Origin of the sequence: Stieleria bergensis (assembly GCA_007745635.1) — a bacterium.
Taxonomy (GTDB): domain Bacteria; phylum Planctomycetota; class Planctomycetia; order Pirellulales; family Pirellulaceae; genus Stieleria; species Stieleria bergensis.
This window is the reverse complement of record CP036272.1, coordinates 1,065,700-1,123,370: the sequence shown is the minus strand read 5'-3', so window position 1 is coordinate 1,123,370 and position 57,671 is coordinate 1,065,700. Positions and strand designations below refer to the sequence as shown.

At 55.4% G+C, this 57,671-nt stretch carries 25 protein-coding genes; 16 read left to right on the top strand and 9 right to left on the bottom strand.

What is annotated here, in order from left to right:
* Positions 1–168 precede the first annotated feature (168 nt).
* The gene (locus tag SV7mr_RS03590; RefSeq protein ID WP_419188047.1) at positions 169–1,644 is read right to left on the bottom strand and encodes an ATP-binding protein; all 1,476 of its coding nucleotides are present in this window, start codon (positions 1,642–1,644) and stop codon (positions 169–171) included.
* Between the two features lie 241 nt (positions 1,645–1,885).
* Complete coding sequence (locus tag SV7mr_RS03585) at positions 1,886–2,470, bottom strand: response regulator (protein WP_145269298.1); 585 nt, start codon at positions 2,468–2,470, stop codon at positions 1,886–1,888.
* An 861-nt stretch (positions 2,471–3,331) separates the two neighbouring features.
* Here SV7mr_RS03585 and SV7mr_RS03580 point away from each other — a divergent pair.
* Entirely contained in the window at positions 3,332–4,456 is a 1,125-nt protein-coding gene (locus SV7mr_RS03580) for a metallophosphoesterase family protein (protein WP_145269296.1), read from the top strand.
* Between the two features lie 89 nt (positions 4,457–4,545).
* Entirely contained in the window at positions 4,546–5,928 is a 1,383-nt protein-coding gene (locus SV7mr_RS03575; protein WP_419188046.1) for a sulfatase, read from the top strand.
* A gap of 110 nt (positions 5,929–6,038) precedes the next feature.
* On the opposite strand, the gene mnmG is transcribed toward SV7mr_RS03575, so the two are convergent.
* Positions 6,039–7,895 (bottom strand): tRNA uridine-5-carboxymethylaminomethyl(34) synthesis enzyme MnmG, encoded by a 1,857-nt coding sequence (gene mnmG, locus SV7mr_RS03570; protein ID WP_145269292.1) that lies wholly within the window; start codon positions 7,893–7,895, stop codon positions 6,039–6,041.
* Between the two features lie 563 nt (positions 7,896–8,458).
* Between mnmG and SV7mr_RS25040 the strand changes: the two genes are divergently transcribed.
* Both SV7mr_RS25040 and SV7mr_RS03550 read left to right on the top strand, forming a co-directional pair.
* Entirely contained in the window at positions 8,459–10,660 is a 2,202-nt protein-coding gene (locus SV7mr_RS25040) for a hypothetical protein (RefSeq protein ID WP_419188045.1), read from the top strand.
* Between the two features lie 208 nt (positions 10,661–10,868).
* Positions 10,869–12,305 (top strand): sulfatase family protein, encoded by a 1,437-nt coding sequence (locus SV7mr_RS03550; RefSeq protein ID WP_145269284.1) that lies wholly within the window; start codon positions 10,869–10,871, stop codon positions 12,303–12,305.
* Positions 12,306–12,356: 51 nt separating this feature from the next.
* Here SV7mr_RS03550 and SV7mr_RS03545 read toward each other — a convergent pair whose 3' ends face one another.
* Positions 12,357–13,967, bottom strand: coding sequence for a glycine--tRNA ligase (locus tag SV7mr_RS03545; protein ID WP_145277985.1), 1,611 nt, complete (start codon positions 13,965–13,967; stop codon positions 12,357–12,359).
* 363 nt (positions 13,968–14,330) lie between these two features.
* The gene (locus SV7mr_RS03540) at positions 14,331–15,041 is read right to left on the bottom strand and encodes a tetratricopeptide repeat protein (RefSeq protein WP_419188442.1); all 711 of its coding nucleotides are present in this window, start codon (positions 15,039–15,041) and stop codon (positions 14,331–14,333) included.
* 638 nt (positions 15,042–15,679) lie between these two features.
* On the opposite strand from SV7mr_RS03540, the gene SV7mr_RS03535 reads away from it, so the two are divergent.
* From SV7mr_RS03535 to SV7mr_RS03515, 5 genes are all read left to right on the top strand, one after another.
* Positions 15,680–31,360, top strand: coding sequence for a GEVED domain-containing protein (locus SV7mr_RS03535; RefSeq protein ID WP_145269280.1), 15,681 nt, complete (start codon positions 15,680–15,682; stop codon positions 31,358–31,360).
* Between the two features lie 495 nt (positions 31,361–31,855).
* The gene (locus tag SV7mr_RS03530) at positions 31,856–34,549 is read left to right on the top strand and encodes a dockerin type I domain-containing protein (protein ID WP_419188044.1); all 2,694 of its coding nucleotides are present in this window, start codon (positions 31,856–31,858) and stop codon (positions 34,547–34,549) included.
* Between the two features lie 675 nt (positions 34,550–35,224).
* Complete coding sequence (locus SV7mr_RS03525) at positions 35,225–41,341, top strand: VCBS domain-containing protein (protein ID WP_145269276.1); 6,117 nt, start codon at positions 35,225–35,227, stop codon at positions 41,339–41,341.
* Positions 41,342–41,491: 150 nt separating this feature from the next.
* Positions 41,492–41,914, top strand: coding sequence for a hypothetical protein (locus SV7mr_RS03520; RefSeq protein ID WP_145269274.1), 423 nt, complete (start codon positions 41,492–41,494; stop codon positions 41,912–41,914).
* Between the two features lie 110 nt (positions 41,915–42,024).
* A complete protein-coding gene (locus SV7mr_RS03515; RefSeq protein WP_145269272.1) occupies positions 42,025–43,425 on the top strand; it encodes a VWA domain-containing protein in 1,401 nt (466 codons plus the stop codon).
* 58 nt (positions 43,426–43,483) lie between these two features.
* Here SV7mr_RS03515 and SV7mr_RS03510 read toward each other — a convergent pair whose 3' ends face one another.
* The 4 genes from SV7mr_RS03510 to SV7mr_RS03495 all read right to left on the bottom strand — a co-directional run bounded on the left by SV7mr_RS03510 (position 43,484) and on the right by SV7mr_RS03495 (position 47,284).
* Positions 43,484–44,536, bottom strand: coding sequence for a hypothetical protein (locus SV7mr_RS03510; RefSeq protein ID WP_145269270.1), 1,053 nt, complete (start codon positions 44,534–44,536; stop codon positions 43,484–43,486).
* A gap of 41 nt (positions 44,537–44,577) precedes the next feature.
* The gene (locus SV7mr_RS03505; RefSeq protein ID WP_145269267.1) at positions 44,578–45,795 is read right to left on the bottom strand and encodes a hypothetical protein; all 1,218 of its coding nucleotides are present in this window, start codon (positions 45,793–45,795) and stop codon (positions 44,578–44,580) included.
* A gap of 15 nt (positions 45,796–45,810) precedes the next feature.
* Entirely contained in the window at positions 45,811–46,164 is a 354-nt protein-coding gene (locus tag SV7mr_RS03500) for a hypothetical protein (RefSeq protein ID WP_145269265.1), read from the bottom strand.
* 76 nt (positions 46,165–46,240) lie between these two features.
* Positions 46,241–47,284: a YheT family hydrolase gene (locus SV7mr_RS03495; RefSeq protein WP_419188043.1), complete on the bottom strand. Its 1,044-nt coding sequence runs from the start codon at positions 47,282–47,284 to the stop codon at positions 46,241–46,243.
* A 162-nt stretch (positions 47,285–47,446) separates the two neighbouring features.
* On the opposite strand from SV7mr_RS03495, the gene thpR reads away from it, so the two are divergent.
* From thpR to SV7mr_RS03455, 7 genes are all read left to right on the top strand, one after another.
* On the top strand, positions 47,447–48,031 hold the full coding sequence (gene thpR, locus SV7mr_RS03490; RefSeq protein ID WP_145269261.1) for an RNA 2',3'-cyclic phosphodiesterase: 585 nt from the start codon (positions 47,447–47,449) through the stop codon (positions 48,029–48,031).
* Between the two features lie 141 nt (positions 48,032–48,172).
* Complete coding sequence (locus tag SV7mr_RS03485) at positions 48,173–50,173, top strand: LamG-like jellyroll fold domain-containing protein (RefSeq protein WP_419188042.1); 2,001 nt, start codon at positions 48,173–48,175, stop codon at positions 50,171–50,173.
* 251 nt (positions 50,174–50,424) lie between these two features.
* Positions 50,425–51,270 carry a hypothetical protein gene (locus SV7mr_RS03480; RefSeq protein WP_145269259.1) on the top strand — a complete coding sequence of 282 codons (846 nt, stop codon included), beginning with the start codon at positions 50,425–50,427 and terminating at the stop codon, positions 51,268–51,270.
* 256 nt (positions 51,271–51,526) lie between these two features.
* A complete protein-coding gene (locus SV7mr_RS03475; protein WP_145269257.1) occupies positions 51,527–54,001 on the top strand; it encodes a DUF1592 domain-containing protein in 2,475 nt (824 codons plus the stop codon).
* Positions 54,002–54,005: 4 nt separating this feature from the next.
* Positions 54,006–55,349, top strand: a complete 1,344-nt coding sequence (locus SV7mr_RS03470) for a DUF1552 domain-containing protein (protein ID WP_419188041.1) — start codon at positions 54,006–54,008, stop codon at positions 55,347–55,349.
* A gap of 313 nt (positions 55,350–55,662) precedes the next feature.
* Positions 55,663–56,370, top strand: coding sequence for a PTS sugar transporter subunit IIA (locus tag SV7mr_RS03460; protein ID WP_145269253.1), 708 nt, complete (start codon positions 55,663–55,665; stop codon positions 56,368–56,370).
* 54 nt (positions 56,371–56,424) lie between these two features.
* A complete protein-coding gene (locus SV7mr_RS03455) occupies positions 56,425–57,252 on the top strand; it encodes a hypothetical protein (protein ID WP_145269251.1) in 828 nt (275 codons plus the stop codon).
* Positions 57,253–57,671: the final 419 nt, after the last annotated feature.

Here is a 57,671-nt window from a genome sequence, read left to right as displayed (position 1 = left end):
TTCAGAGCCTGATCACTGATCCTCCGTGAGGGAATGTGGCGGCAAAAACAGATGAATGCACCGCAATTCAACTTCCCAGAATCGCCAAAGTGCTGGCTGGGGAAACACTGGTGCCAGTCCCGATCGCGACAGTCCCGATCGCGCCAACGGCGTGGCCCGGGGAACGCGCTAAGATGACGCCAACAGTGGAATCGTCAACATCGCCTGACAGCCTGCCAAGCCGCTGCTCACTTCAACTTTCGCGTTGTGCAACTGAGCCACTCGATGGGCTCGACATAGACCGAGGCCTAAACCCCGCCCTGCCTCACGACCACTGTAGAACGGATCGAAGGCATGACGACTGGCGGCCGGATCCAGTCCTGGCCCACTATCAGCAACCCTGATTTCAACCGCCGCCACTTGGGGGTTGCCGGCGGTCGCTAGATGCGTCGCGCTAGACTGCACGTGAACGCTTCCGCCCTGCCCCACCGCTTCAAAGGCGTTGCGAACCAAAACACGAATCGCCTCAAGCACCATTTCACGGTCCGCCTGCACCGTGAAGTCATCGGCTGATTCAATCACTTGAAAATCGATTTGTAACGACTCAGCGAACTCGTCAAATTCAGTTTGAATCGCACCAAAGAGTTCACGCAACTTGACTGAACTGACCACCGGCTTGGGCGGATTGGCGTAGAACATCAACCCGGCAATCATGTCAAACGCGCGATAGACTTGCCGGTCAATTTGCTTCAAGGACTCCAGACGCGCCGCATCAGACTCGTCGCGCTGCAACGCCTGGGCGCGGCCAGAGATGTTCGCCAGCGGGTTATTGATTTCGTGACTTAATCCGTATGCTAATTGCTGAGCGGATTGCAAGTTCTTTTGATTTGCCAGTCGTTCAATGCTGCGCTCGTTGACTCGTCGCTGGTCAGCAAACCGGGCCGCACGCTGCAGCAATGCACTCCCTGTCGCATCGGGCCGATCCACACCGGTCGCAGTATCCACTTCGCTGTCAAAGTAGACTTCTGGTAAGCCATCGAACAGGGCTGCATCAACCTCTGGGCAGAGCACTGCCACCCAGTCGGGCAGCTGCTGAATCCACTGCTGCAATGCTTCTTGCTGAGGATCATCGTCCAACTCGGCCAGCGAGACCAGAGCCGAATCGCTTGCGTTCTGACAACCATCGACTTGGTCCAGGGCCGGCAACTTAGCCAGCAAGCGAGACCAATGGCGCTGCTGTGACTGACCAACCTTGGGTGCAGCCAACATCCATTCGCCAGCGCTGAATGCGGCGATCATGGATGCATTGAGGTGCCTGGCAAGATCGGTCAAACAAACCAGATCCGCTTCGTCGTGCTGATCAAGTTCGCTGGCATAACCGAGCAAGGCATAGAACAGCAACGGCGGATCGCGACGCAGCGCTTGCAGCAAGCCTATTTCAGCTGGCGAGGGTTGATGCTCGTCACTGACGAGGTCGGCCGACGGCTGGGCTTGTTGCATGGCCTGTAGCAAAGACACCATGGCGGTATCTGACAAGGGCAACCAGATGGCGTGTCCTTGCCGCTGCACCTGCGGCAGCAATCCCCACCAATCTGAATCCTGCCGCGACGAGGCGCGCACCGGCGGCGTGGTGTTGGTTGGCTGGCCGCGATGGAGTTTAGGCATCACGGCACCAGTCGCTTCAACACCATCCGTTTGAACAGACTGTTTTTTGCGAGGTGCTGAATTGGGGTGCACCATTAAATCCTTCCGCTGCACATCTGCCTTCCCACTGAATTGCTGGACGAAGTGACTGATACAAACTCATCCAGCAAGCATGGAACCACGAACCGTGCAGCCAAACACTGCGCGGTGGATTCGCATCGGAGAGGAAGACAACGACTGCCGACCAGGAGCAAACCGCGATCTAAGCGAGGCTGCGTTCCATTTCCAAAAGGCCACAGGCACGCGTCACCAGATCGTCGATCGCAAATGGCTTCTGCATGAAGTCGTTTGCACCGGCCTCACGCAGCTCTTCCACTTTATTGTGCTCGACCATCCCTGAAATACAGAGGATCTTGACCGAGTCCAATGCTGGATCGCTGCGGACACGATGGCAAACTTCCTTACCATTGATGTCGGGAAGCATGACGTCCAAGACCACAAGGTCCGGACGAAACTCTTTGACTCCCATTCCGGCATCAAAACCGTTGTTCGCCGTGCGGATTTCAAACTGGCCATCGCGTTCAAAACCATCTTTGATCAAATCAACCAAGTCTTGGTCATCATCAACGATCAACAGTTTCTTCTTTCCGCTTTCCAATGCGTCGGTGGGAATGCCGTTATCCTTCATGAACAAATATAAATGTTCACGTGGAATGCGACGAAACTTACTTCCCGGGACGCGAAATCCCTTTAATGATCCGTTGTCAAAGCAACGAATGATGGTTTGCTGGCTGACTTTGCAAATCTTCGCCGCTTCACCTGTCGTAAAGACCGTTTTCGTGGTCATCGTAGAAACCTTCCTCCCTGCAGGACGAGCCGTTTCTCAACCTGAGTCTCAAACTGAGCTTCATTTGATTCAGGATGAACCCCCGTACGGCCCATCCAAACGTTTTCTCATCAGCATCAATTGCTGAACTTCCTTGTGCGGCACTCATGATTTGATGCAGTAAACCGCATCAAGCCACCGGTGTGGTTACCGTGAGACGAACGCCTCACAAGAAATCATCACACGACCTCTCGCACTTCATTCCTGTTTTAGCAAAACCCCTAGGTTCCCTGGCAAGATCAATTTGCTCGGCTTGCGCTAAAAACGCAAACAACAGCAAACCCCGATACCGCCCAGACTTGCCAAAACCTCCTGAATTGCGATTCTTACCAATTTGCACGTTCAGGTCAAGCTAGTTTAGCGGCTCGCACAAGTTTGCCGAGAAAACCCTGTCCACAGAATCCTCGCAGCTTCTCGTGGTTGTGGAAAGACAAACCAATACACGGAGGGCTAAATCGCGTTAAAAACGCAGGCTGACGCATAACAGCGCCCGGCCCACACCGCTGGCCCAGACGACGCATTTGGCAGCGAATGTTTTTCTAGAATCCCAGGCTTGCCATCACAGGGTCCTGCCGACTGCCAAGCACTGAACCAACCACTCGCGTTACCGGATGGGTGTTGACGGTGGGCTAGGTTCAGCGACAACCTGCAGTGGGTGGCTGGCGTCATCCCCACGAACCGTTCCGGCGAAAACTCTCCCAGGGCATTGCTGAAAGTTCGCGACCAGAGCCAACTGTGCGGCAACTATACTGCGGCCAAGAACTCTTTTATCAGCGTGTGACTTGCTTCTCACGCATCTTGAACCCCTAAAAGCAACACTTGATGTCACCAACCACTCGATTGACAACGAAACTTTTGTCGGCCACTCGGCGAAGCATCACCGTGGCCATCCTGTTCAGCAGCGTCTTGCTTTGGAAACCAGCGTGCAACGCTCAGGAGATCCGCTTTACGAGCGTTCCGGACATTTTCAATTGGAACATTCGCAACCCACAGCCGGGTTGGGAGGAAACGCTGGACTGGTTCTTTGACCGCCTAGAAGCCGAAGGGCCGGACTTCACGCTCAACGCTGGCGACATCATGGACGCGCGTTGGTGGCAGGATGAAGCACAGGTCAAAGCCAAAACGGAAGCATACTGGAAGGGTTTCAAGAAACGTTTTGACGACCGCAACTTAACCGTCTATGTGGCGCCCGGTGACCATGAATACGGTGACGATGGTGGCTTGGCCAAAGGCGACATCGCGCGTGCGTTTGCCAAGCAGTTCACCGAATTGATGGGCATGCCAAGAAACGGCCCAGCCAATCACCTCGGACGCAGCTTCTTTGTCCGCAAAGGCAACCTGCTGCTGATCACTCTGGATACGTTTGAAGATCAGGGACCACGTTTTGGCTATACCGTTGGCGAAACGCAATTGAAATGGCTTGATGAAACCATGACGGCCCATGCGGATGCCGAATTCATCATCGTCCAAGGTCACTTGCCCATTGTGGGTCCAGTCCGCAGCAAGAATTCCAGCGCCAGCATGCTGAAGAACGGCGCGAAATCAAAGCTTTGGAAACTGATGGTCAAACATGGCGTTCATGTTTATCTCTGCGGAGAACATCATCGCATCACGGTCAAGCAACGAGATGGGATTTGGCAGATCGTCCATGGTGGACTCTGGGGAACACAAACCGACTTGAACTACATGCGTGGCCGGGTCGGCCCACAGCAACTGACGTTAGAACTGCTGGAATTTGACGTAAAATATGATGGCGGTTACATCGGCGATCATCCTCACCGCGGCCCCACCAACAAACCACGTGAAATTGTGACACTGGCGGAAAAAACGCGCCGTGAGGGCGCTCGCGTGACTGGCACGCTGGTCTTATCAAAGACCGCCGATGGATCAGTCAAAACCAGCAAAGCGAGTGGCTGGTTCGATTTAAAAAAGCAAGCCAAGTATTGAAACCGTTTTCTCTCGCAACCACAGGCAGATGACACGTCATGCAGATGTCAATCGCAATGCAAAGCAATCAAGCTCCAGGAAATCGTGCGATGATTCAACACCACGCGCCAACGGTCATGCGTTGGCTGTTGGCGTTGATTCTTGTAACAGCGGGCTGCTTTTCGAGCCTCATCCCATTGAGCGCTCAGTCACCTGGCAAATCCTCCCCACCGAACATCCTCTTCTTTCTAGCGGATGACTTGGGATGGCGTGACTTAGGCTGCTACGGGTCACGGTTTTACGAAAGCCCGACGCTTGATCAACTTGCCGCCTCTGGCCTCCGTTTCACACAGGCCTACACCGCAGCAACGGTCTGCTCGCCGACCCGGGCGAGCATCCTGACCGGACAGACGCCGGCCCGGCATGGCTGCACAAACTATGGCGGCAGCATTGACCCCAGCAAGCACATCAGTCTGGGCAAGACGCTTCAGCGATCCGGCTATCAAACCTTCTTCGCCGGCAAATGGCATATTGGCAACACCACTCCGCAGCAAGAGGGCTTTACGGAGGTCGCTGAAAAATCAACCCGCAGTGGCGACCTCAAAACGGATCCCAAAAGCACGCGCAGCATCACTCAGAGCACCCTTGAATTCCTAAACCAAATCGACCCTGACCAACCGTTCTTTGCCTACGTCAATTATCACGCTGTGCACACGCCCTTGCGTGAGCGCGCGGACTTGGTGGCAAAGTATCAAGCGAAACGAACCGCAAACCCACCAACGAGCTTCGGCCCCAGTGGATTAGAAACCGAACGCGACCGAGCTAACAAGCAGATCCAAGATGATCCCGCGTTCGCAGCCATGGTCGAAGGCCTTGACACTTCGGTTGCCAAGATCCTGCAATCGCTTGCAAAAGCTGGACGAGAGGAAAACACGATTGTGATCTTCTATTCCGACAATGGCGGTTTATCAACGAAACCATGCACGTCGAACCTGCCACTTCGCGCTGGCAAGGGCTGGGTCTATGAAGGTGGAATCCGAGTCCCGTTGATCATTCGATGGCCTGGACACATCACTCCGGGAACCACCTGCGAGACGCCTGTGACCAGCATGGATTTTTACCCAACCTTGCTGCAAGCCGCAGGTCTGCAGCAACTTCCTAAAGAGCATCAAGATGGTATCAGCCTCTTGCCACTGATCACCGAAGGCACCCGCCCGGCACGCACCACCTTCTATTGGCACTACCCTCATTATCACGGCGCAGGATGCATTCCCGTTGGGGCCATGCGAGAGGGTTCGCACAAGTTGATTCAATGGTACGGCAGCAAACGCTACGAACTGTACGATTTAAGCACCGACCCTAGTGAACTGACAGACATTAGCGAGTCTCATCCTGAGCTTGTCAGGCGTTTGGCAGACAAGTTCAAACGTTGGCAGAACAGCTTTCCCAAGATCAAGTACGACAGCGTCAACAAGTTTAAAAAGAACAAGTAGCCGGTGGCCATCGATTTCGTGTTGGTGACGGCAGACACCGCCATCACCTGAACGTGATTCGCGTGGGGATCGGCCCCTCTGAGTCTCGCTGCCGCGATGAAAACTCAGCGTCAGGACTTTGATTCCAAGTAGGCCAATACCAAGGCGATGTCGGCGGGGGTGATACCACTGATCCGCTGAGCCTGAGCTAAGGTGACAGGACGAATCTCGGTCAACTTCTCACGGGCTTCGTTACGCAGCGCAATGATGGTCGCGTAATCGAATGAACTGGGAATCTTTTTCTTCAGCATGCGTTGCTGCCGAGCCACTTCATCGCGTTGGCGACTGACGTAACCTTCGTACTTAATGTCGTAGACCACTTGTTGTGCAGCTTGTGCACCGATAGCGTTAAGGCCCGGAATCAATTCACACATCTCCGCCCAACCGATCTCCGGACGTCGCAGATACACGTCACCGGTCACGTCACCTTTCGCGGTTGAAACTCGTGTCGCAGCCAGAACGCTATTGGCCGTTCCAATCTCTGCCATTTTGGTCAGATAGCGTTCGCGTCGATCGGCGCCAATCAATCCCAATCGCTCGGCGTCTTCTGTCAGACGTCGATCGGCGTTGTCTTGACGCAGCAGCAACCGAAATTCGGCTCGGCTGGTGAACATTCGATAGGGCTCGTCTGTTCCCGTGGTCACCAAGTCATCAACCAACACACCAAGATAAGCTTGGTCGCGCGACGGCGTCCAAGTTTCTTGACCAGCCAATCGTCGAGCGGCGTTCAATCCCGCCAGCAATCCTTGACCACCGGCTTCTTCGTAACCGGTGGTGCCATTGATTTGCCCGGCCAAATAGAGCCCCGCGACAGACTTGCTTTCTAAGTGAGGCCACAACTGTGTGGGCGGACAATAATCGTATTCCACGGCGTAACCGTAACGCATGATGGTGGCATGCTTTAGCGGTGGAATCAAACGCAACATCTGATCCTGCACGTCGCGCGGCAAGCTTGTCGAGATCCCGTTGGCGTAAACCTCTTCGGTGTGGTGACCTTCCGGCTCAAGAAACAACTGGTGGCTGGACTTATCGGTGAAGCGAACCACTTTGTCTTCGATCGCTGGGCAGTAACGCGGCCCGCGTGAGTGGATTTCGCCACTGTACATCGGAGCGCGATGAAGGTTTTGGCGGATCAGCTCATGCACGGCTTCATTGGTGTGTGCGATGTGACAGGAAACCTGATCAACATCCAACGAATCGTTGAGGAACGAAAACGGCTGCGGATCATCATCCCCGGGCTGTTCGTCCAAACCTTTGTAATCAATTGTGCGGCGATTGAGCCGTGCGGGAGTCCCCGTCTTGAAGCGATCGACTTCAAATTTCAATCGCTTGAGCGCTCCACTGATCCCCGTGGTCGTGCCTTCGCCCGCGCGACCTCCGGCGGCTTTTGCATCGCCCACGTGCATGATGGCGGTTAAGAACGTGCCGGTGGTTAAAATCACGGCGTCTGCCATGTACTGGGCATCACCACGAACCTTGACACCCACAATCCGCTCGGTCGCCGTCGCATAGGGCCCCTCGTCGGACGTTTGAATCGGAACCGTGATCAAGTCCTCAACGGTCTCGTTACGCAGGTCCAGATTGTCCTGAAGTTCAACCGCATGCTTGATGTACTGCTGATAGGCCTTTTTGTCAGCTTGAGCACGGGGGCTGTGCATCGCTGGGCCCTTGCGTTGATTCAGCATGCGAAACTGAATGCCGGTGGCATCAATCGCTTGGCCCATCAATCCGCCCAAGGCATCGATCTCACGGACAATCTGCCCCTTGGCCACGCCGCCGATGGCTGGATTGCAAGACATTTGCCCCACGGTATCGATATTGGTAGTTAGCAAGGCGGTTTTGGCGCCCAAGCGAGCCGCTGCAGCGGCGGCTTCCGTCCCGGCATGCCCGGCACCGATCACAATGACGTCGTATCGATATTCATTCATCTGTGTGATTTCCAATCATTCATCTAGCGGTCTGTAGCGAAGCGTTTGGGCGGCTTCAAGCCTGCCAGAGGAACTAACCTAAAAACTGTGTCTTCTACCTAAATTGCCAGCACTGTGATTCGCGGTTCGACCCGCTGCATTTGAGCGACTCAGCATCAAGAATCCAATGCTTGATGCCGACGCTTCAGAATAAGTTTGATTTCATCAGTGACAATCGACCAACTGACCAGACAATGCTAGCAAACGCACCCCACAGCTGGTTCCACCATCGGCGGAACACCGCCACGAGCAAGTCATTCAGCTTGATCTGTAAACAGAGCCTGCGCACCGTGCTGCTGTGGTCTCTGGCGTTCCCTACACTGGCGTTCCCTACCCTGGCTTTCCCTATTCTGGCTTTCCCTACACTGGCGTCAGCCCAAAGCGTCGACGGGCAAGTCAATTCCAGCCAGAACAACGCTACGGCCAAGTCAGCGGCCAACTCGCAGGCAGGCGAATCGACCCCAAGCAACCCTGCATCGGCACCCATTGTGCTCCGATCTCGGGTGTTTGACATCCCATTCCAGATGGACCGCAGTTCTCAAATTCGTGTGGTCCGCCTGCATGTCTCGTCCGACCGTGGGCAAACCTGGAAAGTGTACCGACAAAAACAGGTCCCGGTAGAGAAATTCCATTTCGAGACCGACACCGACGGGGAATACTGGTTCACCCACTCGACCGACGAGATGCCTCTGACCAGTCACCTGAAACCCGAACGCATCATCGCCATCGACACCAAGGGCCCCGAGATCCAGATCGACGGAGATGGGCAAGTCGACGGCACGATTGATGCCAATCTGGATCTGGCAGACCCTCACAAGGTCAGCAGCCTTCGAGTCTTGGTGGCCAGTGACGTCCAGCGCCAATGGCAGACGATCGAAAACAGCACGATCAATCCAGACGGTAGCTTTAAGATTACCCCCGTGGAAAACTGGAACCAAATAGTCATCCATGTGACCGCGGTGGATTCACTGGGCAATGTCTCTACCCAATCCAAATCGATTCGCCGGCCCAAAATTGCCAGCGGACCACCGCCGCTGATCGCCCAAAACAAACCACAGACGCCAAACGGCACCCAACCGGGAGCTGCCAGCCAATGGGCAGGCATCAATCCCGGGCAGAAACTGGACAGCTTTTTCATGTCCGCTGTTGAAGCCGGCATGCGTTTTCTGCCCAACGTTCAAACCGCATCGCATCCCTCTGATCCGCCAAGCGTCTTGTTGACGCCACCCAAGAGCGCCAACGACACGGATCAAGCGGGGACCAACGAGAACAACAGTTGGCAGGCCACGCCGACGAACCCAGAGACTCCAGCGCCAGTTGCCACAGGCCAGATGCGGCCAATCGATTCACACACGGCTTCGGGCGCATCTGCATCTCCGACCGCTGCGACCGCAACAGCCAGTGCTCCAGTGGCCAGTGCTCCAGTGACCAGTGCTCCAGTGACCAGTGCTCCAGTGGCCAGTGCTCCAGTGGCCAGTGCTCCAGTGGCCAGTGCTCCAGTGGCCAGCACTCCACCAGCCAGTGCGTTGACTGCTAACACCGCTCCGTCGGCCAATTCCACCTCAGCGAATCCGCCTGCAACGCCAAACGTCTCCACCGGTGCGACAGCCAATGCCGGTGCGACAGCCAATGCGGGTGTGGCAAATCAGAACCAACCAGGCGTTGGCGCCAGCACTGCGTCCCCCTTTTCGTATTGGCTCACAGATCCGTCTAATCCCAACCTGGGTCAAGCACCCGCCCAGCGGCGCCAACCGCCTGGCCCCGCGACCGGCAACGCGACGGAGCCAGTTGCGGCGACGAATCCAGTCGCGACAACGAATCGCACCGAAGGCACTGCCCAGACGCTGCCGCGTGGCGGACTTCCCGCGGTGGAAAACGACGGCGGCTTTGCCGTGGCTGATCCGACTCCGGTGACCCGACCGGCCGGGTTGCCAACGTCAGCGAATCCGGCTCGCGCCATGACAGCGTCCAATGGCGGATCCACACCGCCTCCGTTGCCGCAGCAATCAGCGACGTTCAATATGGAAGCTCAGGCTCAACAGGCCGACCAAGTCGCGCGGTCCAAGCAGCAACAGTTTGATCTACACCAAGGTCACGAGTCTGTTCCGTATCGGTTCAGCAAGTCCAATGATTTTGAATTGGACTATCAACTGCATGCAGTCGGGGCTGATGGGATTGAAAAAGTGGAACTCTATGGTTCGTTGGATAGTGGACGCACCTGGAAGCTGTGGGGCGCGGACCCCGACAAGGCCAGTCCCTTTGATGTGGTCACCAAAGGGGAAGGCACGTTTTCGTTTCGCGTCGTGCCAGTGCGCACGAGCGGCTTGGCGAGCCCCAGCCCAATGCCAGGTGATCGCCCCGACTTTAGCGTGATCGTCGACCAAACCAATCCAAAGATTCGCATCACGTCGGCTCGGTTTGGGGACGGTGTTGATGCGGGTTCACTGATCATCGGCTACGAATGCAAGGACGAGCACCTGACCAAACGCCCTATCAGCTTGGCCTTCAGCGACTCGCTGGAAGGTCCTTGGACGACCATTGCGGCTGGCGTTCGTAATGATGGCCTGTACATTTGGCAAGCCGACCCGCGTCTACCGGCGCAGCTCTACTTGCGAATCGATGCGGTCGATCAAGCAGGTAACCAAAGCACCTATCTGCTGGACCAACCCGTCCAAACCGTGGGACTGGCTCCACGAGCGACCATCTTGGGCATTCGACCTCGCTAGACCGGTTGCCCGTTGCGCGGGGTAAGCAGGCGTCCGGTAAACAGGGCTGCCTCTCTACGGTTGGCTGCACCACCGACGGCGGATCCCATCGGTCACCGTTGGCAGATGGCCCCCGCGATAGCCATCAAGGGATTATGATGTGGCTGTGTCGTCAGCGCGCCCCAGGCGTCGCTCTCCGCTGCCCTTCTTCCTCTCCCTCCATAGCCTCATGCGTTTCATTGTTACACTTGCCAGTCTGCTGGCTGTCGGCTTGCTTTCCAACATCACCATGGCCAAGCAACCACCGAATGTGATTTTGGTGATGGCGGATGATCAGGGCTGGGGTGAAACCAGCTACAACGGGCATCCGATTCTGAAGACACCGCATCTGGATGCGATGGCAGAATCTGGATTGCGCATGAATCGATTTTACGCTGGCGCGCCGGTCTGTTCGCCGACGCGAGGCGCTGTTTTGACGGGCCGATCTTGTTATCGCGTTGGGGTTCCAGAACATGGATACGCCTTGCGTCATCAAGAGATCACCTTGCCCGCCGTGCTCGCCAAAGCGGGCTACCAAACAGCTCACTTTGGCAAATGGCATCTCAATGGCCTGCGTGGGCCCGGTGTCCCGATCTGGGACCATGACCCCTTTCATCCCGGAACGTTTGGTTTCCAACACTGGACCTCGGTCACCAACTTTTATGATCGCGATCCCCTGTTTAGCGACATGGGAAAACTGGCGCCACAAACCGGGGACTCAAGTGACGTCGTCGTTGCCCGCGCGTTAGAGCAGATTGAACGGCAAGCCGCGAGCGATCAACCGTTCTTCACCGTCATCTGGTATGGCACGCCTCACTCGCCATTCAAAGCGTCCGCTGAAGACAACCGCCCGTTTACCGAACTGAACCAACAATCGATGCATCATTATGGTGAATTGGTCGCGTTAGACCGTAGCGTTGGCACCTTGAGAGCCGGCTTGCGAAAACTAGGCATCGAAAAGCAAACCGTGCTTTGGTACTGCAGTGACAATGGCGGCCTGAAAGGGATCAAACCAGGCACCGTGGGACCGCTACGCGGCAACAAAGGCGATGTCTTTGAAGGCGGCCTGCGTGTCCCGGGCATAATCGAATGGCCGGGCACGATCCAGCCGCGTCAGACCGAGTATCCCGCCAGCGTGATGGACATCATGCCAACCGTGCTGGAGCTTGCTGGGATCGAACATCCAGCCAAAGATCGCCCCGCCGACGGCATCAGCCTAGCCGGTTTGTTGATCGATCCAGGCCGCGAACCGCGGACTCGCAAACAGCCCATCTGTTTTCGCTATCGCAACAAAGCCGCGATTGTGTCCGATGACTGGAAACTGGTCACAACCAATGTTGATCAAGGCCAATTCGCCCTTTACGACCTGGCCAATGACACCAGCGAAACCACCGACGTCAGCAAAGAAAACGGCAAACGGGCAGAAGAGCTGGAACAACAACTCAAAACGTTTCTGTCCAGCAGCGATGCCAGTGAAGCGGGAGCAGATTACCCCGAAGGCAACGTCGATCCCTCGCATCCTGCACCGATGTTCTGGGTGGAACGCGAAGACTACCAGCCGTTTTTAGATGCGTGGAAGTCTCGCTGGGAATACCAAAGCATGATCGAGAAAAAGCGAAAACGCTAAAGCAGCTTTGCAGCCGCTTTCGCGTTTGCAGATTCATTGCATCTGGCAGTCTTATGACATCCGCTGCGTGATTTCACTGACCACGTCGTCAATTTTGACGCGTGTTTGTTCCAGGGAATCACGATCGCGAATGGTCACCGTGCCTTCACTGACGGAGTCTCCGTCAACGGTAATGCAATAAGGCGTGCCCGCTTCATCCTGACGACGATATCGACGTCCCACGGCGCCCTTGTCGTCATAGAACACATTGAAGTGTTGCTTGAGATTGCCATAGATTTCTTTGGCGATCTCTGGCATGCCATCTTTCTTGACCAGTGGAAAGACCGCTGCCTTCAGCGGCGCCAAACGCGGGTGCAGCTTCATCACTGTTCGCGTTTGCATGTTGCCTTTATCGTCCGGTGCCTGGTCTTCGGTGTAAGCTTCGCAAAGGAACGCCAAAGCACCTCGGTCGGCACCGGCAGAGGGTTCGATCACATGGGGAACAAACTTCTCGTTGGTGACTTCATCTCGATAGCTTAGGTCTTTGCCACTGCCTCGATACTTGGGCTTGCCATGTTCGTTGAGTTCAACCTGCATGGGTTGGCCTTCGGGCGAATTGGGATCCAACTTGCCTTCCATGTGACTACGCAAGTCAAAGTCACCACGGTGGGCAATGCCCTCGAGTTCACCATACTCACCTGGTGGCAGGAATGGGAACGCATATTCGATGTCCGCGGTACCAACGCTGTAGTGCGCGAGTTCTTCCGTGTGGTGCTCACGCATGATCAGCGATTCACTGCTCAGACCGAGTTCGGTGTACCACGCCAAGCGACGATCGCGCCAGTAGCGATACCATTGCTGAGACTGATCAGGTGGGCAGAAGAATTCGATTTCCATCTGTTCGAATTCACGCGAACGGAAAGTAAAGTTCCGTGGTGTGATCTCGTTACGGAAACTCTTCCCAACCTGACCGATTCCAAACGGCACCTTGACTCGCGAAGAATCCAAGACGTTCTTGAAGTTGACGAAGATTCCCTGGGCGGTTTCGGGACGCAAAAACGTGACATCATCTTCACCGCCCAACGCACCCAACGTTGTCTTGAACATCAAGTTAAATTCGCGCGGATCGGTTAAGGTGTCAAGGCTCTTGGCGTCGGGAGCCAGCACGCTCTTGGTATCATCCAATCGATCGAGGGTTAATGATTCATCACCAACGGTCAGTTCATCGGCGTTCTTGGCACGCAGTTTAAAGAACTTCATTGCCCGGCGACGCACTTCGTCTGCTTCATGCTCAGCTTCGGCAAGCGTGGAGACAAACACTTTGGTTTCACCACGCTGACACCAGCGTCCACGGACCTGATCAAATCGATAGCGTTTCTTTGATTCACGGCAGTCCACCATGTGATCATGGAACAGGTCGTAGTGACCACTGTTCTTCCACACCTGTGGGTGCATGATGATCGTGCAGTCCAATCCAACCATCTCGTAGCTCGATGGTGCGCCTTCAGGAACCAATAAGTTGTTGTGGCCGCGAATCATGTCGCTCCACCAAGCATCCTTGAGATTCCGTTTCAGCTCCACACCCAAGGGCCCGTAATCCCAGAAGCCTTGCACGCCGCCATAGATTTCACTGGACTGAAACAGGAAGCCACGTCGTTTGCATAACGACACGATTTTTTCCATCGACTTCATAGTCAAAGCTTTCTTCGGTGGTGGGAACTCAAGATGGATTGGAAACTTCCAATCGCTGCAGCCATCTCCGCTGCTGCAATCACGAACCGCCGCGATTGCAGGCCATTCTTATAGGCCGAGCCAGGCTGTGGGGCGAGCCTGATCGGGAAAACAGGTCCACTTTCCCGTAAACAAACCGCTGTTTTTGGCCACCACGGACGGCCAATTCAGAGCGTGGATCAGAATCCTGGGCCTGGCGGCACCACGCCCGTCGCCGCTGATGGGAACTCCGATGAAATTCGAATTTCCAGGCCCGCCAACCGCTTCCAATCAGCAGCCTCCAAAGCACCGGAAAATCAGCGCTAGCAATGCTCTCTAAAACTGTGTCCGACCGACGGCAGGCGCCGGTGGCGGCTGGGCGATCATCACGTTGTTGGCATTGAGACTGGCATCGATTTTCGAGTTCAAGCGGCGATTGAGCACCGCGACTCGCTCGGCGACTGCCGGCTGACCACCGTTAAGAGCCAATGCCCGCTGGTAATTCTGCAGTGCCTGGGCGTCATCACCGCCGGATTCGCGCAATCGGCCCAGCGCCAACCAGGCTCGACTGTTGTTGGCATCCAGCTGCACGGCACTTTCCAAATGCTGCAACGCCGTCCCGGCATCTCCGGTCTCTTCGTACAAACGCGCCAGCTCGATTCGTGGATCGGCCGCTCCTGGAACACGGGTTGCCCAATTCTTGACCAAGGCGAACGCGCGATCTGGTTTTCCAGTGTCAATCAACAGCACCGCCAGTCCACGATGGCACTCCACATGGTTGGGGCTGAGATCCAAACACTGCTGATACAGGTTCAACGCATCGTCCATCATCTTGGGATCTTGGCGATCTTTCGCCAGGCGATGCATCGTCGCAGCCAGGTTGTAGTAGCCGTCCGGATTGCCGGGGTCCTCGGCGACCACCTGCTGGAACTGCTGCATTGCCGCTGTGTAATGACCTTGTTGGTGTAACTGTGTGCCAACAACGTTTTTTCGATTAGAGCCCCAGTGACATCCAGCCGATGTAAGAAAAAGCCCGCAGGCTACCACTGCAATCAAATGGGGCAGAATGAGGGTCTTTTCCGCGGAAAATCCTGAATGATTCCGCTCAGACACCTCGGTTGCCTTCGCAAATGCACACATTTTTCAGCCGTCCTTAGCTGGTCTAGACACTAGCCACAAGCAGGGGAACACTCCCTGTTGGGATTAAAGAAATTGGAGAGATTCACCTGATTTCTCGCCGCGACCGTAACAACCTGACACGAAACCATGCAAGAGAGGAACTTTCTCAATCTAAAAATCGTCGAACGATCCACGCTGTGTTTTGCACTCGATCCACGCTTCGATCACCGCGATCGCACCGGGTTGCCGCCATTTGCGGGCGCACACAGAGCGAGAAATGAGGGGAGCCAAACCAGCTCAAGGAGCCTGTTTCAGGCTCAACCCCCACCTTCGACTTGGTTTTTGTTGCGGTTTGGGCGGTCCTGACTAAACTTTCTGCCGGGAGCCCGCAAATGCCGCAGACGCCCTAAATTGCCAAAACAAACATACAAACACGTTCGGAAAAGCGTTCTGATCGTGATGTCGCATGGCTCCTGCCCGCCAAAGCAGACCCGCCAGCGTCAAAGAAATAACAACCTAGCTGCCCACCGAAGCCCCTTTTAGGGGACGAATGACGAGGCCTTTGGATGACCTTCCGTAACTCTTCCCAGTCCGACATGCCCAACGACCGCCAGCCCTCGATGAAACGCTCGACATCACGCCTTGGGGATTCCAAACGACGTCGCAGTCAGCGAGCCGATCGTAAACGCCACGCTGAAAAACGGCGTAGCCTTTTGGAGTCGCTGGAGAACCGCCAGCTGCTGGCCGGTCCCGAGCTGATTGGGATTCAACCCAATGAAGGCGGGCTGCTGTTTGGCGGTGAATCGCTGGACTTTTCTCCCAAAGAGCTTGTGTTTCGGTTTGACGACAGCACGAACCTTGACCCGACCACGCTGGACGGCATTCGGATCACACGTGCGGGCGAAGACGGAGTCTTTGAAGCGGCGTCGGCCACGAGTGATCTTGGCAGCAATGGTTTGTCGCTCTTTGAATTCCGTTCGCAGCAGTCTGGCAGCCTTGGCAACGGCGTGACGATCAACGTGCTGACCAACCCCAGTGCATCGTCTCGAACGCCTGTGATCACGGTTGCGGACCGCGCGATCACGGTGACGTTGAGCACCAGCCCCTTTGCGACCACGCAGGCGGGTGACCTTGTGGCAGCATTCAACTCTGACCTCGATTCGTCTGCATTGGCACAGGTGATTCAGGTCAGCGGTTCTTCGGCACAGCCACTTGGCGGCGGCAACATCAACGGCAGCACGCTTGAATTGCGGGGCGCGAACTCTGCGCAGGCGGTCACGGACTTGGGCAGCAATGGCGCCGTGCGTGTGCGTCTTGTGTCCCAGTTACCGGGTGCCGATGGTCGGGGCGTAAAAATTGAAGTTGGCAGCCAAAACTTTGGTGGCCCAGCCAACCCTGTGGTGGTTGTGACTGACAAGACGATTCGGATGCAGTTGAACAGCTATCAATTTGCACCATCGACCGCGCAAGACTTCATCAACGCGATCAACAGCAACCCACAGGCTTCGGAATTGGTCGTGGCTTCGGTTCAGCAAGGCGACGCGTCGATTGCAGTGGGAGGCAACAGCACGAGCTATTCACCGCTTGAACTCTCTGGTGTCAGCGACGTTTTTGTTGAGCCCGGCTGGGTTGGCTTGGGTGATTCGCCTCGTGAAGTCGTGTTTCGATTTGCCGAGCCACTGCCCGATGACCTCTACCAGGTTGATGTGATCGGTAGCGGGCCAGCGGCACTGCGAGCCGTTGACGGAGAGCGGTTCAATGATGGTGAAGACCTGACACGCATCTTCGACATCAACTTGGGCCCTCGCGTCGTTGCCGTCGTTCCCGAGCCTGTGCGTCGTGAAAACGACGGGACTCTGTCTGCTGAAACGGGCATTATCGAAGTTCACTTCAACGATGATGATTTGAACCAGACTCAGGCTGAGGATCCCAGCTTCTATTCGTTGATCTTCACGCAAGACACCGTCGACAACAAAGACGACATCGTTGTTCCGCTGACGCCCGGATCGGTCAGTTACAACAACGTGACCAATATCGCGCGACTGAACTACGGAAACCCGCTTTCCCGCTTGCCAGTTCCTGGCAGCCCTGGAGAAGTGCTTAGCGGTTCGGTCCGTCTACGCATTGGCTCGTCGGATTCGCTGCCCTCTGGGCCTCAAACCGTGACACTGCCGGTAGGTTCATCCTTTGCTCCGGACGGAGCGGGCGACAGCTTCAACACCGCGTTTGATCTAAACAGTCAGTGGACGCTTGGCACTGGCACCACGCAATCGGCGATTTTGAATAGCGAGATTCGCAACGAGACCCCCTACGACCTCCGCTTGCCCGGCCCGGATGTCCCCGGCACACGCGAGATTCGTGCTGAAGATCCATCACGGATCGACCGCCCCGTCCCACTTGATTACGTTCGCAATGCTCCCGACTCCGTCGATGGCATTTCGGTGATCGAGTACGACTTTGTTTCCAGCTGGCTCGGCGACGACCCGAACCGATCCGGAATCACCAACGACACAAGTTACTTCAACATCATCAGTGAACAGCAACAGGAGCGTGCTCGCGAGGCACTCACGCTGTTCAGCCAATACTTGGGCGTGAACTTCGTTGAAGTCAAGGATCGTGATCCGGTTGACATCGGCGGCTTTTCGATCGCAGTTGGCGACCTGTACGGTGGCGACCCGTTGGCAACCAGTGCAAACGGTGGCACTGCGGTGGTCACAGCAGACCGTGATGCGGATGGCATTGATGACATCGTCGTGATGGACTTCCAAGATTTTGATGAATCCATTGACGATTCGTTCGGCGGTGAATTCTTCCGTGGAGCGATGTTTGGAATTGGCCAGTTGCTCGGCTACGGCTATGCCGACGACCTGCCTCAACCCACGACACAGAGTACTGGATTTGTGTTCCAACCGGGCACCAACAACGAGCCTGCGTTCCCAAGTCACGCCGACATCATTAACGGCCAATACCTGTATCGCCCTGACAGCACCGACATCGACATGTATCGATTCGAGCTCAGCGAGCCAGGATCGATTGCAATCGAAGCGACTGCAGAACGCCTCGCTGCGGCCAGCCTGCTGGACACGCACCTGCGTCTTTACAAGCAAGAGTCAAACGGCGAATTCGTTGAGGTCGCTCAGAATGATGACTACTTCAGCAATGACTCACTGATCCGCTTGGATTCACTGTCGGCAGGCGTTTACATGATTGGCGTCAGCGCCAGTGGCAACGATGCCTATGAACCAGCGATCGCGGACACCGGATTTGGCGGTCTGAGCGAAGGCGACTATCAGTTGCGTGTTGACTTCACGCCATCAGCCTCCAGCATGATGTTTGACACCACCGGTGTCGCCCTTGATGGCGATGGTGACGGCCGTCCCGGCGGTACATTTAACTACTGGATCAACACAGCAGACATCTCTGAAACCCTGTACATCGACAAGGGTGAATTTGCGCTCCATCAGCCAACGGGCAGCATTTCTCATTCGCAGTCGGACCTGAATTTCATCGATGCCTTCCGCACCCGAACGATTGGTTACGCCAACAATCCTTATTCGGAAATCGACCATGCCCTGAACGACGCACGTCGCATCATGGAATTGCGAAGCGAAGCGATGTCCGGTTCGCTGTTGGAATTGAACGCGCTGCGCAGTTCGTCCAATCCAGCAGATGTACAGCGTGGCAACACCTTGATGACGTACCTGCGTGAATTGAACATCACCGTTCGCGTGGTAGGCAATGGTGGTCTTGACGGGTTGGTCCAGACGCCTGAAGACAACTTCAGTTACCAAATCGGCTTCCAAAACAATGGCTTGCCCATGGTTGACGGAACGGACCTGGAGCTGCCCGCCGACGTGCAAATGATTGTCGACACCGGTGCAATCTTGAAGTTCGCCAATTCGCGAATCGGCGTGGGCAGCACCGCCCCGACGATTGACCTGAGCGGATCGAACTTGCAGATCCTCGGCACGCCTTCGATCGTTCTTGCCAACGGCTTGCCGGCACGTGACACAACCAATTCTCTAATCCCTGGTAGCGTCTACCTGACCAGCTACTTCGACTCCACCGTGGGAACCGGCAACCAGCCTCAATTCCTGCCGAGTCCCGCAGCTGGTGACTGGGGCGGCCTGGACTTCCGTGGCGACTTGGATGCCGCTGATGAGCTGCGTCGCAACCATGAAGAGAACGGTGTCTTCCTAAACCATGTTCAGTTTGCGAACATTCAATACGGTGGTGGACGTGTATCGATTGGTGGACGCGAAGTGGTTGTGTCCCCGATCGACATGGCCGAAACCCGCGTCACGGTTGTTAACTCAACCCTCCGAAACAGTGCCGATGCGGCCATCGCAGCGACACCCAACACATTCCGCGAGACGCGATTCACAGCGGCGACGTATCAAGCCGACAGCCCCTTCACTCCTGACTACACCCGTGTTGGGCCGGAGATTCACGGCAATGAAATCACTGACAACAGCATCAATGGTTTGTTCATTCGTCTGACCACACGCAGTGGCGAAGACCTCGAAACCATCACCACGGCCACTCGATTTGACGACACCGACATCACACACGTGCTGGCGGAAAACCTCATCATCGAAGGCACTCCTGGCGGCCCTGTGATCCAGAGTGGCGCTCCCGCGTCCGTCTTGGTTCGCCTGTTTGCTGAGCCGATCAATGGAGCCGTTCCAGCGGGCCAGTACGAGTACCGCATCACGAACGTCGACAGCCTGGGACTCGAATCAGCGATCAGTGATCCAACCGTTCGAGTCACAACGACCTCGACAGGCGGAATCCGTCTGCGATCCCTGCCAACACCTGCTCCCGGCAGCGACGTCGCTGCTCGCAACCTGTACCGCGCGACAGTGGATCCAAGCACGGGTCTGCCAGGGCCTTATGAATTGGTCTCGGTATTGAACGCGACCAACACCTCATTCCTTGATCAAGTGGAACAAGGCGGAGCCTTGCTGACCGAAGCGACATCACCATTGCGTAGCCGTCTGGACGGCAGCCTGGTCATCGATCCTTCCACGGTCTTGAAGATTGATTCGGCACGAATCGAAGCCCGCTTTGGTGCTAACTTTGTTGCCGAAGGCACCCCAGGCAATCCGGTTATCATCACCAGTCTGAACGACATTCGTTACGGCAACGGTGGCACCTTCGAAACCAACAGCGGTGGCGATTCAACAAGCATCAATCCTGGTGATTGGGGCGGCCTGTTTATCGGACATGCTGGCTCGGCCAGCATTGACAACGCAGTGATCGCCGGTGGCGGTGGGACAACCCGGATTGAAGGTGGCTTTGCTTCCTTCAACGCGATCGAAGTCCATCAAGGTGACCTGCGACTGACCAATAGCCGCGTAGAATTCAACGCGGATGGTCGCGGATCGCTAAATGAAACCCGTGCCGGCCGCAGCGACAATGCTCCTGGTGCAGTGTTCATTCGTGCAGCGACACCGATCTTGGTCAACAACGATTTCATTGATAACGATGCAGCGGCGATCAGCATCGATATCAATTCGCTCAATGCAGCGGAAGTGCAAGACAATGGCCGCAGCACTGGCGCGGTCAATCGATTCGATGTCGTTGCCAACAACGGCCCACTGGTTGAAGACAACAGCCTGACACGCAACGAGATCAACGGGATGCTGATTCGCGGTGGCGAATTGGTGACCGAAGGCGTCTGGGATGACGTTGACATTGTCCACGTGGTGACCGACACCATTGAAATCCCCAACCGCTTTGTCTTCGGCGGACTGCGATTGCTGAGCGATGCCCGCGGGTCGCTGGTTGTCAAGCTACGCACTGAAGATGGCCAGGAAACGACTGATCCGGCGGCAATCATTGTCGGCGGCTCACTGCTGACTGCGGAAAACGAATTCGTTGACATTGCTGACCGTATCGGTGGAGCCTTGCAACTGATTGGGCACCCAGACTTCCCAGTGGTCATGACCGCACTGTCGGATGACTTCGCTGGCGCTGGATTTACGATCGACGGCTTTGCGGCCGTTGACACCGACAACGACGGCATCATCAGCGGCGTTGACTCCGGCAGCGACGCATCCGGTGGCGACGCGGGCACTTCGACACCCTTGTTGCCAGTCGGCCCAGAAATCAACAATGGCAACCTGATTGACAACGATGTTGATCCAACCATTCCAGGCTCCTTCTCAGCGGAGATTGGCGATGGCAACTTGACTGACTTCACCCTGACCAGCGACATCACCATTGAAGATGTCCTTGGCCAGGTCCAAGTGATCAATGACCCCATCTTTGCGTACGACACCTACGTCATTGAAAGCGGGACAGCGACCTCTTTGTCAGCCAGCACGATCACACAAGGTGCGAGTCTCATAGGCGATGACTTGGTCGAAAGCCGTGGCGAGTTGACTCTGGCATCGGGTCAGGTGATCCAATGGGTTGCCACCAGTCGCTTTGAGGATGGCATTCCAACGTTGCTCTCAACCGTTGAGTTCTCATCGACGACGGCAATGCCAGAACTGCAAATCGTCAGCTATCTGGATGAAGACGTCAGCACGACGAACGACTTTTTGTACACGGTGGGCACCCCTGGCCAAGCTGACTTCCGTCTGTACACCGTTGACAGCGTTAACCGCGTGGGCTTCTCGCACGGCGGCTTCTACATCGACGATGGCACCAATCAGCAGAACGCCGTTTACAACGGTTGGGCTGCGGACATCTACGATGATCTGGAAACACAAATCCAGGCGGGCACGCAAACCTTCAGCATCGGTGGCGACATCGATCTAACAGACTTGCCCGCAGCCATCGACCCTATTTTGGGCGATGTGTTTGGTCCTGCAGATGTGACCACAGCACACTCCTGGACCATTGCAGCAAACTCAACCACGGCAACAGTCACCAGTTTCTTGGAACTGCTTGCTGAAGACGCCGCAACGATTGATAGCCCCGATCGCTCAGATGTTGCAGCTGGTCTGTGGGACGGCGTGACGATTCGCGAAGGTGCCTATGATCGCAACGTGGCCTCTGCAGCGGAATCCGAGCCTGTCCGCACCACAGTCTTCGACACCAACGCGATTCCCTCGCAGAGTCAGTTCCTGGGTGAACTTGCTCCGGATGAGCAATCAGGCGACGAAAACCGCCGTCTAGGCTTCATTGTCGACGGAGCGATCACCACCGGTGATGACCTCGACGTTTATTCCTTCATTGCCGAGAGCAATACCGAAGTCTGGTTGGACATCGATCGCACCAGTCGCTTCCTGGACACTGTGATCGAACTGGTTGACATCAACGGTGAAGTGTTGGCTTCATCCAATGATTCGCTAGCAGGCGAAGACGATCAGGCCACTGGCTTCTTCGTATCCTCTCGACTGGATCAGGATGCTGTTCAACCACTGACCGTGGCTGAAGATCGCATGGCGACATTGCGAATCAATCTCGACGGTGCCGTTGACGACGCAAGCTTTGGCGAAATCGCCTTGCAGTACGGCGACATTTCTAGTGCCGTTGCGACGATTCCTGTTGCTGACTTCTCAGCCGATCCAGTGCTTGCTTTGGAAACGGCCATCAATGAAACCTTTGGAGACTTGGTCGGACAAGTTACCGTTAACGTGCAACCACGCGAAGCGGGCGAAGACTACGTCCTGCAAGTGGTCTACGACGAAGACTTCTACATCGCTCAAGACGTGCCAACGCTGTCGCTTTCAATGGCATCGGTGTTCCCACAGGTACAGCCAGCGACCATGGTCCAAGAAGTGCACGCGTCGGTGCTGCAAGACACTTATTCGATCAACGAGAAAGACGCTGGAATGCGTCTGCGATTGCCCGGTGAAATCGGCACTCGCAACCTGTACCACGTGCGTGTTCGCAGTAGCAATACCCGCGATGCCGACGACTATGACACGCTCATTAACGGTGATCTTCGTGGCGGCCTGACTCGCGGTCGCTACCAAATGCAAATTCGCCTGCGTGAGACCGATGAAGTCGCTGGCACGCAAATCAAGCTCGCCGACATCCGTTATGCAACCAATGGTTTGCAAATCATCGGCCAGCCTTTCCACTCGCCGCTCACCGGTGACGAAGCAGAGACAACGGCACCCAACGACAGCATCTTCGATGCTCAGCGTGTCGGCAACTTCGGTGCCTCTGACGATGCCACCGCTGAAGCCGGTCCGTTGTCGAGCGACAAGTTGAGCAAGTCCATCGCTGGCGAAATTTCATCGCAGACGGATGTGGATTGGTACAGCTTTGACATTCAGTACAAGGACTTGACCCGCGACCAAACCACGGTGCCGTTGGCCACGATCATCGACTTGGATTACGCGTCCAACTTTGCTCGAACGGACATGGCGTTTTACGTCTTCGATTCCAGCGGACGCTTGATCTACTCGGCCACCGACAGCAACATTGCCAATGACTTGCCAGCGACGCCGTCGAGCAACAGTGCTGACGACCTCAGCCGTGGTGGTGCAGGCGTTGAGGATCCATTCCTCGGCTCGGTTGAACTCGGCGAAGGCACTTACTACCTGGCGATTGCCAACGAGACACAAGTTCCCGTGGCAATGGATCAGTTCTTTAACATCAACAGCAACACTCCATTGCTGCGTGCAGCTCCACTGGATGCAGTCAGCAACATCGTTGACGATACGTTTGACCTTTTTGGCACTGATTCGTTCGTGCCCTACTCGATGGACGACGTCCTGCTGTACGTCAACACGCCAACCGGCCTGTTCCTGGTCAATCCGTTCACTGGTGACAACTACGGTTTCGTGGGCGGATTCGGCGGCGAAACCTTCAATGACGTTGCCTTCCGCAGCAATGGTGAACTGTACGGTTACTCTGGGTTTGGCGGTCGCGGTCGCAGTGACACAAACTGGTTCTACTCCCAAATTGACACCGGCGATGCGTCGATCAACCAGTTGGCCGCGGGTGCCAACTTGCAGACGTTCCATGAGCAGAACCCAGAAGCTGGCGTTCAAGTCTTGGAGCAACGAACCGACACCGGTTTGACCGTCCAAGCGATCACGATTCGCGAACGTCGCGGCGTCGAACAAGGCTTCTTCGTTGGCGAACGTCCTCCGATCATCGGCCCCACCTACGTCGACAACGTACTGTTCTCGTTTGCTCCGAACACCGGAAACGCAGGCAGCGGCACCAACGGCTTGGTCTTGGGCTTCGCGGGTGCTGGTACACAAGGCCGTGACCTCGGCCAGATCGACACCACCCCCGACGGAACCGCAGGCTCTCAACTGGGAATCACAGGTGTGCTTGAAGTGGGACAGTCTGGTTTCCCAGAGCAACAACTGTTCGATGGCGACGTCTTTACCATCCAGAGCAACGACGGCACGGAAACAACCACCTTCGAATTCGATTTCGACGGCACTATCCTGCTAAGCGGTGGCTTGGTCAACGACGGAGACACAATCTCCGTTGGCACCAACACGTTTGAGTTCGATACGGGTTCGCGATTGCGAGTTCAGGACGTGAACTCCATCACCGGTCTGGACATTGGCCAACGCCTGGTGATTACCGATTCTCAAGACGAAAGCATCACCTTCGAAGCCGTTCGTCAAGGCGATGATCCCATCCAGGAAGACGCGATCCCATTGATCGTTCGCTTCCAAGACAACGCCCCACGTAGCCGCGATGCGATTGCCAGCGAGCTGGCTCGATTGGCTGGACTCAACTTGCCCGAGTCCAGTCCGATTGCGAGCGGTGCCGATGTGATCTTCAGCCCTGGCACGACCTTTGTCGCCAGCGACGTTGGCTTTGCACCGATCGGAGACGTCGGAGTGAACCCAGGAAACATCGCGATCCCACTGGACGCGAGTTCCTCCGGGACGGAAATCCTGGCAGCCTTCGAGCAAGCTCTGGCCGATAACTCGATCACCTCGACTGTCACTGACCGTAGCATCAGCATTCCAGGAGCAAGCTCCATCGAGATTAGCTCCAACGCCTTTGTTGGCGGTGGAGCAGACGGAGTCGAAGTCGGCCGCACTGCGATCATCCTGGAATTGGGAGACGATGCGGCGACTGTCGCTCAGAAAGTTTCCGAGGCGATCAATGCACTTGGCGGCAGCGTGACAGCGAACGCTCGAACGCGCAGCGTGCAAGTCATCAATGGCTTCGCAGCCAACGCATCAGGCAACTTGGTACTTGGCGGTCGCTCTCAAGGAGGCACTGTCACGGGGATCGAGATTGTTGGCGACAACCTGTTCGCGATCACCGACCAAGCGGAATTGTACTTCATCAGCAGCTTCGACATCGCGTCTGGCTTCAACCGAGAAATCGGCACCTACGTCAGAACGGCGACCGACTTGCTGCGAACCGGCGAGACCTTCACCGGCCTGCGTGCAGGTCCAAACAGTGTTGATGGCGGACTGTACTCGGACGTCCTGTTCGGGATCACCAACCGCGGTAACGTTTACGCCTTCAATACACTAGGCGAATTGGTGCCTTACTTCGCCGGTGGACGCTCGATGATTTCCACGGGCATCGTCAATGCTCAAGGCCTGGACTTCAGCACCCTGGACTACAACCTCTGGCACTTTGATGGTGGCAATGGGTTGCCGGGATCAGGTGGCAATGGGTTGGCATTTAACTATGACGGCACCTTCCAGCGGTTCTATGAATCGTCTCCGGAATACCCCACGTCATCGCAACGTGTTGACGGCCAGGGCGTTCAAGACACCTTCAACTTCCCTGGTGGTGCTCACGGCCAGGTTCAAAGTAGCACGTTCTCGTTGGAAGAGTACTCGCCAAGCGACCTGCCAACGCTGTACTTCGATTACTACGCACAACACGATGGTGGTGCCGACTCACTGCGAGTCTATGTGATCATGCCCGATGGCACCGAGCATGCTGTGGCACTGTCAACACTGGCACGAACCGCTGGTCTGCTGGGTGACGAATTCGACGATCCAGATTTGCTGGATCCCTACAACGATTCGGTCGACATCCAGAAACAGCAGCTGTTCAACGACACACCAACCTGGCGTCAGGCACGGATCCCCTTGGGTGATTTTGCCGGTCAAGATGACTTGAAACTGCGTTTCGAGTTCTCCACCGCCGGTTCGGTTCGCACTTCATCTGCGGCCCTGCGAACAATTGCCGCCGAGGACTTGGTGGAAGGTGATTCGATCACGGTCAATCGTGAAGAGTTCACGCTGGACTTCCCACCGATGATGATGGTTCCAAGTGGACTGGACATTTTCAATCTGTACGAAGCGGACGCTAACGCGAAAGTAACGATCACCATCGACGATCAAACCTTCGTGTTCAACGATGGCACTCGTTCGATTGACACGTCACCGATTGATCCGAACGATCTGTCTCTGGGACAAAATGAGGTCTCATTGGATATCAATGATCTGTTGGAAGTTGGCCAGACCCTTGCTGACCTGACTCCCACGGACTTGGCAGCACTGTTCCCGACCCTGATCAGTACAGCGACAACGTTCGATTTCTTGACGGACCTGGAACTGGACATTTCGGAAAACTCAATCGAACTCGGCACGGCAACCACGGTTGCCACCAACTCTCCGGATTTGATTTCGATCCGCAACGTTGGCACTCCTGGACCCAACACCATCCCCGTTCGCAACAGCATGACTGCCACCGACGTGGCCGAGTCGTTGCAACAAGTATTGCTGGGCTTCTTCCTGGGTGACCTCGCGGAAGCGAACTACATTCCGACCTCAGGATCCCTGATCACCTTGCCAAGCTTCTCAGTCGACGACTATGGCAAGTTCCAGAACCTGGACCTCCGCTACGCGGACACTGTCGGGGCAACCAGCAAACCGCAGGGAGCTCGCAACAACGACTTCAATGGCGCTTACCTGTCGAACTTCATCATCGGCTTGGCCGAACGCGGCGAACAAATCAGTGACCCACGTGCGGTGCTGACCGATGGCACGTTCTACGACAATCCGTTCACGACCGACCTGCGACCAGCATTCGCTGTTCCAGCAGACCCCGTCAGCGACTTGTTCACAGGCAGCTATCAAGTTGAGATCCGTGACGGCAGCGAGTACATCGAATCCGCAACGGGAGCTCAGTTCCGCTCCTTTGACAGCAACGATCGCCTGGGCGACGGCCTGACCATTCAAGCTCGCCCAGCGAGCCAACTGATTGATGGCCAGATGTTCTGGATCAGCGACGGCCGCGCCACGGTCGAGTTTGAATTCGACTCCGATGGCATTGTTGAACCAGGTCGCGTCGCGATTCCATTCTCGATGGAAGTGGTCGACGAGGTCACGGGACTCCTGCGTCCCCAAAACGCCTCAGAAGTTGCCGATTCCATCTTGGCAGCCATCGCTCGACAAGACGTCCAAAGCGTGATTGACGCTCGAGCCGTCGCTAGCACCGGATTCCCCTCTGACCCAACAGTCGCAGAGGACATCAAGGCGATCCATCGCTTTAGTTCCAGCATCGACTTGATTGGCAACCTGATCATCCGAGACGAAGACGGTTCACTGGCAGAGGTCACGCGTTCAGATCAACGTGGCGACGGGAACCGAGACCGTGAGTCTCAGGGCGTCATCATGGTTGAAAGCAGCCGCTTCCTATTCAACGAAGAGTATGGAATCAAGATTGTCCACGGCGGCCAAGCAACCGTTGCGGGCAACGATCAACCAGCGATCGTCCGATACCCACGGAACCTCGTTGAACTCAACACCGAGCAACTGGTGCCTGGTGTCGTGGTTCAAAGCAACGTGATTGCGTTCAACAGCGTTGGCGGGATCGACCTGCAAGGCCTGGACACCACAGCGGATGAAACGCTCTTGGATCCTGTCGGCATTGACCGCATCGTCAACAACACCATCATCGGTGGCACCATTGCCGCCGGCCTTGAGGTGCCCGCCGAAGCCTTCCGAGGCATCTTATTCAGCCAAGGTGGCTTGTCCTTCGCCGATTCGGTTTCTGATTACGATCCCGACGCCAGCAACCAGCCACCAGACGCCTTGTTCCAAACCACGAACAACATTCTGGGACCACCAGAATTGGTCGATCGTGGCACAGAGCCTGTCGACGCCACCGGCACCGTTTCGCTTGGATACGGCGGTTCAATCACCTTACAGTTCACCGATAACTTCCTGACCGGCAGTGGCAATTCGGCGATGGACTTGGTGGTCTTTGAAGCCGGTGAAATTGAATCTGTCTCGGTTGAAATCAGCCGTGACGGCATTGACTACTTCAACGTGGGCTTTGTCGGTGGCCTGACCAACATGATCGATATCGATCAGTTTGGATTCGGCACCGATGACCGATTCTCCTTCGTTCGCTTGACTGACCTTCGTCAAGGCAATCCCAATAGCGACTCACGCGGTGCTGACATCGACGCGGTGGGAGCTATCAGCTCCGTCCCGGTTGACCTTTACACCGCTGGCGGCGTTGGCATCAATGTGACCGGTGGATCGTCACCGACGCTGTTGAACAACATCATTGCCAACAGTGAAACCGGCATCGCCCTCAATGGCGGCAACGACGGCTTCATCCTGGGCGGCAACTCGTACTACCGCAACACTGCGGACAACGACGGCAACGTCGAATTGGGAACCTTGGCCCAGCAACTCTCTGACACCGAAGCGATCTTCGTCGATCCGTCAGACTTTGTGTTTGCACCGGCCTCAGGTGCTCGCATCATCGACAGCTCGATTGACTCGTTGCCAGAACGCAGCAGCTTGACGACCGTTCGAAATGCAATTGGCATTGCCCCCTCACCCGTGCTGGCGCCACGCTTGGACGTCAACGGGCAAACCCGCGTCGATGATCCAAACGTCGAACCACCGAGCGGATTAGGTGAACGCATCTTTAAAGATCGTGGTGCCTTTGACCGTGGCGACCTGGATGGACCTCGCGTGACCCTGTTGTCACCGTTCGCTCCTAACATTGGGCTTGATTCCGGTCGAGTCACCGTACTGGGCTCGGCGCCATTGGCCTTTGAAATTCAGTTGATTGACGGCATCGCACCAGCGGACAACGTTCCTGGAACCGGTGTCAACGATGCGACGGTTTCCAAGAACTCATTGATCCTGTTGAAAGATGGCGAAGCTCTGACCGAGGGCATTGATTATCGCTTTGCCTATGACCCCAGTGCCAACATCATTCGCTTGACCCCAATCGCTGGCGTTTGGGTTGAAGACTCGACCTACGTCATCCGCATGGTCGACCAAAGCGATGCGATCATTCAAGCGACCGACGGCAGCGTCTACCCAGACGGTGGCACGTTCACAGTGGTCGATGAACAGGGTGATCCAACCGTCTTTGAATTCGAGACCGGTTTGACTCTGACGTTCGCCGCAGGCCTGGACGGAAGCACCGCCGATGGCGTGCAGTTCACTGTCTATGACGGCACGAACCAGCGTGAGTTCGAACTGGACACCAACGAATCAATCGGTGGATTCGGGACAGCCGTCACCATCAGCGATGATTCCAGCATCACTGAGATTGCCGAAGCGTTGGCAGCGGCAATCAATGCTGATCCGGCACTGAACCTGAACGCCAATGCCTTCCAAGGCCGAGTGCAGATCTTGGGAGCAAGTTCGCTGACCAGCGTTGCCACTCTAAGCAACTTGGTACAAATCGATGGCGAAGTCGGAACCAGCACCGGATTCGGATTCTCGATTCCTGCCGCAGGCAACACCGATATTGCCGACGTCTCTGACGGCGACAGCATCGTAATTCGCCTGGGAGCCATCCTAGAAAAGACCTTCGAACTGACCGTTGATGGCATCGTGAGCAATGATGAAGCCATTCCAGTCTTCATCAGTGACGTGGCAACGCTCGACCAAGTCGCTGACGCTCTCGTGCGAGCGATCGGCGGTGCTGGCCTAGGCTTGGAACCAACGAACGAAGGTGAAGGACGCATCTCCATCGGTGGCGATGCAAACTACTCGCTTGACCTGACCAATTCGACAGCGACTGAAATTGGCCTGCCAGGTGACCAAGCGTCCACCCCTGTCACCATTCCAATCGATCTGCCAGCCTTGGAAATCGTGCAATTGCTGCAACAGGCAATTGACGGTGCGAACCTCGCCGGTGTGAACACCTCGCTGGTCGACACCCGTGTCTTCCTTGAAGGCACCAATGGCACCTCTGGGCTGGGTGTTGCCGAAACCATCGTCATCGCAGACGAAGTCGGTAACCTGCTGCAAAGCAACCAGGCCGATGGGCTGACCGAACTGACGATCTTTGTCGGCAGTGGCTATGACTACGGAGATGCACCCGCACCGTACAACAGCCTGATGGCGACCGGCGGACCACGTCACCGCGTCGACCCAAGCCTGAGCCTGGGCAGCAACGTGACCGCAGACTCCGACGGAGTGCCCAACAGTGATAACGATGACGGGATCAGTCTCCCCGCCTTCGTGCAGAACGGTTTCAACTTCAACGTTGGCATTTTCGTCAACAACACCGACGCTGGACAAGCCTCTGACAACCCAGTGTTCGTCGATGCTTGGTTCGACTGGAACCGCAACGGTGTGTTCGAAAATGACGAGTACTACGGCTTCGGAACGTCCTTCAGTGGCAACCGGATTCCAATCGGTGCGAGCGGCCAAAGCAACGTGACCATTGGCGTGCCCAATGATGCGGTTGCCGGTGAAACCTATGCTCGCTTCCGCATTAGCGAAACGGACAACCTGGGTCCACTGGGCGATGCCAGCATCGGTGAAGTCGAAGACTACCCGATCAGCATTCAAAGCAACTCGTTCCAGAACACCACCAACCAGTTTGACACCAACGGCAACGGACGAGTGACTCCACTTGATGCGTTGTTGGTAATCAATGCTCTGGTTCGAAATGGTGCTCTGCCGATCAACCTCGAAACCGATCCTGTGACCACTCCGCCGTTCCCCGATGTGAATGGTGATGGTTCGGTGACCCTGGTTGATGCGATCCGAGTGATCAACCACTTGTCAGAGCTTTACGCTAGCCCTGAGCAAATCGAAGGCGAGCAAATCGAAGGCGAGCAAGTTGCCGGTCAGTTCATCACCGCCGCACCAGGTGTGATGGCCAGTACCCCAACACTTGTGGGTGACCTGCTGATCGCCAGCAACGCTGAGGGCGAGCAAACGGACGAGACTTCTGCTCAGACCGCCACACCAGTGACTCAGCCAAGCACTGAGAAACTAAGTGTCTTTGATTCGCCAGAATCCATCCAATTGGATTCGATTGTCGATCAACTCGCTAGCGACTCGGCAATCGGCGGCAACGAAGGCAGTGACGACGAGAACTCTTCGCTCGATGATTTCTTCGCGTCCCTGTAGGGCTTGTTAGCCTGCGAACTGGAAACCAAGTTGCGGAACTCTGTGGCCTTGTCGCCACAGAGTTCCAATGCGAATCCGAATCTGCCTTCTTAGGGAGAACGCTGCAGTTCGATCGAAAACAAAGCCAGGCGGACAACCGCCTGGCAAGCCGTTTGGTGATCCGCGTACGAAAGCTACAATCGTTACAACGATCCCCCACTCTGTCGGTAGTCCGAATCAAATGCAACAAAACTGACTGCATTCCGCCAAACTTGACTTCAATAGGACACCGACTCGTCGGAGGACTGACGCAACGAGGTGACGATTCTCACAAACGATTGTCGGAACCACTATTGTCGAACAGAACACCGAATAGACTCTGATTTCACCAACCTGACTGGCAACCGAATCCGCCCCTGAAACACTTATCCACCACGCTTGGTGCAGCCTCGTGCCAAGATGACGGCAACCTCCTCTGAAAGCCTTGCCAGGTTTCAACTTCGGTTAAAACTCCCCATGCGTTTAACCCCTTTTCGGCACCCAAAACGACGCAAACGGCAGGCGAGCACTGCATGTCGAGGTTTGCGTTTGGAACGACTGCAAGAGCGTCAACTGCTCGCCGCAGATGTTCCATTCGGCGCCACGCCGCTGGATACCGGGGAATTCATGCTGGGCAGTGTCACGGTCACGCCCGTCTTCTTTGAAAGCAACGGCGAAATCGACCCGTCGACTGAAAACTGGACCGAACCAGAGATCCAGGCAACGCTTGAAAAGATCCAGGACAGCCTCGATTGGTGGAGCGATCTGCTGGCCAACCAAACGGACCAGCACGCGTTAGAATTCGTGATCGATTCGACGTTCGCTGAGTCTCCTGTGGAAACTCCTTACGAGCCCATCAACCGGACCAGCGACAACTTTCAGAATTACGTCGGCCACTGGATGACCGATCTAGGCTATGCCGAAACCGGCACCTTGGATCGCGCGATCCGCAGCTTCAATGACGACCAACGTCAGCTACACGAAACGGACTGGGCGTTCACGATGGTTGTTGTGGATTCCAGCAATGATGCGGACGGCTTATTCCCCTCGGGAGGCTTTCGCGGTGCCTTTGCCTTCGCCGGTGGTATGTTCTCCGTTGTTCCTTCGGAGCGTCCCACATCCACCTTTACCCATGAAACAGGACATATCTTCTGGGCGCGTGATGAGTATCAAGGTGCTGGCAACTACACCGATCAGCGTGGCTATTACAACGCCCAAAACATCAATGCATGGGACAATCCAACTCCTAACTTTATCCCCGCAGTCAGCATCATGGGCGGCCAAAGCGAAGCCATTGAAGCCTTCGCTTTAGGGGAAACCAACGACGGTACTCTGGCACTGATTGGCTGGCAAGATAGCGATGGCGACGGCATCTTTGATGTCTTAGATGTCCCACTCAACCTGGACATCGCCGGCAGCTATTCACCGGAACAAGACAGTTTTCGCCTGGAAGGTTCGGCGACGGTTCAGACGCTGCCGAATCAAAACTCGGCGGGAACACAAAGCGATCTCACCACCAACCGCGTCACAGGACTGGAATACCGCATCGATGGCGGCCAATGGGTTCGCCTGCTGACCAGCGATGACTATCAAGTCCAGTTCGACATCGAAATTCCGGCCAGCGATCCCAGCCAGATGATCGAAGTCCGCGCCCTCAGCAACCTCAACGGCGTCACAAGCCCAATCGTTGGCGGCCTGATGATCGATGGCCTTTATTCTGGGACAGGAGGCGGGGTCATCTTCCTGGACGCCAACGAAAACGGAGTGCGCGACGCGAGTGAAAAACTGCTGCCCGCTGCATCAATGCGAATCCTGAACCAGGATCAAACAGAGCTGACCGCAAACACTGTCGTCGCAGCCGAATTGCCAATCAGTCGAGTCGCACTGCGTAGCGATCTACGGTTTTCGGCAGTTGGCGAACTGATCCTTTCGAGTGTCACCGTTGGCAGTATCCCTGTTCCAGCTAGCCAGCAACGCTTTGAAAACTACAACTTTTTGACCTCACAGTATTCCAATACTTGGGCCAGCGACGAACAACTGCAAGTCTGGGCCAATCAACCGACTGGCAAAGTCACTGTCGGAGTCACTGGAGTCGACACCGCGTGGCTGGGCGATGATTCAGGCAGCTACGCACGAGTGGCTGCCTTTAACGATCAAGACGAACTGATCGCGCGGGAGACCGTTTGGGTGCCCGCCGGAGAGAGCCAATCAGTCGTGGTCGAAGATCAGGATGGGCAAATCACGAAAGTCCTGATCTCGGGACACGCTGAAACGGAAATCATGATCGACTCCGTGCAATTCGGCGGCCTCAGCCAAGAAGTCTCCCAAGCCCAAGCCACGTTCTCAACCGATCGTCTTGGCGAAGGCGAATACGTGCTTGACGTCGTGCCCACCAACTTTATCTATCAGATCAACCCCGATGCGGCACGCTTCTCGATCAGCCAGGACGGCGATGGCGCTTCCCTCGTGGGCGGGACCGTCCTGATCCCAGCTCAAATCGGCGATAGCCCTCGGCACAATCCCCTGACTCCCACCGACGTCAATCAAAATGGCTCCATCACCGTTGGCGACGCCATCGTCGTCATCAACGATCTAGCCAAAAACGGCTCGCGCACGCTGACCGCCGACCAGCTAGAAGGCCCCGCCATTGATGTCAATAACGATGGCAAGATCACACCCTTCGATGCGATCTCCGTGATCAATCAACTGGTTCGTCAAATGAGCGAACCAGAAAACGTCCCCGCTGCGGCAATGACTCTTAACGCTGACAACGTTGCTGAATCTGAGCAAGTCGTCTTGGGCACCAGCGCCATCACCACCGCAGCGACATCAACCAAAGCGACGGCGGCAACCGCGGCCCCACTGCAAACACCGCTGACGATCAACGGGGCAGCCGAGGGAGAAGACCTTCGCAGGCGACTGAACACCGGCGAACCGGATGAGCTGACGAACAGAACTCCCTCTGATGGTTCAATTTCGTTTCCCAAGTTCTCTCCGAAGAGTGAGAGTTCTGATCAAAGTCGGCATGACCGTTATCCCGATAATCCGAACAAGGACCAAAGTTCCGCAGAGCTTTGGCCCGGCAGCCCTGGGAAAGGCCACAGGGCACTTGAGAACACACCTTGGAACCACCCCAAATTGGTCGACCAGCTGTTTAACGAAGAGGCATAGCCCGCACAGTTTGCCCAAACTACGCAGGGTTCAAATCTGAACGACCCTGTAAAACCGGCGGAACTTTCCTCAAGACTCACGCGTCAAAATAAGCTATTAGGTCGTCCACAACCGAAATCGTTTGCGAAAATAAAAAAGATGACTAATTTAGGGAAGATAGAAAAGGAGATCCGATCTAGGCATTGCACCCCATCCAGCCGAAACGCTGATGCGATGCACGGAACGGGTTTTTGATCGACGAAACGCAAGTCATCGATTGCGAATTGTGTAGCGACCTAATCGAAATCTGACATGGCCTTTTCCGGCAGGATAGCCACCGAGAGTTGCACCACGCAACGAAGTCACCAGTCAGAGAGGACCACCTGAACGGATGAACTTGCCACCTACGCTGGCAAGCCTATCCGTTGAGATGGTTGGAAGAGACGGCCCCAATTCACCGTTGTTGGCTTGCTAAGCGAAACGACATCCAGCATCCGTTTTGGCAGAAAACCGATCTGGCATTCAGACTGCGATCCATTCGCAACCTGGGAACCAGTTGGTCGAACCAGCGTGCTGGCTCAGTCAGCGTTGAGCACCGTGCCCCAACGGTTCGTCGTTTACAGCTTCCTTTAGTTTAAGCCCCTCCATTCTGGCCTCGGCTGGAATCCCTATAAGAAATCGCTCGGAACCCTGCAGATGAAACGCCTTCGTCAATTGCTTTCCCGTCGTCCCCGCGCGTCGGAGGGCAGCAGCCCACAACTTGATTCCCAAGCATCCGCAAAGGGCGCCGCTCGATCATCCCATCGTCGCAATCAACAGCGGCGTCGTCTGTTGTCAGAAAGCTTGGAGCAGCGGCAGTTGCTCGCAGGGGACGTGGTTTCCGAAGAGACACCGTCCTTTAGCCAACACAACCCGCTGCACCATTATGACGTGAATGAAGACCGCAAGTTGTCCGTCCTGGACGCCTTGGTGGTCATCAATCACTTGGTGGATCCAGATGGGGAAGGTGAATCGCTGGACCAGCCTCTGGATGAGGATCCATTTGCTGGCCGCCGCGTTGACGTCAATGACGACGGCAAGGTCTCAGCGCTCGATGCGTTAACGGTCATCAACGCAATCGCCTCGGGAGAAGATGTTGAAGCCGTTGCAGAGTACTACTTGTCGGTGCGTGATGAAAGCGACAATGTGCTGCCGTCAGAAAACGGCATCACCGAGGTCGGCGTTGGACCGGAAAACTCTTTCTTCTTAGAGGTCGCCGTTGATGACTTGCGGACCGGCGATGACCAATTGGGCTTTATCGTTGCGTTCCAAGACATTGACTTCAGCACCAACGGGTTGGTGAAACCTGTCCTGCGTGAAGTGCAAGAGTTCGTCATCAGCTCGAACGTGATCGATGCGACATCAGGCAACTTGACGATCACTCAAGAAGGCGGCGACGGGACGTCACTTGTCTACTCTGCCAGTGAGCTGCTCAATACGTCTTCCTCGAACTTGGAAGACGACCTTGTAGACACCTTTGGCTTGCCAGCGAACTCCATCCGCGTGACGGGTTTAGGCGAATTCGACGAAATCGACGTTGAAACACAGTTTGGTTATCGCGTCCGCTGGGTTGACGATGCCTCGGCAATGGTTGATCAACCCAACTTCCTCTTCAACCACGACTTTGTACTGCCCAGCGAAACGGTTCAAATCGATCCAGAGTATCGTGAACCGCTAGTTCCAGAACTGGACGAATTTGGTGTCCCAACGGGTCAGATGGTCATCAACGAAGACCAGAAACTGCTGCAATACTCGCTGGACACGGTGACACGCCAACTCTCTTTCCCAGGCTTTTTCGAGCAGAACTTTTACACGTTCCCGGTTGGCCAGTACAGCTTGGATACCGGTTTCGATCTGATCGGTGGCTTCAGCATCTTCAATAGTGCGTCCGGAGTCGGAGTCTGGGATGTCGAATGGGACCCGGCCAACAACAGCGGAGACCGTCCGGCCGCGTTCAACTGGTCAGAGGACTTTGACATTGTTCGCGTTGAAGTTTTCTTGGAGGAAGAACTAACACAACCGTTGGTCGCCTCGCTTGACTTTGTTGACGAAGGTCTAGCAGCGAATGTTCCCGGTGGGGGTGACCCGACCTTGCTTGATCAAGACATGATCATTTTCGGGGACAACTCTCGCATCACTCTCTCAACGGGACCTGTCACAAATAACCCGCCAGTCCTTTCAGAGACGCCGCTGACCTTTACCCGCGATGACAATGAAGGCGTCGTCAGTACGGGGATGGATCTTCTGCAGGGTGCGACAGACGCTGATGACGACGACCTGTCAATCACCGGGTTCCAATTCACCACGTCCAGCGACGGCGTGACCCGTGATGGCAGCAACATCACTGTCGACACCAGTGTCTATGACAGTCTGCAAGTAGGCGACAGCGTAGAAGTGAAGGCAACGTACCAGGTCTTTGACGGTATCGTCGCGGTGGACCAAACGGTGACCATCACGATCAATGGCGTGAATGACGATCCTGTGATCGACAATGAAGTCATTGACAGCTTCGGTGAGAACGATGATCCAGATCCGATTGACTTGCTGACCGGTGGGTTCGTCAGCGACCTGGACAGCAGCACACTGACCTTCAGCAACTTACAAATTGCAGGTGGAAATGCTGGCCTAGCCCTCAATGGCAGCCTTTTGGAGATCACTCCTTCCGCTGCCACGAGCACACCGATCACTGCCACGATCGATGTCAGTGACGGAGATGGCGGCACCGCAACGTTGCCCGTAACCATTACGGTTGTTGAAGCCAACGATCCTCCCGTTGTGTCCGGACCGGCTACAGGAACGACCAACGAAGACGAAACGGAAGCGAGCAACAACACCTTTGAATTGCTTCAAAACGTGACCGACGACGAAAACGACCCGTTAACCGTCAGCGATTTCACGGTCACCGACGGCCTGGCCGACGCCGTCACTGGCCCGGCTGCCAACAGCACGACGATTTCAGTCGATCCCTCGCTGTTCAATGATCTCAAAGGCAGCGAATCAGCTGAGATTGTTGCCACCTACCTGATCAGCGATGGCGTCAATGATCCAGAGAGTCAAACCATCACACTGACGGTCGAAGGGCGCAATGATGCACCGGTTGTCTCTGAGACAATCACCGTGACGGTCAGCGAAAATGTCCCCGAGTTTAACGAACTACTACTCGGCCGCGATCCAGCCATCACCAGCGATCCCGACGGCGATTCGCTGAGCGTCCAGAACATTTCCCTGCAGTCATTCAATGACCAGGGCACCGGTGTCGGCGCCAACGGGATCACCCCTGATGCGGCCAACGGTCTGTTGACGATCGACCCAGGTGCCTACGCTGCGTTGGAAGACGGGGAAACGGCTACCTTTGTCTTCACTTATGAAATCGTTGACGATGGCACCAACACCGACAACTTGGCGACGACCAATACGATCTCCATCAATATCGAAGGTGACACGCCAAACCGACCGCCAACCAGCGGAATCGTCGAAGACAGCTTCTTCGATGATGAACTGCCAAACCAGACAGTTGACCTGCTGTCAGAAGCCGACGACTTGGACGGGGACGATCTGTCGGTCTCTGGCGTGACGCTGCTGTCGGGAAATCCGATTGGCATCTCCGTCAGTGGAAACAATCTGATCGTCAATCCTCAAGCGTATAACTTCTTGGCCGATGGCATTTCGGAAGAGATTAGTTACTCCTACACGATCAGTGACCCTGAAGCTGGTTCGGTCCAAACGAACGCAACCATCACGATCACTGGCCGCAACGACGCACCATCCTTCTCTGCCGAGATCGACGGCGAAGTCGATGAGAACTCCGTTGATGACTCCAATCGATTTGATGCTCTGTCCGGTGTCACTGACCCCGACACGGCGCTTGCTAATCTAAACGCAACGGCCATCACCACCACCTCAACGCGCACCGCGCCGATTTCGCTGGACACTGCCACAGACGAACTGGTCGTCAATCGCGACGCATTTGATGATCTGGCCCAAGGTGAAACCGAAGACATCATCGGTACGGTCACAATCAGCGACGGTGATGGTGCCAGCGTCGATCGCCCTTACACCATCACCGTCAACGGCCAGAACGATGCACCGACCTTTGAAGGTGCGATCACGGCTGAGATTGACGAAAACGCACTAGACGACTCAAATCGAGTCGGCGGTTTGCTGACTGACACTGCGGACGCTGAAGACGACACATTAACGGTCACCGGATTCAGCGTCACGAGCGGACGCGATGCAGCTCTGTCGCTTGACAACGGCGAATTGGTCGTTGACCTGTCGGCGTTCGATGACTTGGCCGTAGACACCAGTGAAGACCTGGCTGGAACCTTCACCATCAGTGATGGAAACGGCGGCACCGTCGACCGCCCCTTCACCATCACCATCAACGGTGAAAACGACGTTCCTGTGTTCGATGCCGATATCACGCCAAATCCTGTTTCTGAGCAAGACGCCTCATTCAATATTCCTTTGTTGGTCAATGTTAGTGATCCCGAAGGCACTGCAGTGACTTTGGATAGCGTCAACTTCCTCGATGGCGATGCCAGCGGCCTCCAGCGCGTTGGAAACGACCTTCAAGTTGACCCTTCGGCGTACGATGGTCTCAACACCGGCGAAAACGCCACCATTTTGGTTCAAGCTATCTACAGCGATGAAGACAACGGTGCATCGGAGCGAACCTTCAACGTCGTCATCAATGGATTTAACGACGCTCCACGCATCAACGCTGCGATCACAAACCCTGATGATCGAACCGAAGACCAGCCTTCATTCAGCGTGGACATGCTGGCCGACGTCACCGATGCTGAAAGCGATGTCAGCGAACTTTCGATCCAAGACCTGACCTTCGCCTCAGACAATGGCGATGGCGTCAGCATCAATGCTGACGGACGAAATCTCGATGTGGATCCATCGGCCTACAACTATCTGGCAGTGGGCGAAGAAGAAGAAATCATCGCGACGGTCAACATTGTCGATGGCGACACCGTCAACGACCCCGATGCACAAGCCACACCACGAACCGTCACGATCACGATCACGGGCCTCAACGACGCCCCTGATTTCGACAGTACGATCGTCGATGATTTTGACGAAAACGAAGACGGCACAATCAATCTGCTGGCTGGTACTTCAGACCCTGACACGTCCGACTCAGTGACGATCTCGCAAATTGACTTCCCAACCGACACCGGTCAAGCCTTATCGCTTAACAACAACAACGAGTTGGTGATCACGGGCGGAGTTTACGAATTCCTGAACGTCACTGGTGTCAACGACAATGATGAGAAAGTCCTCATCGGGACGGTCACCCTGACCGACGGCAACACAGGCGGTCAGGTCGATCGACCAGTGACCATCACGATCAACGGTGAAAACGACAACCCTGTCATCGACCAAGCTCTCGACATTCCAGATTTCAGCGAAGATGACAGCGCAGCAAACACAGACCTACGTTTCGGTGCCAGCGATCCAGATGATGGCGACACGCTGACGGTCGATTCAACTCCGGAAAATTTCGTTGTCACCAACGATCCCAACTCAGCAGTCTCACTAAATGCTGATGGCTTCACGCTTGATATTGATCCAAGAGCCTATGACTCTTTGAATCAGGGCGACGAGCAAGAGATCACCGTCAGCTTTGACTTGATCGACGGGAACGGCGGCAAGGCTTCTCGCAACGTCACCTTCTCGATCAATGGTGCGAATGATGCTCCAGAAGTTCCAACGTTGGCCGACGTTGACTACAACGAGTTCGAGACACAACAAACGATCTCGCTGCTAGACGGTGTCACCGACATTGACAGCAACGCTGATCTGAGCGTCGATGTGACGAACGTTGTCAATGATCCTAACGTGGCGGTCATCGTCAGCGGTGACCAACTCTTCATCACTCCACGTTCCTATCGCGAACTGGAAGATGGCGAGAATCAAGTCATCACAATTGAGTACGAAGTCTCTGACGGAATTGCTGACGCGATCACTCGATCGTTGACCGTCACCATCATTGGTCAAACGATCCAGCCATCGGTCATCCAAGGCTCGTTGTGGATTGATCATGTCGAAAACATTGACGCTGTCCTGAATGACGGAGCAGCCCCTCAGTACAACGGCATCCACGAAGACGACGAAAAGGGTCTCGGTGGGATCACGGTTCGCTTACTGGAAGTCATTGATGGAGTCGAAACGGAAATCCTGACCGTTGCGACGGACAAGAACGGCGACTACGAAATCGACAACCTGTTCCCCGGCAACTACATCGTTGAATACGATATTCCTGAATCCGTTGCCTACACGGGTGCACGACGTCTGGAAATCAACAACGAGAGCGAAGAGCGGGTGGTTTACAACGGTCCATCCATTCAGGCTCGCGGGGTCTCCGGTGTGATTCGTCGCCTGGACCTGCTCACGTCAACCTACATTGCCGCTGGTGTCATCGACACGTCACAAACCGGTGAACTCGGTGGCGGCATGTTTGAACTGAATGCCGACGGCTCGCTGAAACTGTTCATCCTTGACGATGCCTTTGACGCCGCCTTCGCGGAAATCGCGTTGAACGACGCTTGCGATGCAGCCTTGCTGACCATCATCGAGAATGACGGTGACGTCTTGTCCGTTCGCCTGGACTCATCACGGTTCATTAAAACCGACGACGGACTGGGTGTTCGCATCCTGGGAGACCTTGCCGATTACCAGTGGTTGGAAACGATTCCAACGGCCTGGGAAGCTGAGTTCGACCAGTATCGCAACGCCGTCGACAAAGCGTTGGCCAACCTCTAATAACAGGTTACCGTTAAAACCATGAAACGCCCGTGATGACTCACGGGCGTTTTTTTGTTCCAATTGCTCATTCGCTATCGTGTTCACGACCGGTTCCAAACGACTCGCAAACCTGCTTCGCCCAGGTCCTCCTCCTAAGCGGTGAACAACATGCACAGCATTCGACTAAAACGCCCCTGGAAACGCTTGGTGGCTGATGGGCAACAAACTGATGATCACTTGGTTGCGAAAGTTGATGTGCCGGACTTAGAAAGCGACCTGCCTCACGCAGGAATCGTCCACTACCAACGATCATTCAATCGCCCCCCACAGCTTGACGCAGACGAAAAGATGGTCCTGCAAATTGACCATTTCAGTGCCCAGCGCATCACGATTCAACTGAACGGGACTGTGCTAGAGACACACCCAAAAGCGGGCACAACGTTCCCGCTGCAGGTGGACTTAACCAAGGCTTCCGCCGCGTTCAACCAACTGAGTTTGATTCTCGAATCACCCGCCGAACAGGGGATCCAACTTGATGGCGCCGTGTGCTTATTGATTGGCAATCGTCAAGACTTTTTGCCAAACGTCTAAAATTCTGGTACGGTAACCGGTCGTGACGGTCACCGTCTTGCCTGTGGCCAGTCAGAACGGTTCAGGCACCCGATTCTGTGTTCGCAGATGTCACTGTTGCAGGCACCAAGATGCACCACCTGATCGTCTTCAATTCATCAGCAAATGACGGTGCGGTCGAATCATCGCACCGTGACCAGCACCGTGTCACTGAAACGCTCGGTGCACCTCTAATGTTGCTGATCGCGTTTTGCGCACTGCTGCTGGTGCCTGTTCGTTGCCTGGGACAAACGCGACCAAGCAATCGCCAGTTGGTGGTAGCCTTATCAGGTACAAACGACGTCAAACGAATCGCGGCGATTCATCGCATCGGAGTGACTCGAGAGGCACAGCGAACCGCACTGCCAGACATGACCGAAGCGATGGCCAAACTGGCGTCCAATACCAAGCGTGTCGCCATCAACAAACGCGACGAGAATGATTTGCCAGCCGGGGTGTTGCAACTGATCAATTGCATCGGCACGATCGATTCGCCCGTGGCGACAGAAAGTCTCGTGAAGGTCTTCACATGTGATCGCGATTCTTGGATTGCTGCTGCGGCACTTTCTCTTGGCTTTAATCAACGGACCGCAGCGATTACGGCCATTGAGGCACTCACAGAACACCCCGCGTATGCCCAACGGTACGGCTTTCGCTTCGCAGTTGCCAAAGCCTTGGTGCAGATGGATGATCCTCGGGCGTGGGATGCGTTGGCAATGATCGCTGACCAAACCGACGGGCAATTGCAGCACTTGATGAATGAGGCTTTTAAGCAAGTCACGCTGGAACAGTTTGATGATGATGCACCGCGATTCGCGCGCTGGCAAGCTCGGGTCGGCATCGACGTTGAGTCTCCAGAACTCTTAGGCCCCAATCCCGAACAGCCGGAACCCCAAACCGACACAATCAAGCTGGTCGACGCTCCCAGCGAGAGCAGTTCCAGCAACATGAAACTGGTCGAATCGGAATACTATGGGATCCCGATTTACGCCAAGCGACTGCTGTTCCTGGTGGATTGCAGCGGCAGCATGGCCGAAGCATATAACGGCCGAATACGCATGCAACAAGCGAAAGCCGAGTTAATCGAAGCGATCGAATTACTTGAACCCAGTACTGAGTTCAGCATCCTGGCCTACAATGAACGGATCGATTTTTTCCAGCATGACTTGGTTCAGGCAACCGAGGAAAACAAGTACAAAGCCACCAGTTTTGTGCGCAAGTTAAAACCCATCAAGAACACGGACATCCATGGTGCTCTTCGCGCAGCACTGGTCTTTGACTCTCAGGTCGAAGCGGTGTTCCTGTTATCCGATGGCCGCCCAACGGCAGGCCGATTGACTGCACCAGCGGCGATTCTGCAGGACATCTTGAGCTACAACCGATTCCACAATCTGACCTTTAACTCGATCGGCGTGGGCGTGGAATCCGAAATGCGATCGTTCCTCCAGAAGCTGGCTGAACCGAGCGACGGTGAATTCCGTCTGGTTCAGTGATCGCTCACCGCTGGCTTCGCAAGCTGGTCAAGTGCGGCGGAGTTTCGATGCGGGGCTGCTAAGCGGCCTCGGAATCGTCTGCTGATTTCTTCTTGGCCGAAACGGCATCAACAACAGCTGATGATTGCAGTGCCTGTTGGGTCAACTGCGATTGTCGGCGATGTATATGCCACAGCTTCATCAGCATCCAAGCACTGGCAAAGACCACCAGGAAAACCATTGCCACGTAGAACAAGGGCTGCAGGAAACGATCCGTCACTTGCCCGACTGCATCTGCCCCGAGGTTTAAAGTCCGATCGGCCAGACCGGTGGTTTCCAACAGCACAGGATTCCCATCGGCATCGTAGGCAATCGTCCCGCCGCCAAGAATTCGTTCTGGCTCGGCCAAGATCACCGTCGTTGCAGCCACAGTAAAGAGTGTCTTGCCGGGGTTCTGCTGGACAAAACGCCCCATGAAGGCAGCCATTCGCTGGCCATCGTTTTTGACCAGGCTGAGCACACCTTGACGCTGCGATGCGGTCAATTTCACCAGATCATCACCGTGACGCGCCAACGCGATGGCTTGGTCCGAGGTTAGCTTGGTCGCCAGCTCAGCGCCTTCACTGCCCAGCTTCGTCGCCAGCAAGCCTCCCACGCCAGGGTGCTTCAGTTCAGCCTTCAGCGCCGCCGAACCCGTCTTCGCAATGGTCTCGGCCAATTCACGACCGGCAGCACCGCTGCCAAGTCGAGTCAATGCCGCTGCAACCTGATCGGCAGGCACGTCATCGAGCGCCGCCAACACCGGCTTGAGATCAGCCACGTTATCCAAAGCTTTCAGAGCATCGGGACCATGCTTGCTAACCAGCGAAGCCACTTGCTCGGTGGCCTCTTTGCCACCTTGCCGCAGTGCAGCTTGGCTGACACGTTCAGCCATTTCCGCCGTGCCTTTTTTGGCAGCGTACTCCGCAGCCTCCTCGGCCCCCTGTTTGCCAAAGTACTTTGCGATCGCTTTGACGACTGAGGAAGTCGACATCATAACGGGCTGCTGGTACCAACCGACCAACGAAGAGCCCCCGACCTGATCCGCCTGAGCAGATGGCGCGAACCCATTGAGCCCCAAAAACGGGGACATGCAAACAATCCCAGTACAAAGACAACGCTGCCAGCGGCTCATCATGGTTTCCCTAACGCTAAAGGTTCCGCAACAATCTGTTGGTAAAATCGATCCTGATAGGCCTGTTTCAACTGATCGCAAACAATCGGCAACGTGTCGCGCAGACCATCGCCACCGCCGTCGGATGATCCGGCAATTAGGCCACATTCTAGCTTGAATAAGTAGTGATGCATGTTGCCGCTTAACTCGCTTTGGAACTGATCTGTCATCCACCAGTCGATCGCCAGACCAACGGCTAGCCCGACGCCAAAACCCACCACGGTCCCAACCGGTCCGGCCAGCGATCCGCCGCCTGCACCGGCTGCCGAACCTCCCACCGCCGCACCGGCCCCTGCAGCCGCGCCGGTGGCCAGGGCTGGTCCCATTCGAGCCATGACGGCCAGGATCAACGATCTGGCGGCAAAGGCCCCGACCTCGCCAAGCACCAGTGCGCCCACCAAGTTTTCGACACTTGTGAGCCCTTGATCGGAGGCGAATTCGGCCAAGGTCAACGCGACCTGTTCGCAAAAGACCTGCGGTTCCAGCGGAGTGACTTTCGGCAAATCAGATTCGTTGACTGCGGCCTGCACCTGGGCCAACAAGCGTCTCTGATTGGCATTGATCTCATCGCGAAACTCTAACAAGATCCGGGACAGGTCTGCCATCAGTTTCCTGTCGGTGAAGACATGCTGATGGAACTTGCTACGAACATAGGCTTCGATCCGATCGTCTCCGGACCACCAGGCTCCCGGCATCCGGCTGAGCACACCAAAGCGCGTCGTCAGGTTCGTGACCTCAGCGACAAAACGGTCAGCACCTTTGTGATACAAGTCCATCTGCCGCGCGATGCGGTGACGACAACGGGTGACCGCTTCGTGGTCCGCCTGATTGGTTTGGTCGATTAATGGCAGCACGTTCTGCTGATAGAAGTTGGCTCTGGCAATCGCCTGTTGAACACGTCGCTCTGTTTTCGCGTGCTCTTGCTGTTGCTCAAGCATCAACTGAACGCGTTTTGCTTCGGCTTGCTCACGCTTGAGCTGTTCCGGGAACAACAGTTTGACATGTGCGACCACATCAACTTGCACACCGGCATCGGCAAGCAGTTCCTCGACATGCTGTGGTCGATGCAACACAAACCAGGAGAGAGCGGCTGCCAGAGACGCCAAAAGAAATGGAATCAGCAAGCTCGGCCCACCACGGCGCGGTCGATTCGATCGTTGTTTGCCGCCGTGAGCCATTTTTAAATCACCTTGCTAACTCGCCCAAAATTTCCAGCGAAACCGCTTTTTCTTCGGCGCACTTGTGCGCACCCCTAAAATCCCCCAGTGCGTGCCATCACCGTCATGGATCTCCGCCACACGCAACATGGCAGACTGCTTTAATTTTAGTATCAATCGATCGTTGCAGTCACTTTTCATGACCTCAACTCGCTCTTCAAACTGAGACATTGCGGCAACGACTGCCGATAATGCTTGTCGCGGCGAGGTGTGCGCGCCAAAGTCTTCGATCAAGAAAACGGACGCACTTTTTGGTCGGCCCACCGTTTTGGCAAACCGAAAGTGCTCTTTGTCTGGTTCTTCGTCCCAACCGTGATATTGCCCCGACATCGCATCGCCTCATGGCTTCAGGCACTAAACGGAGAAAAAATGGTCGCGAAAACTGGTCAAGCTCATGAACTGTCGCTCAAAACCGCTGCAGCCATTGAAGCACACAGCGATCGATCCACGGAACTCGACCCGGTCCAACAAACCCAGCATGCCCACCAGACTTGCATCCTAACCACGTCGTCGTTGCTGACCATTGCACACCAGCGAAGCAAACGGCGGGAATAATAGGGTCGTCTTTTGCGGAAACCACTAAACAAGGGAGGTCAATCTGCGGGGCAACCGAAGCAGAACTGCTGCTTTCATAGTACTCCTTAGCCCCGGCGAACCCACTCAGTGGCGCCGTCAGTCGCTCGTCTAATTCCCACAATGTGCGGGGTCTGCGTCCGGACAGCAACTGTTGAAACGCCGCCTGCTGCCTCGCTCGCGTGCCGATGGAATCAAATAAGGCCTTGATGAAGTAGTGGTTGTAGATGCGTCTTGAGAGTCGCTGCATGTTGTGACTGCAGGCGACTAAGTCTATCGGTGGAACCACCGCGACCGCGGCGAGTAACCGACAAAACCATGCCGGCCGCGCGTCCTGTCCCGCCCCCACTCGGCCAAGGAATCGCAACAATTGATTGCCCCCCAGGGAGACGCCGGCAGCAAACAATTGGCCAGCGGGATGCCGCTGGGCAACAAACTCTAACGCTGCGGCAACATCATCACTGCGGCCGGCGTGATTGATTCCAGATGCCAAGTCAATCGCCTGACCACAGCCACGCATGTCCACACGATAAACACGCCACCCCAGGGCCAATGCCCCGTCGGTGATCCGCTGCATGTACTGTGACCGATGACAGCCACCCAAGCCATGATACAATACCAAGTTCGGCACCGCCTCTTGTTGATCTTTTGTGTCGCCGGTGGACACCTGGGGATCACTTTGATGCAACACCAAGGCATCCCCATCCTCCAGGTCGACTTGATGCCGTTGATCGACCAGACAATTCACCGCTGGCAAGTACCGCGGCGCGATGGTTTGCAAGAAACCCCCACGAAACAAGGGATGAGCGACGAATGGTGTTGGCTGAAAGAGCTCCGCGGGCGAAGCGGGGTTTGTTTTGGCTGCTGCCGATTCCATAGTCACCATTCCATTCGCTACAGTTAGCCAATCATCAAATCGTCGTCGCTGGTCTACAATGCCGAGGTTCAGTTTAGTGTAACTGCAGCCTGGTCATACCGGCGACGGATCATCGCCAGCCAAGTTGTCCCATTAAGCCTACTTGAAACGTCATCATTCTCCATGCAAACGATTCGATCTTTTATCTCCGTGCCACTTCCCTCTGGAATCACGTCAGCGGCCGCAAAGATGATCAAACGCCTGAAAGAACACAGCGACTCGATCAAGTGGGTGCCGGTCGACAACATGCACCTAACGCTTAAATTCCTGGGCGAAGTCGAAAACATTGAAGTCCACGACATTTGCAAAGCCATGCGAAAGGTCTCCGTCGACATCGCTCCCTTTGAACTGCAGTTTGGCGGCGCCGGTGGCTTGCCCGGCAACGATCGAGCGCGGGTGATTTACATGGGTGTGACCGACCCCAGCAACTCGCTGACCCGATTGGTGAATGGATTGGAAACCGCATTGGCAGATCTAGGCTATCGCCCCGAGTCACGAGATTACGTCCCACACTTAGCCCTCGGTCGAGTACGAAGCAATTCGCGACGCGCGGGACCAGAATTAGTGCAAGCCCTAGAAGAAACCTCGGCGACCATCGTCGGCGAAATGGTAGTGGATGAAATCCAATTGATTGGCAGCTTTTTGGAAAAACAAGGCCCGTCGTATCACGTCATGGACTCACTGCCGCTAGGCGAACCGAGTAGCTGATCATCAAGCAGATGCGTTTGGAACGCGGAAAGATTGTTGAAAGCTTCACCACTTGGGCTGGCATTCTTCAACACCTAGCATTCTGCGCAGCCATAATGATGCCGACGAATTCGACCTCTCCCCTTCTCCATCTCGACCACAATGCGTTTACGAATCCTCTCTGCCGCGCTGGCCTGCTTGTTCTTAATACCATCTGCCAACGGCCATGATGGCGAAGGCGATCACAAGCATGGCGACCATCAAGATGGCGCCCAAGCGGTGATGACAACTCGCAGCACCGCTAAGCGTCTGGCGCCGCCAGTTCCCAAAGACGGCTTTCAATTCATCGTTTACGGGGATCGTACCGGAGGTGTACCCGCCGGCTTAAAAGTCTTGGAACAGGCGGTCGTTGATACAAACTTGCTAGACCCCGATTTGGTCATGACGGTCGGTGACTTGATTCAAGGCTACAACGAAACGCCTCAATGGCTGGAACAAGCGGACGAATTCAAAGCCATCATGAAGCGTCTGTCCATGAAGTGGTACCCAGTCGCTGGCAACCACGACATTTACTACCGTGGCAAGAAACCCGTTCCGCCAGGACATCACGAAGCGAACTACGAAACGCATTTCGGACCGCTCTGGTATTCCTTCAAACACAAGAACGCCGGATTCGTTGTCCTGTATAGCGATGAAGGCGACTCCCAAACCAACAAAAAGACCTTCAGTGTCGGCGCGTTGCAAAACATGAGCAAAGAACAGCTCGCGTTTCTCGATCAAGCACTCAAGGACCTCGCTGACCAAGACCACGTGTTCGTTTTCTTGCACCATCCTCGCTGGATCGGCGGCAGCTACACCGGGTGCAATTGGGACGAAGTCCACACGCGTTTAAAAGATGCCGGCAACGTCAGTGCTGTCTTCGCTGGGCACATTCACAGGATGCGATATGAAGGTCCCATCGATGGCATCGAATACTATGCCCTGGCAACCACTGGCGGATCCCTCCCCAACGACACTCAGGTTCCCGGCGTTGGCTCGCTGCATCACTTTAACATCGTTTCCGTCCGCCCCGAAACCATCAGCGTTGCGACCTTGCCGGTTGGCGAAGTCATGGACCCCAAGCAATTCACACCTGAATTCCTGCGGATGGTTGACCAAGCTCGTGGGTTGCGCTGGCAACAGACCACTCCTAACGTCATGGTGGACACCGATGGCGAGACTCAGGGTGAAGTCACCATGAAGCTAACCAATACGACGGACTTAAAATTGCAGTGGACCGGCAGCTTTGACGACAATGCCCTCCGCAGTGGCTGGCGCAGTTCACTGGACCACCAACACGGCCTCTTGGAACCGGGCGAGACCGCCGAACTGAGCTTCCTGGTTCAGTACGAAAGTGGGCCCGAGTCATCCAAGGCATGGCCGAAGGTGAACCTTGAAACCCGCGTGTTTACCAAATCAGCTGCCGTCGATTTGCCGATGATCGCGACGCCACTGAAACTCAAACTCTCTCCCAGTGCACAGCCACAAGCGGACCCGAAAACCAATCAAGCCCTTGTCATCAATGGTCCGTCAACCGCCGTTCAAATCGATAGCAATCTCATCAACATTGCTCCCGAGAGCCCGCTGACCTTGGAAGCCTGGTTCAAGCCGACTGCAGCGAACGATGCAGTCGGAGCGATCGCCAAGACAGAATCTTCCGAATACGCCTTCTTCTTCAATGACAACAAGATTCAATTCGATATCAACATCGAAGGCCGCTACATCTCGCCAAAAGCTCCCCTGCCCTTGCCGCTCAACAAGTGGTCACATGTCGCTGGCGTCTTTGACGGACAGCAAGCCATGCTATTTATCAACGGCAAACAGGTCGCAGCCGTCCCTGCGAAAGGACGCCGCAAAACGAACACGCTGCCGCTGTATCTTGGCGCGGATCCCAATCGCAGCGGCCAACCCAGCCGCCCATTCACCGGCTTGATTGATGAGATTCGCTTGTCGAACGTAGCTCGCTACCAAGGCGATTTCGAACCCGCCGAGCGATTCCAACGCGACAAAAACAGCGTCCTGCTACACCACTGCGATCAATCCGCAGGACCTTTCTTACTGGACGATAGTGGCAACGGAGCGCATGGCAAACTGGGCTCTGCAAGCCAGCTTCAACCCCGCTAATGCAGTCACGCTAGAACCTAGCCCAGCGTCACAACCACCCCTCAACAGGCGATACAAATTCAGTGTGTATCGCCTGTATCTTTTTTACGGGATTCCACTTTCACACAAACTGGCAAAAGATTAATTCCTGCGCTCCCTTTGCGTGACAACACCGCCATCAAGCTAGCCTTACGAACCATCCGCATGCCAAAACACCTCCCCGGAGGGAAACGTTGGCATCTAGAAATTGCAGCTTGATATAGGACACTCAGATGGACTCTTTTCCAGATATCGATACCTCGATGCTCGTGACGATCGTTGGCGTTGGCCTGATCTTCCTGGTGGTTTTCTCGCTTGCGGCGGCCGCCTGCTTGAAATGCACGATCAGCTGGATCGGCGATGAAACTCCAGGCTTGCTGGCCTGCCTCGGCTGGCTGACCGCCGCTGGTGTTGTGAGCTCGTTCATCTCTGCTGTCTTTGTGATCGGAACGAGTCCGCAAAGCGCATTGATCGCAACGCCATTGGGTTGGCTAGGCTCTGCATGGGTCTTTGGGATGGCCGGTAAATGTGGCATGCTACGCGGCTTTGGAATCTTGGTTGTCAACTCCTTGCTCACCGGTGTGACAATGTTTGGCTTGTTCATGCTGATGTTCATTCCCTTGTCAATGGTTGACCTCGGACTAGGAGATCTTTCCGCCAGCGATCTCAGTAAACTGGAAGCTTGGATGGAAACTCAGCAGGGCGGCGAAACAAGCATCGAGAACCGAACAGGACCGATCAATCAGGTTCGCTACAATCCCGCGTTTGGCCCACCAAAGGAAGACGCCACCAAACCGAACACCAGCCCCGTCTCCGCCAAGGCCAGTGACGAGGCATTCCAGTCGGTTGCCGACGCGCTTTCTGGATCAAGTCAGGCAAGCCAGCCAAGTCAGGCAGTCAAAACGAACCAAGACAGCGGAGCGAGCACACCAGAGCATGCCACGACGGCCCCTGACGACTTAAAAGAAACCGTTGCACTGCCTCGCAACATGAAGGACAATGCCGCTGGACTCCCACAGCGCGTCCAGCAGAAAAAGTCTCGGGGCGTCTCGGTGAACCCGTTCTTCAATCAGCGATAACACGATTGCCAAAACGCCGCAGCTAACTGGACGAGCGGCAAACTGGTTCGGCGACGAGACGCCGCTTCGAATGCGTTCAACTTTCTGCTCATTCAGCGGCTCGCTGTGTTATCATGCGTGGGTCCATTCCCGCCTACCGTTTTCTCTCATCGGTTGATTCTTGGTATCCACCGGCTGGTATCCACCGGCTGGTATCCACCGGCTGGTGTCCTACTGGCTGGTGTCCTACTGAGAGAGCAAAACGATCACACTCGCGATGCCGCTTATGATCTCGGCCCCAACACTCTTCCGATTAGGCGCCGCCGTGATTGCGATCGGCTGCGCCGTCTCCCAGGCTACAGCTGACACGCAGGCTACAGCTGACACGCAGGCCGCAACTGACACGCAGGCCGCAACTGACACGCAGGCGAATTTGAAAGCCGACCTGCAAACGTTTGCCACAACCATCAAGCCTGTCCTGCAAACCTTTTGCGTTGACTGCCACAGCGGTAAAACTCCCAAAGCAAACATCGCCTTGGACACGATCGACCCCGACCTCATTGATGGCAAGGATTTTGATCACTGGGAAGACATCCGTGAAGCCTTCAACACCGGCGAGATGCCACCGGAGGATCAACCTCAGCCATCCGCCGAACAGCGCCAAGCCATGGCGCGTTGGCTGGATAGTGAATTCAAGAAAGTGGCGTTGCAGGCATCCAGCAAGCCACGTGGTCGAGTGCGACGCCTGACGCGATACGAACTGCAGTATGCATTGGAGGATTTGTTACACACCTCAGTGGCCAAACAAATCGAAGCCTTACCGGAAGAAGGAGCCAGCACGAAAACTGGATTAAAAAACAGCTCACACCTGTTGATGATTAGCAGCCCTCACTTGGAAGCGTATCTCAACACCGTGATGTCGATCATCGCTGATCTGAAAGAGGTGACCGCCTATGAACCCGAACGCGTTCGCGCCGACTTGGCAAACCTGGACGTGAACCCTGCGCCGGTCTTTGTGGATGCTGGCAAGCGACAAAAACCGCCGCTTGCCAAAGTCGAGCGAACCGAGAATGGCGACATCACGATCAAAGCCGGTGGCTATTTGGATTTGAGCATTCCTGCGATTTCTCAATATCGCTTTGACATCAACCTTGCCGCTCGCTCTGATGCCAACTGCAATGCGGTCATTGCGATCGGCTTTCAACGTTCCGATGTTGACCCGCGTCAAGTCGTGCAGACACTCGGTCGAATCTCGATTCCTGCCAGCGAGAACATTCAAGCTCACACCCTGGTCGCGTCGCCCGAACAGCTGCCTGCGGAAATGACTCGAGCGATTGACCGTCCATTCTTCATTCGCATCACCAACGCTTCCAGGCAACCGCTGCAGCTTGACTCGTTGGAATACATTGGCAACAACAATCGAGAACTGACCGGCCTGTTGTTTCCTGAAGGCGATGCTAAAGACCAACCACTGGCACAGCAACAAATCAACCGATTTATTGAACAAGCCTTTCGCCGCCCCGCCAGCAAGCGAGAACAAGCCAAGTACCAGTCGATCCATCAGCGTTACCTCGCAGACCAATCACCTGGCGACGCACTGCTGAGCACCTATCAGGCAATCTTAACCTCACCCGCCTTCCTGTATCTTGGCATGCCTGGCAATAGCAATGAGGCGATCGAGATCAACTATCAACTTGCCGAGCGTCTAGCGTTCTTCCTCTGGTGCTCTGTCCCCGATGCTGAACTCTTAGAACTGGCGGGAACAGAACAACTGACCGATCCGAAAATCCTAGAACAGCAAGTCAAGCGTTTGCTAGCCGATGAAAAATCACGCCGATTCACTCGACAATTCACAGACCAGTGGCTGCAGACGTCACTGCTTTTCAATGTTGCAGTCGATCGCACGTACTACCCAAGGTATCGTGCGACACTCAAACCATTGATGCACCAAGAAACGATTGAATCGGTTGACGATGTGTTCCGAAGCGGTGCCAGCGCATTGGACTTCCTTGATGCCGATCACGTCTTTGTGAATCAAACCTTAGCGAACTTTTACCAAATCAAAGGTGTTCGTGGCGATCACTTTCGAAAGGTTGCCGTGCAATCGAATCACCATCGTGGCGGCCTGCTTACCCAGGGAACCTTTCTAGTTGGCAACTCGGATGGCATGAATTCACATGCGATCCTGCGTGGCGTTTGGCTTTCCTCGTTGATCTTGAATGATCCGCCCCCCGATCCGCCGGCCAACGTTCCACCCCTGGACGAAAGCATTCCCGGCTTTGAATCCATGACACTCAACCAGAAACTGTTTGCCCACCGAAACAACGCAGCCTGCAAAAGTTGCCACCAGCGCATTGATCCCTGGGGAATCCCATTCGAAAACTACGATGCCAGTGGCGCTTGGCGAGAGAAAGTGCTGATGATCACCAAGGCAAACCAAAAGGGCAAAGCCAAGCGGAAACCCACATTTGAAAAGAACTATCTACCGATCGATCGAAAATCCACATTACCAGATGGAAATTCAGTCGATGGAATCGATACACTGAAAGCGTATTTGGTCAATGAACGGCAAGCTGACTTTGCTCGTGGTTTGACCGAGCGTGTGCTTGCCTACGCTCTCTCACGTGACCTGAACTACGCTGATGATCAGCTGGTCACCGAATTAACAGCTCGTTTTACCAAGAGCGACTACTCGGTGCCGACGCTGATTCATGAAATCGTTCGCCGCCCACAGTTTTCACAAGGACTCTAAATCGATGTCACGAAAATCCTGGCACCTTTCGCGTCGAACCTTCTTGCGTGGTTCTGGCATCACGCTGGCATTGCCTTTCCTGAACGGCATGGCAGTCGGCAACGAGCAACAAGCTCTGGCGACGCTTCCCAAACGGGCTGCGTTCATCTTTTTCCCCAACGGCGTCAGCCTACCCCCGGAACGCGATCCACAGCATGAAGACTGGTACTGGTTTCCCAAAGGAGCAGGCAAGGACTATACCTTCCGCACCAGCCAGCAAGCCTTGAATCCCTTGCGTGAGAATCTCTCCGTCATCTCCGGACTGTCGCATCCCCTGAACCGCAATAGTGGCGATGCTCATGTGAATCCGACTGGTTTTCTGACGTCCAAGGAAATGATCAAAGGGCAGACGACTCATAATTCAATTTCCATCGATCAAGTCATCGCCAATCAGCATGCCGGTCAAACTCAGCTGGCATCGATGCCCTTGTCTTCCGTCGGTGGCGTTGGAAATATCAGCCGCACCTACACGCTCTCGTTTGATCAAGAAGGCAAAGGCATTCCTGCGTGGTCGAACTTGAAAGAGATCTATGAGCGCATGTATGGCGCCAGTAGCCCTGCCGCCAGAGCCCGACTGCGTGAGAAACAAAATCTGATCAACGAGATCTACGGCGACGCGAAAGACTTCCGTCGCAAGCTTGGCAAGGAAGACCAAGCCACACTGGACGAGTACCTGGCAGCCGTCGCTGGGCTGGAAAAGAAAATTGAAAACGACAAGCTGTGGGCACAGCGTTCGCAAGCCGCTGAACCGCCTGCGATGAACCTGGATCTCGACTTTACCGATGTTGAAAACTACATTCGAGCCATGTACGACTTGATGTACTTGGCCTTTAAAGCTGACATCACTCGCGTCGCCACCTACCAATTGGCCTCCGAAGGCGGGACCGCACCGACCAATAACCTTTCCAAACGCATCGGCATGAGCAAAGACCTGCATCAGCTCAGTCACTCTGCAACAAAAACAAAGGACGGGTTCAAAGACTGGGGCCTTTGGGACCAGTTTGTCGCTCGGCAACTGGCTTATTTTCTCAATCGCCTGCAAGAGACTCCCGAAGGCGACGGGTCGATGCTGGATCGCTGCTTGGTTTTTCAAGGTGCGGCAACGTCACGAGTTCACGACAACACCAACTTCCCACTGCTTCTTGCCGGCGGCAAGAAAATGGGACACAAGACGGGCCAGTTCATCCGATACGATGAAAAACAGCACAAACTCGCTAACTTGTTCGTGAGAATCGCAAATTCGATGGACACTCCGATCGACCAATTCGGGGACAGCACTAGCATGCCCATGAATGAACTGTTCGGGTAACGCTTCTTCATCATGATCCGTCAACTGGCAAACTGCACCTGCCAGTGACTCTCGGCATTCGCCCGGCTGACACGGCAACGGTTCGCCAATGTGAACGGGGCCAATGTGAACGGGGCCAATGTGAACGGGGCCAATGTGAACGGGGCCAATGTGAACTGGGCCGAGTCGCCAGTCGGGGCGCTTCGTCTGGCTGGACAGCAACGCCAGCTCCGAGGACCCTCATTTGGGTTGCCTTCTTTCTTGCCTGATTAACTGATACACTTCCGCGGACCGCCACCAACTTGCACCACACGCAACGCCACGGACCCCTTCGATGGAAGATCTTGACCTCGCACAGATTGCTGCTTATCTGCATATCACGCCTGGGCAGGCTGAGAAAATGGCTTCGCGAGGACGAATTCCTGGGCGCAAAGTCAGGGGCCAGTGGCGATTCAATGAAGCCGAGATCCATCACTGGCTCGAAGATCAAATCGGTGCCAGCGAAGATCATGAGGACCTGCAACGGGTCGAGCGAGTCGTCAAACGCATGTCCCGCGATTCTGACGAACGTGGGATTTGCGATCTTTTGCCAGTGGAGACCATCGAAGTCCCCCTTCGCGCTCGCACTCGCGGGTCCGTGATTCGCGACATGTGCAAACTGGTTTCGAAATCGGGATTGATGTGGGATGATGCGGCAATGGCCGAAGCCGTCCGGAGCCGGGAACAAATGCACCCTACCGCCCTGGACAGCGGAGTCGCCCTGCTGCACCCCAGACGCCCGCAAACCTCTATCTTGTCCGATTCGGTCCTGGGACTGGCGATCAGCTCCGCTCCCCTGCCCTTTAGTGATTCCGGGCATATGACAGATGTGTTTTTTCTAATCTGCTCTTACGACGATCAATCCCACCTTCGTATCCTGGCCAAATTAAGTCGCTTGATCAGAGGCGAAAACTTCTTGACCCACCTCCGGCAATGCCAATCCCCGGGTGAAGCTTGGCAGTGCATGAGCGACGCCGAAACGGAACTGGATGCCGACGACTAGCCCTGACCGCCCACGTTTTTGCGAAGGCCGTCAGCGGCAAGTGATAACTGAACCATGACGGATCAAAAACTGGATCACGGAACGCTGCTCTGGATCGGTGGGCGAGACCACCGCGAGTTTCGTGCAGCCTACGAATATTGCGAAGCGCGAGCAGCTCAGATCGCCTATCGCCCTCACATGCAATCTGCCATCGATCGCAGCGCGCGCGGCGTGCGACTGATCGTGCTCTGCCGCCAAAATGATTCCAGCGCGGCGCAGTATGCGATGCGCAAAATTCTTCGCCGCCACCGAACGGCCCAAGCAGTGGCCATTCGCGGCTCTCTTGAGATCGCCAGCGGACGACGGCCCTACCAAAATCTCAATGAACCCTTGCTGCCAGAATGGACTGACCTGCCCACCATTGAGTTTCACCAATGGGATGTCCAACTGCCACAAAGGCTACGACGCTGTGGCTGGGAAGAAATGCCGGCGGAACCCGCTACATCCATTGCAGTGATTGCAGCCAATGCAATGGCTCAGCAAACCTTGCTTTCAGTGGCGTCGCTGCATCAAGTGCCAACGGCTGCGTTTCGCAGTGCCCAGCAAGCGCAACTCGCTGGTTTCGATCAGATCTGGTGGGACGAAACCGCCACCGCTGGCAAACCCTGGGGAGCGTTGTTGCAATCAGCGCCCTCCGCAACGCATCGTCACACCTGGATCACATCCGATCAATCCCTGGATCATCACCAACTGGCCAAAGCGGCTGGAGTTGAAAACATCGTCATCAAACCGGGAAGCGTCGCACGCCTGTTGCCCAACAAGCTTCAGCGGCAAGCTGAACCACTTGAACAAGCAACGACCAACAACAGGACATGGCCAGCGGCCGCTCGTCAAGCGGCGTAAACAGATGGCGATTGTTCGCTGAGAAGGCGATGTAACGCTTGACCCTGGCGAACGCCAAAACGGCTGATGGGAAGCGTTGACCATTCGTTGACTGAACTCTCCCTCTGGCGGGAAAATCGAGCCTAAGCGAGGTGAGGGTGAAGTGGTTGGCAACGCCAACCGCAGGCCGCCACAACAAAACCCTCCCCGGCCGGCCATTGAAACAATCAGTGCTCTCGCCTTGCAAATCGGCAGACTCACCAGCGCGCTACCACCGCCAACCGGCCGACCGCTCCCGCAAGCGGGAGCGGCTGTGTTAGATGTCAAGCGTTTTGTGGATTTTCCCATGTTGTATTTGTTTTGACCATTGTGTTGAGTGTGATGAGGATTTTGCGCATGCATGCGGCAATAACGACCTTTGGAGGCTTGCCTTGTTCGGT

Coding starts and splice junctions, on each gene's coding strand:
- SV7mr_RS03590 (WP_419188047.1), bottom strand. CDS start 1,644: ATGCCTAAACTCCATCGCGGCCAGCCAACCAACACCACGCCGCCGGTG.
- SV7mr_RS03585 (WP_145269298.1), bottom strand. CDS start 2,470: ATGACCACGAAAACGGTCTTTACGACAGGTGAAGCGGCGAAGATTTGC.
- SV7mr_RS03580 (WP_145269296.1), top strand. CDS start 3,332: ATGTCACCAACCACTCGATTGACAACGAAACTTTTGTCGGCCACTCGG.
- SV7mr_RS03575 (WP_419188046.1), top strand. CDS start 4,546: ATGATTCAACACCACGCGCCAACGGTCATGCGTTGGCTGTTGGCGTTG.
- mnmG (WP_145269292.1), bottom strand. CDS start 7,895: ATGAATGAATATCGATACGACGTCATTGTGATCGGTGCCGGGCATGCC.
- SV7mr_RS25040 (WP_419188045.1), top strand. CDS start 8,459: ATGGACCGCAGTTCTCAAATTCGTGTGGTCCGCCTGCATGTCTCGTCC.
- SV7mr_RS03550 (WP_145269284.1), top strand. CDS start 10,869: ATGCGTTTCATTGTTACACTTGCCAGTCTGCTGGCTGTCGGCTTGCTT.
- SV7mr_RS03545 (WP_145277985.1), bottom strand. CDS start 13,967: ATGGAAAAAATCGTGTCGTTATGCAAACGACGTGGCTTCCTGTTTCAG.
- SV7mr_RS03535 (WP_145269280.1), top strand. CDS start 15,680: ATGACCTTCCGTAACTCTTCCCAGTCCGACATGCCCAACGACCGCCAG.
- SV7mr_RS03530 (WP_419188044.1), top strand. CDS start 31,856: ATGCGTTTAACCCCTTTTCGGCACCCAAAACGACGCAAACGGCAGGCG.
- SV7mr_RS03525 (WP_145269276.1), top strand. CDS start 35,225: ATGAAACGCCTTCGTCAATTGCTTTCCCGTCGTCCCCGCGCGTCGGAG.
- SV7mr_RS03520 (WP_145269274.1), top strand. CDS start 41,492: ATGCACAGCATTCGACTAAAACGCCCCTGGAAACGCTTGGTGGCTGAT.
- SV7mr_RS03515 (WP_145269272.1), top strand. CDS start 42,025: ATGCACCACCTGATCGTCTTCAATTCATCAGCAAATGACGGTGCGGTC.
- SV7mr_RS03510 (WP_145269270.1), bottom strand. CDS start 44,536: ATGTCCCCGTTTTTGGGGCTCAATGGGTTCGCGCCATCTGCTCAGGCG.
- SV7mr_RS03505 (WP_145269267.1), bottom strand. CDS start 45,795: ATGGCTCACGGCGGCAAACAACGATCGAATCGACCGCGCCGTGGTGGG.
- SV7mr_RS03500 (WP_145269265.1), bottom strand. CDS start 46,164: ATGTCGGGGCAATATCACGGTTGGGACGAAGAACCAGACAAAGAGCAC.
- SV7mr_RS03495 (WP_419188043.1), bottom strand. CDS start 47,284: ATGGAATCGGCAGCAGCCAAAACAAACCCCGCTTCGCCCGCGGAGCTC.
- thpR (WP_145269261.1), top strand. CDS start 47,447: ATGCAAACGATTCGATCTTTTATCTCCGTGCCACTTCCCTCTGGAATC.
- SV7mr_RS03485 (WP_419188042.1), top strand. CDS start 48,173: ATGCGTTTACGAATCCTCTCTGCCGCGCTGGCCTGCTTGTTCTTAATA.
- SV7mr_RS03480 (WP_145269259.1), top strand. CDS start 50,425: ATGGACTCTTTTCCAGATATCGATACCTCGATGCTCGTGACGATCGTT.
- SV7mr_RS03475 (WP_145269257.1), top strand. CDS start 51,527: ATGCCGCTTATGATCTCGGCCCCAACACTCTTCCGATTAGGCGCCGCC.
- SV7mr_RS03470 (WP_419188041.1), top strand. CDS start 54,006: ATGTCACGAAAATCCTGGCACCTTTCGCGTCGAACCTTCTTGCGTGGT.
- SV7mr_RS03460 (WP_145269253.1), top strand. CDS start 55,663: ATGGAAGATCTTGACCTCGCACAGATTGCTGCTTATCTGCATATCACG.
- SV7mr_RS03455 (WP_145269251.1), top strand. CDS start 56,425: ATGACGGATCAAAAACTGGATCACGGAACGCTGCTCTGGATCGGTGGG.